The organism is Sphingomonas sp. G5 (assembly GCF_052660795.1).
Window position 1 is genome coordinate 1 of record NZ_CP109660.1, and the last position, 57,671, is coordinate 57,671.

The window sequence follows — 57,671 nt, forward strand, 5'->3', positions numbered from 1 at the left end:
ATGTCTCTGCACGAAGCACCGGATGTGCCCGTCTGGTCATCCGTGCTGGACCAGCTTCTCACCGATGATCGCGTCACCCCGCAGCTACACGGTTTTCTGAACCTCGCTGTCCCGCAGGGCGTGATGGGCGGAACCCTTTACCTCGACGTCCCGAACGACCTCACCGCCGCGCAGTTCAACAAGCGCATGCGGGCGCCGATCCTCGAGGCGCTGGCGCAGGTGCAAGGAGAAGACCCTCAGATCGGGACGTTCCGCGTCGTCGTGAACCCCGATGTGATCGAGACGCAGCGCAGCTCCTCCGCCGCCCCGCGCGAAGAGCGCCCGCAGGCGGCACCCGTGCATTCGCCAGCGAGTGAGCAGGCGCCCGAGCCGATCGTCCCGGCGTCGCGGAACGACACGCGCCTCAACCCGAAGTACACCTTCGACAATTTCGTCATCGGTCAGTCCAACCGTTTCGCGCACGCCGCGGCGGTCGCGGTCGCTGAGGCGCCGGCCAAGGCGTACAACCCGCTGTTCATCTACGGCGACTCAGGCCTCGGCAAGACGCACCTCCTCCACGCGATCGGCGACTATGCCGCGAGCATGTACGCCGGCATCCGAGTCCGTTATGTCTCGAGCGAAGAGTTCACGAACGACTTCATCAACTCGATCGCCAACAATCGGGGATCGGCCTTCCAGGCGCGCTACCGCGACGTCGACATCCTGTTGATCGACGACATCCAGTTCCTGCAGGGTCGCGCCGAGACGCAGGAAGCCTTCTTCCACACGTTCAACACGCTGCACGACCACGACAAGCAGGTGGTCATCACGAGCGATCTGCCGCCGAAGCAGCTGACCGGGTTCGAAGACCGTATGCGCAGCCGCTTCGAGTGGGGTCTGATCACCGACGTCCAGGCGCCCGACCTCGAAACGCGCATCGCGATCCTTCGCAAGAAGGCGCAGAGCGAACGACTTCTCATTCCCGACGACGTGCTCGAGTACATCGCCACGGTCGTCTCGTCGAACATCCGCGAGCTCGAAGGCGCCCTCATCCGCGTCTCCGCGTTCGCCAGTCTGAATCGATCGACGCTCGACATGTCGCTCGCGCAGACTGTCCTGCGAGACATCATCGACCAGGACGACGCGAACGTGATCTCGCCGACGGACATCATCACGGCGACCGCGCAGTACTTCAAGCTGTCGGTCGACGACCTCTACGGTTCGAGCCGCTCGCAGGCGGTGGCCACCGCGCGTCAGATCGCGATGTACCTCTGCCGTGAGCGCACGAGTCTGTCGCTCCCGAAGATCGGCCAGCTGTTCGGCAACCGAGACCACACGACGGTGATGTACGCGTACAAGAAGATCAGCGACCTCATGAAGGAGCGTCGGTCGATCTTCAACCAGGTGTCGGAGATCACCAGTCAGCTCGGCCGTATGCGCTGAGCACCCGTTCCCCGAGGGGCTCGACCACGACCGTGGTTCGAGCCCCTTTCTCTTTTTCCGCACCTGATCGGGCATATAAGGCCGTACACAGGGGGTTTTGGAGGGGGTTCTACACAGTGTGGAAAACCTGTGGATAACTCGATTTTCCTCGGGATGATCTGTGCACTCAGGCGTTAACACTGTGGAGGAACAGCCGAAGGCGCTCGCGACACCCGTCGTTAACTCGACAGGCTCTCCGCAGCTCGTCCACAGTTAACAGACCCCTGGTTCCCTGCCGTTAACAAGCGTGTCGCAAGTTATCCACACTCTCCACAGCTGTTAACAAGATGAAGATCCAAGTTCTTTGTTAAGAGAGATTCGATGACCTTGCCGTGGGGACGTCGCTCGGCGGGCGTCGCCGCAAGGGGGCACTAGCATGGGTAAGCCATACCCGCCGTCAAGGGAGCACCCGTGAAGTTCCACGTCAATCGCGATGTGTTCAGCGAAGCCGTCTCGTTCGTGGTCAAGCTCCTGCCCCAGCGAAACCCGCAGCCGATCCTGGCCGGTGTGCTCATCGAGGCCAACGAACAGGGATTGACCCTGGCCGCCTTCGATTACGAGGCTTCCGCGCGCACGACGATCGAGGCGACCGTCGACGAGCCCGGCACGATCCTGGTGCACGGCCGACTCCTCAGCGACATTGCGAGCCGTCTGCCCAACGCTCCGATCCAGATCACGGTCGACGACGACGGTGGCATCCTGCTGACCTGCGGCTCCGCGCGCTTCACGCTTGCCTCCATGCCCGTTCAGGAGTACCCGGCGATCCCCGAGGTCACCGGCGAATCCGGTCTCGTCCCCGCCGACGAGTTCGCCACGGCGATCGCACAGGTCGCGTTCGCAGCCTCGCGCGACGACGTGACCCCCGTCCTCACCGGCGTGCAGCTCGAGGTCTCCGGCACCCGCTTGAGCCTGGTCGCTACCGACCGCTACCGCGTCGCGCTCCGCGAGATCCCGTGGGACGGCGGAGCCGTGGCATCCGATGAGACCACGTCCGCTCTCGTGCCCGCGCGTACGCTGCAGGAAGTCGGCAAGACCTTCGCTCACAGCGGCGACATCTCCATCGCCTTCTCGGGCTCGGGCGACCGCGAGATCATCGCGTTCTCGTCGGGCAACAAGACCGTCACGTCGTTGCTCATCAAGGGCAACTTCCCGCCCGTGCGCCGACTCTTCCCCGCGCAGACCGAGCACCACAGCGTGGTCAACACGGCCGAGCTCGTCGAGGCGGTCCGCCGTGTCGCGCTCGTGCTCGACCGTTCCGCGCCCTTGCGTTTCACGTTCGGCCCCGACGGTGTGTCGATGGACGCCGCCGGCACCGAGCAGGCTCGGGCGACGGAGTCGGTCGACGCGACGCTCGTGGGCGATGAGGTCACGCTGGGTCTCAACCCGCAGTACCTCATCGAGTCGCTCGGTGCCGTGCGCAGCGAGTTCACGCGAATCACCTTCACCTCGAGCGACAACGCGAACAAGCTCAGCCCCGTGCTGGTCACGCCCCAGACCTCGGTCGAGAAGGGCGGCGAGGGCACGTTCAAGTACCTCTTGCAGCCCAACCTGCTGTTGCGCTGACCGGCACCGCATGCTGCCGTGTCGGAGGCGGCGGGTAGTCTGACTCGGTGATCGTGGAGCAGCTCGGACTGAAGGACTTCCGCAATTACGCGGAAGCCGACGTCGAGCTCTCCTCGGGGGCGAATGTCTTCGTCGGCCGCAACGGGCAGGGCAAGACGAACCTCGTCGAAGCCATCGCCTACCTCGCGACTCTCGGCTCGCATCGTGTCTCGAACGATGCACCCCTGGTCAGAGACGGGACGGATGCCGCGATCGTGCGCGCGCGGCTCACGCACGGTGAGCGCAGCGTGCTGCTCGAGTTGCAGCTCAACCGCCAGGGCGCGAACAAGGCTCGCGTGAACGGCGTCAACGTCCGTACCTCCGAACTGCCGCGGTACGCGCAGGTGGTCCTCTTCGCGCCCGAAGACCTGCAGATCGTGCGGGGCGACCCCTCCGCCCGCCGCCGGTTCGCCGATCAGCTCATCGTCCAGCGCACCCCTCGCATGGCCGGGGTGATCGGCGACTACGACCGTGTTCTGCGTCAGCGCAGCGCTCTGTTGAAGTCGGCGCGCGCCCGGGGACTCCGCGGCGAAGCGCTTCGCACGCTCGACGTCTGGGATGAGAAGCTCGTCGCTCTGGGCACCGAGGTGATCGAGGCGCGGAGCGCGTTGGCATCCGACCTCTCCGATCCCGTGGCCGCGGCCTACGCGGCGATCGCCGGCGCCGACCACGAGCCGCGGTTGTCGTGGGCGCTCTCGGTGGGCGGCGGCGACCCCGAAGAGGGGGATGCCGTCGATGGCGCGCGATCGAGCGAGCCCCTGGCCGATCAGTTCCGAGCAGCCCTCGCGGCGAAGCGTTCGGCCGAGCTCGAGCGCGGTCTGACCCTCGTGGGCCCGCACCGCGATGATCTGGTGCTGCGCGTTCGGGGTCTGCCGGTCAAGGGTTACGCCTCGCACGGGGAGTCCTGGTCGGTGGCGCTCGCTCTGCGCCTGGCATCCGCCGAACTCCTTCGCGCCGAGTCTCGTCTGGGCGACCCGGTTCTCATCCTCGACGATGTGTTCGCCGAGCTCGACGCCGGCCGTCGCACCCGACTGGCCGAGCTGGCCGGTGGCTACGAGCAGGTCATCGTCACCTCGGCCGTCGAAGAAGATGTCCCCGATGTCCTGCGGGCACACGTCGTCCGCGTCGAGGCGGGCCGCATCGAGGAGCCCCGCGGTGAGTGATGACGCCGAGATCCCCGAAACGATGTCGACCTACTTGCGGCTTCGTGGGCTCGAGCCCTCTCCGTACCGCAAGAAGAAGCGTCGTCGTCGGGCGGACGACGGCGAGAACGCTCCATTCAGCCCGGGCCGCGACCCGCGCGGTCTGGGCGATGTGATCTCGGCGCTGACGCAGTCGGCGGGGTGGGAGCCCCAGCTCTCCCGCGAAGATCTCGTGCGTACGTGGGATCAGGTCGCCGGGGCGGACACCGCCGCGCACACGCGTCCCGTCGCCCTCGAGAACGGCACACTCACCGTTCAGGCCGATTCGACGGCGTGGGCGAAGCAGCTGCAGTTCATGCGCGCGCAGATCCTCTCGGAGATCCTCCGACGCTTTCCCGAGGCCGGTGTCGAAGCGATCCGGTTCGTGGGCCCGGACGTTCCCTCGTGGAAATGGGGGCCCAGAGCCGTTCCAGGCCGCGGTCCGCGCGATACCTACGGCTGAGTCATGGTCGATCCCGGTTCGACACGATTTATCGCCGCGTAGGGGCGTACACGCCATTTCGAGAGCCCGTCCGCGATAGGATGGAGGTTCCGACGAATCGATCTGGAGCGCGCGTACACATGACGTCCGAAAACCCCGACAGCGTTTCCGAGGAACCCGAAGTCCCCGCCGCGACCAAAAAGGTTCCCAACGAGTACGGGGCGGACGCCATCCAGGTGCTCGAGGGCCTCGAGGCTGTTCGCAAGCGTCCCGGTATGTACATCGGCTCCACGGGTGAGCGCGGGCTGCATCACCTCGTGCAAGAGATCGTCGACAACTCCGTCGACGAGGCGCTGGCCGGGTACTGCGACACGATCCAGGTCACGATCCTCAGCGACGGCGCCGTGCGTGTGGTCGACAACGGCCGTGGCATCCCGGTCGACATGCACCGCACCGAGGGCAAGTCGACCGTCGAGGTCGTGCTGACCGTGCTGCACGCCGGCGGAAAGTTCGGCGGCGGCGGATACGCGGTCTCGGGCGGTCTGCACGGCGTGGGCTCATCCGTCGTGAATGCCCTCTCCACGCGCCTCGACGTCGAGGTGCGCCGCCAGGGGCACGTGTGGCGTCAATCGTTCCGCGACGGCGGCGTGCCGCTCGCTCCTCTCTCGAAAGACGAGGAGAGCGACGCGACGGGAACGACGATCACGTTCTGGCCGGATGCCACGATCTTCGACACCATCGACTTCGACTACGACACGCTACGCACGCGCTTCCAGCAGATGGCGTTCCTCAACAAGGGTCTGCGCATCGGCCTCCGCGACGAACGCGCCCAGTCCGTGGTCACCGAGGGTGAGCCGGGCGCAGAGGTCACCGAGGCCCGCCACGACACGTTCCTCTACGAGCGCGGTCTCGTCGACTATGTCGAGCACCTGAACCGTGTGCGCAAGGCCGACGTGGTCAACGACGAGATCATCGAGGTCGAGTCCGAGGACACCGATCGCAAGATCGCCCTCGAACTCGCGATGCAGTGGACGACGGCCTACACCGAGAACGTGTTCACCTATGCGAACACCATCAACACGCACGAGGGCGGAACGCACGAAGAGGGTTTCCGCGCCGCGCTGACGACGCTCGTGAACCGTTACGCCCGCGCGAACAACCTCCTCAAAGAGAAGGACGACAACCTCACCGGCGACGACATCCGCGAGGGTCTCACCGCGGTCATCTCGGTCAAGCTGTCGGAGCCGCAGTTCGAGGGGCAGACCAAGACCAAACTCGGCAACACCGAGGCGCGCGCGTACGTGCAGAAGGTCGTGGGCGACAAGCTCGGCGATTGGTTCGACCGCAATCCGGGTCAGGCCAAGAACATCATCCGCAAGGCGATCGACGCCGCGACCGCGCGCCTCGCCGCGCGCAAGGCGCGCGAGACCGCCCGTCGCAAGAGCGTGTTCGAGTCGGCCGCGATGCCCGACAAGCTGAAGGACTGCACCTCGAAGGATCCCTCGATCAGCGAGATCTTCCTCGTCGAGGGTGATTCCGCCGGTGGCTCCGCGGTGCAGGGTCGCGATCCGCACACGCAGGCGATCCTGGCGCTGCGCGGCAAGATCCTGAACGTCGAGCGCGCGCGTCTCGACCGCGCTCTGGGGAACAAGGAAGTCCAGGCGATGATCCAGGCCTTCGGCACGGGTATCGGCGAAGACTTCGACATGGCCAAGGCGCGGTACCACAAGATCGTGCTGATGGCCGATGCCGACGTCGACGGTCAGCACATCACGACGCTGCTGCTGACGCTGCTGTTCCGCTACATGCGCGGTCTCATCGAGGCCGGGTACGTCTACCTCGCTCAGCCGCCCCTGTACCGCCTGAAGTGGTCGAACCACCCCCACGAGTACGCGTACAGCGACCGCGAGCGCGACGCGATGCTCGTCGATGGTCAGGCCTCGGGTCGCCGGATCCCCAAGGACAACGGCATCCAGCGCTACAAGGGTCTCGGCGAGATGAACGACCACGAGCTGTGGGAGACCACGATGGACCCGCAGACGCGCACGCTGAAGCAGGTCACGATCGACGACGCCGCCGCGGCCGACGAGATCTTCTCGGTGCTCATGGGCGAAGACGTCGAGTCGCGACGCAGCTTCATCCAGCGCAACGCCAAAGACGTCCGCTTCCTCGACATCTGATCTCGCACGACGCATTCACGGAACTGAGAAGACATGGCTGACGACATCACGCCCGAATCCGACGACGTCCGCGGCGAGCCGGCGCACGACCACGGCAAGATCGACCAGGTCGACCTCCAGCTCGAGATGCAGCGGAGCTACCTCGACTACGCGATGAGCGTCATCGTCGGGCGTGCTCTGCCCGACGTGCGCGACGGTCTCAAGCCCGTGCACCGCCGCGTGATCTACGGCATGTACGACGGCGGCTTCCGCCCCGACAAGTCGTTCTCGAAGTGCGCCCGTGTCGTCGGCGAGGTGATGGGTCACTACCACCCGCACGGTGACGCCCCCATCTACGACGCCCTCGTGCGCCTCGTGCAGCCGTGGTCGCTGCGCTACCCCCTCGCTCTCGGACAGGGGAACTTCGGTTCGCCCGGCAATCAGGGCGCCGCAGCCCCGCGATACACCGAGACGAAGATGGCTCCCCTCGCGCTCGAGATGGTGCGCGACATCGAGGAAGAGACCGTCGACTTCCAGGACAACTACGACGGTCAGACCCAGGAGCCGACGGTCCTGCCCGCGCGCTTCCCGAACCTGCTCGTCAACGGCTCGGTCGGCATCGCGGTCGGCATGGCCACGAACATCCCCCCGCACAACCTGCGCGAAGTCTCGTCCGGTGCCCTCTGGGCCCTCGAGAACCCGGATGCCACGCGCGAGGAGCTGCTCGAAGCGCTCATGGAGCGCATTCCCGGCCCCGACTTCCCGACGCGCGCGCAGATCCTCGGCACCCGCGGCATCAAGGACGCGTACCGCACCGGCCGAGGCTCCATCACGATGCGGGCGGTCGTCAACATCGAGGAGATCCAGGGCCGCACGTGCCTCGTGATCACCGAGCTGCCGTACCAGGTGAATCCCGACAACGTCGCGGTCAAGATCGGCGACCTCGCCCGCGAGGGCAAGATCACCGGCGTCGCCGACATCCGCGACGAGAGCTCGGGCCGCACCGGTCAGCGTCTGGTCGTCGTGCTCAAGCGCGACGCCGTCGCCAAGGTCGTGCTGAACAACCTGTACAAGCACACGCAGCTGCAGGAGAACTTCGGCGCGAACATGCTCGCGATCGTCGACGGGGTGCCCCGCACGCTGTCTCTCGACGGTTTCATCAGCCTGTGGATCGACCACCAGGTCGAGGTCATCGTGCGGCGCACGCAGTACCGCCTCCGCAAGGCCGAAGAGCGCATGCACATCCTGCGCGGCTACCTGAAGGCGCTCGACGCGCTCGATGAGGTCATCGCGCTCATCCGTCGCTCGCCCACGGCCCAGGATGCCAACGAGGGACTGCAGAAGCTCCTCGACATCGACGACATCCAGGCGCAGGCCATTCTCGATATGCAGCTGCGTCGACTCGCGGCCCTCGAGCGCCAGAAGATCGTCGACGAGGCCACCGAGCTCGAGGCCCGTATCGCGGACTACAACGACATCCTCGCCACCCCCGCTCGCCAGCGCACCATCATCCGCGACGAGCTCACGGCCATCACCGACCGCTTCGGTGACGACCGTCGCACCGAGATCCTCCACGGATTCGACGGCGACGTGTCGATCGAGGACCTCATCGCCGAAGAAGAGATGGTGGTCACGGTCACCCGCGACGGCTACATCAAGCGCACGCGCAGCGACAACTACCGTTCGCAGCACCGCGGTGGCAAAGGCGTGAAGGGTGCCCAGCTGCGCGCCGACGACGTGGTCGAGCACTTCTTCGTCACCACGACGCACCACTGGCTGCTGTTCTTCACGAACAAGGGTCGGGTCTACCGCTCGAAGGCCTATGAGGTGCCCGAGGCGGGCCGCGATGCCAAGGGTCAGCACGTCGCGAACCTGCTCGCCCTCCAGCCCGACGAAGAGATCGCGCAGATTCTCGACATCCGCGACTACAGCGTCGCGACCTACCTCGTGCTCGCGACCCGGAACGGTCTCGTGAAGAAGACCCGTCTCGACGAGTACGACACCAACCGCCAGGGCGGGGTGATCGCGATCAAGCTCCGCGGACAGGTCGCCGAGGAGGGCGACGAGGCCGAGCAGGGCAGCGCCGACGAGCTTGTCAGCGCGATGCTGGTCGACGAGGGTGACGACATCCTCCTCATCAGCCGGCTCGGACAGTCGCTGCGCTTCTCCGCCACCGACAGCGCGCTGCGCCCGATGGGGCGGTCGACCTCGGGCGTGAAGGGCATGGACTTCCGCGAGGGGGACAGCCTGCTCTCGGCATCCGTCGCCAAGGACGACGAGTTCGTCTTCGTCGTGACCGAGGGCGGCTACGCCAAGCGCACCGCCGTCACCGAGTACCGGATGCAGAACCGAGGTGGTCTGGGCATCAAGGTGGCCCGCCTGACCGACGATCGCGGCGTGCTCGCGGGCGGAATGATGGTGTCGGAAGGCGATGAGGTCCTCGTGGTTCTTGCCAGTGGCAAGGTGGTACGCTCTGCCGTGGCCGAGGTACCCGCCAAGGGACGCGACACGATGGGTGTCGTGTTCGCACGAGCCGGAGGTGATGACAGGATCATCGCCATCGCTCGAAACGCAGAGCGGAACCTGACCGAGACGACGGAGACAATCACGGAGCCCGCCGCTTCCCCCGCGGACGAGGCCGACGCCTCCTCTTCCGAGACCCCCGAGGAAAGTACTGACGCATGAGCACGGTAGCCGACAAGCTCGCCAAGAAGTCGACTCACAAGACCCCCGCCAAGCAGGTCCGCCTGCGACTGGTGTACATCGACTTCTGGTCGGCGGTGAAGCTGTCGTTCCTTGCCGCGGTGGCCCTGGCCATCGTGACGGTCGTGTCGTACTTCCTGATCTACCTGGTGGTGTCGGCGACCTTGCTGACCAAGCTCGATGAGTTCTTCACCAGCTTCACCGATGGCGGCGCGACCCTCTCGCAGTACGTCGGTCTGCCCCAGGTCATGGCGTTCGCGGCGATCATCGCGATCCTCAACCTCGTCATCGTGACGGTGCTCGGCGCCGTGATGGCGGGTATCTACAACCTCGCGGTCAAGGTCACCGGCGGCCTGCTCGTCGGGTTCACCTCGAACTGACGTCGATTCGTCAAAACCTTGCAAGTCCGGTAAAGTCTTCGAGGTTGACATCACGTCAGCGAGACGGGGCTATAGCTCAGGCGGTTAGAGCGCTTCACTGATAATGAAGAGGTCCCAGGTTCAAGTCCTGGTAGCCCCACCCCTCCCTCGCGGGGCCTTAGCTCAGCTGGTAGAGCGCCTGCTTTGCAAGCAGGATGTCAGGAGTTCGAATCTCCTAGGCTCCACAATCGAGAAAGAAGAGCCGGTCCATCGGGACCGGCTCTTCTTCTTTTCCGCCGTCGCTCTCACGAGGCGCGTCGCCGCCGCCCTCTTCGGAGCAGAACGACGGATGCCGTGTACAGGACCGCCCCGCCGACCGCGAGCACCGTGTTCATCCCCTGCAGCGTCACGGCGAAGGGCGGGAGGAATGCGCAGAACCACGCGATCGCCAGGATGACCGATCCCGGTGCCGGCGGAAGGTCGCCCAGCGCCTCGAATCGGATCAGGATCAGCGAGAGCAATCCGAGCACGATCGCCGTCGCCAGGAAGACCAGGGGGCGCGTTGCCCACCACTGCGGGCTCGCGGGCGCGGGAGCTGCGCCGGGGATGAGCAGGGCGATCCCCGAGATGATGAGGATGACGGGCAGGTGCCACAGGTACACCGTCATCAGGCGGGATCCGATCGCGAACACCACCCCCTGCGCGAGGCGCGTGCGCATGAGCACGGTGAGCGCGGGCTTCGCCAGACGCAGCAGACACGCCTGAGCGAGACCGAACAGCACGAGGGGAAGAGTGGGCGGGTTGAGATTCGCCAGCATGTTGTCGGAGTAGGGCCCCCACACGACCACGGCGCCGACCACGAGGTAACAGGCGGTCGCGAGGGCCAAGAGAGATACAGCCGAGCGGCGATCGAACCACCCGTCGCGGTACCAGAATCCCAGCTGCTGGATGAGCGGCCAGACGAAGAGCAGGTTGAGGTAGCCCAGTTCCTCGATCCCGGACAGGAATCGCACGGCGTCGACCGCAACCACTGCGGCCAGAAGCATCACGAGAGTGCCGCGAGGGGCCCTCTCGTGCCAGCGAGCGGCGAGAGGCACGACCGCCTGGCACAGGAGGTACGCCGCCAGGAACCACAGCGGCATCCCGACGCCGACCACGGCGGCGTCGACCAGCGACGGATCCACCCCGATCGCGGCGGCGGCGACCAGGACGACAGCGACGAAGACGAACAGGGGCAGAGCCGGCTGCGCCAGCCGGAGCGTGCGAGAGCGGACGAACCCGCGCGCGTCACCTCCACGACTCCGCCATGTCGCCCATCCGGCCGCAGAAGCGAATCCGCCGACGACGAAGAACAACGGCATGATCTGGCCGAACCAGGTGGCGGCGTCGAACCAGGGCTGCATCTCCGCGGGCCGAGACGTGATGAGGGAGCCGTCGGGGCCCCACCCCACCCCCACCTGCAGCAGGTGAACGATGACGACGAAACACACCGCCGTGACGCGGGCGAGATCCAGTGTGAGATCGCGGCGCGAGACGTCGGAGGTCGTCGGAAGAAGCTCTGTGCGCATGCCACCATCGTGGCGGGTGCCGGGCGCTTCGCGTCACCTCCGACACGCGGGTGAACACGCTCGCTAGAGTCTGGTCATGGACATGCGCGTGGCCGCGTACGCCGTCGTGACCGACGCCGACGACCGTGTGCTGCTCGCTCACTGGATCGACGGACGACGGGGAGCGTGGACCCTGCCCGGCGGCGGCCTCGAGGACGGTGAAGACCCCGCGCAGGCGGTACGCCGCGAGGTGCGCGAGGAGACGGGCTTCCGCGTCGTCGTCGACGAGCTGCTCGGCATCCATTCCCGAGTGATCCCCGCGCAGGCACGGCTCGCCGACGGGGCCACGGGTGCCCTCCACGCATTGCGGATCGTCTACCGCGCCCGGGTCGTGGGCGGGCATCTGCGATTCGAGACCGACGGATCCACCGACCGAGCGGAGTGGTTCACCCTCGGGGCGACCCGTAAACTTCGTCGCGTTCAGCTGGTCGACGTCGCCCTGCGGATGGCCGGCCTCCTCGGCTCCTGAACGTCAGGCTCGCTCTGCCGTGATGTCGGCGACCGTTGCGTCGTACGCGGCGATGAGATCGTCAGCATCGACGAACAGACTGTAGCCGTGCGCGCCGGCTCCCATGGCGATCCGCGTTCCGACGATGCGCTCGTCGGCGTACACGGGCCAGTCGGTGCTGCTCCCGATGGGGACGATGGTGCCTCGCTCGTAGCCGGTGGCGGAGAGGGCCAGCTCGGGCTCCGGGAGGCGCAGCTTGTTGACCCCGACCACCGCACGCAGCTTGGGCCAGGAGATGGCACGGTCACCGGGCACGAGAGCGAACAGGTACGTGTCGTCGGACCGCTTGACCACCAGCGTCTTCACAATGGATGCAGAGGGGATGCCGAGCAGCTCGGCCGCCTCGTCGAGGCTCGATGCGGAGGGACGCTCGCGGATATCGACGGAGAGGCCGCGCTCTCGCGCGGCCTCTCTGACTCTGATGATGGGATCGCTCACGCGTCGGGTGCGCGCAGCGGGTCGTCCGCCACCCACAGCTCGTCGTCGGCACGCAGTGTCTGCCACGCGGCGTACGCGACGCCGGCAGCGGCGACCACGCCGAGGATGATGGCGATGACGCCACCGGCGCCGATGCCGTCGTGCTGCGAGGGAAGCTTCTTGGCGAGACGCTTCGACGCCTGCTTGCCGTACTTCTCGGCACGCTTGGCGTACTTGTGCGTGTCGAGCTCGAAGCCACGACCCTTCGCGAGACGGTCGCGGGTGTCGCCCGCGGCATCCCATACCGACATCGCTCCGCCGACCACGGCACCGGCCGCGGGAACGACCTTGTGGCTGAGGAAGCGATTGCTGTACTTCACGCTCTTGTCGACGTACGGAGCGGCGTACTTGTTGTACCCGTCCTGCACGGCGGGGACGAGGTCTTCGCGGCTGAAGCGACCGAGCTGGTGGCCGGCTTCTCGAGCGACCTTCCCGCTCTCGCCCAGCAGCACCTGCTGCGACTCCCACACCTTCGCGGCGTGCTTCTGGAGCTTGCGCAGTTCCTTCTTGCTCTTGCGGCTGAGGCCCACGGCTCATCCTCCCTGTCGATGGGATGTACGTTCGTTCATCTTGCCAGAACGGGTCGCCGGCACCGCCGACCCTTGCAGATAACTCTGAGAGAATGTAGCCATGGCCAACCACACCGCCGTCGCGACCCTGCACACCAACCATGGCGACATCGTCGTCAACCTGTTCGGCGACCACGCTCCGCGCACCGTCCGCAACTTCGTCGGGCTCTCCGACGGAACCCAGGAGTGGACGAACCCGGCAACGGGTGCCAAGGGCGAGGGTCCCCTCTACAAGGACGTCATCTTCCACCGCATCATCCCCAACTTCATGATCCAGGGCGGAGACCCGCTCGGTCAGGGCATCGGTGGACCGGGATACAACTTCAACGACGAGATCAGCCCCGAGCTGGACTTCACCCAGCCCTACAAGCTCGCCATGGCCAACGCCGGTCTGCGCCGCAACGCCATCACCGGCCAGCCCGAGGGCACCAACGGCTCGCAGTTCTTCATCACGACCGACCCCACCCCGTGGCTCCAGGGCAAGCACACGATCTTCGGCGAGGTGGCCGACGATGACTCGAAGGCCGTCGTCGACAAGATCGCCTCTGTTCCCACCGCCGCGGGCGACCGTCCGATCGAGCCCGTCGTGCTCCAGTCGGTCGACATCGTCTCGGTCTGATCTTCCAGGCGGCGGCGGGTGTCCACGACTGACGAGTTCCGTCGCAACAGCGACAACTTCTGCTACCGGCATCCCGACCGGCAGAGCTTCGTGCTGTGCCAGCGGTGCATGCGCACCGTGTGTTCGGACTGCCGCACCCCCGCCGCCGTCGGTGTCATCTGCCCCGAGTGCATGGCGCAGCAGCGCGCCTCCCAGACCCCTGCTCAGAAGAAGGCGCAGCGCCGCTGGGCGTCGCGCCCCCTGTCGGTGGTCTCGTCGGGCAGACCTCAGATGACGCTCGGCATCATCGCCGTCACCGGACTCGTCTACATCATCGGTCTGATCCCCGGTGTGGGCGGCTTCGTCCGGAACCTGCTCGCGTTCAACAGTCTGTACGTGGTGCCGCAACTCGGCGTACTGGAGCCGTGGCGGCTGCTCACGGTCGCTCTCGTCCATAGCGGCTTCTTCCACGTCGGCCTGAACATGCTCGCGCTCTGGTACATCGGTCGCAGCCTCGAGCCTCTGCTCGGGCGTGCGCGTTTCCTCGTGCTCTATCTGATCGGCGCGCTGGGCGGATCGGTGGCCGTCGCGCTGCTCGCCCCCGGCGTCTGGACGGTCGGAGCCTCGGGGGCGATCTTCGCGCTGTTCGGTGCGCTCCTGGTGATCGGGCGGCACATCGGCGCGGACATCCGCGTCATCGCCGTGCTGATCGCCATCAACTTCGCCTGGCCGTTCGTGATCGCGGCGATCGGTGCCATCGGATCGGGCGACTTCGCCGGATCGCTCGCGGCGGTGGGTATCTCGTGGCAGGCCCACCTCGGTGGTCTCATCACCGGAGCGGCTGTGGGGCTGGTGTACGCGCGCACCCGTGCCGCAACGCAGAAGCGCCTGCAGATCGGCCTGCTCGTCGGGCTCAGCGTGCTGCTGATCGCCCTGCTGGCGATCCCGGCTCTGTTCTACGTCTGAGAGTTATCCACAGCCCCATCCACAGGTGGGGATGAATTACACGTGTGTAACTCAGCGCCACTTCGTCGTCATGAGGAATCCGACGAAAGCGATTCCGAAGCCGATGACGAGGTTCCACGGGCCGATGCCCGGGATCGGGAACTGCGAGTTGCTGAGGTAGAACACCAGCACCCACACGAGACCGATGAGCATGAGGCCGATCATGATGGGCAAGAACCACACGGGGTTCGGAGCCGATCCGCCTTCGTTGCGCTCAGCGATCGGGTCTTCGCCTTTGCCAGTTCGTGCCATGCCGGACAGTCTAACGGTCAGGTACGCGTGATCCCGCGGAACTAGACTGCCCCCGTGCAGACCGTCGATCAGTCGCAGACCCGTCGGGGATCACGGCGCGGGCGTGCGCCGCGTCGACGGGTGACCGTGATCGGGGTGATCGGCGACCTGCTGGTCACCGCAGGCGTTCTCGTGCTCCTTTTCGTCGTGTGGCAACTCTGGATCGGTGACGCCATCATCGGTGCCCAGTTCAAAGACCAGGGCAAAGAGCTCAGCGAGCAGTGGGACGCCGATCCGCCGCCCCCCGTTCCCTCGGCCACCACGACGTCTCCGTCCCAGCCCGCGGCCCCGCCGACGGCGGACCCGCCCGCCCTCGAGCAGCCCGGCGACGCACAACGATTCGGTGTGGTGTACATCCCGCGTCTCGGACCCGATTACCACTTCACCGTGGCGGGCGGGGTCAGCTCGTCGCGCACGCTCGACCCGATCGGCTTGGGGCATTATCCCGACACCGCGATGCCCGGGCAGGTGGGCAACTTCGCCATCGCCGGCCATCGTGGCAGTCACGGAGCCCCTTTCGCCGACCTCCCCTCGCTGCACATCGGTGACGCCATCGTCGTCGAGACCGAGGTCGGCTGGTTCACCTACCGCTTCCGCAACATCGAGTACGTGCGCCCCGACGGGGTGAACGTCCTGCTGCCCACGCCGCAGCAGCCGCAGGTCGAAGCGACGGACCGACTGATCACGATGACCACCTGCAGCCCGCGCTACGGCTTCTCGGAGCGGGCTATCGGGTACGGCGTCTTCGAGTCCTTCACCCCGCGCACCGACGCCGGTCCGCCGACATCCCTGACCTCTGGAGCATCCTGATGTACGGAGCCCTCTGGCGCGTCCTCCCCGGTCCGTGGTGGGTGCGCGTGTTGATCATCCTCGTGCTTGTCGCTGCCGTCCTGTACGGCCTCTTCTTCTACGTCTTCCCGTGGGTGAGCGACCTTGTCTATCCCCAGGAGGTCACGGTCGAGTGAGGCCCTGGCGCGTCGTCGTCGTCGACAATCGCGACAGCTTCGTCCACACCCTCGCGGGCTACCTCCGCGACCTCGGCGCCCAGACCGTTCTGTTCGACGCCGAGGAGCGCGGGCTGCCTCGGCGAGCCGTCCGCGAGGCGGATGCGATCCTCGTCTCACCGGGACCGGGACATCCCGACGACGCCGGACACTCCGTCGCTGTCGTTCACGCGGCCCTCGATGCCGGCATCCCCCTGCTCGGGGTCTGCCTCGGCCATCAGGTCATCGCGACCGCCTTCGGCGCGCGGGTGGGGCACGCGCCGGAACTGCTGCACGGGATCACGAGCGTGATCCGACACGACGGGGAGGGAGTCTTCGCCGATCTCCCCGGCCCCTTCGTCGCCACGAGATACCACTCCCTCGCGGTCGAACCGGATTCCCTCCCGGCCGAACTCCAGATCACGGCGCAGACGGACAGCGGTGTGGTGATGGGTATACGTCACAGGACAGCACCGCTCGAAGGTGTGCAGTTCCATCCCGAAAGCGTGCTCACCGAGGGGGGTCACCTGCTGCTCGGCCGCTGGCTCGAGAACTCCGGCTTGACCGGGGCCGCCGCGCGCGGCTCCGTCCTTCATCCCCGCGGGGTCAGGAGCCCGAGCACACCGTCAGCGTGATCTCGCTGTGCACGGGAACCTCGCCCGGGGCCAGAGACTGCGTCTTGACCGTCTGGGGCGTCGCCGCCTTGCATCCGGGATCCTGCTGCTTCGTGACCGTCAGTTGCTTCGAGTCGGACTCCAGCTCGCGTTGCGCAGCGTCGACCGTGTACCCGGTGTAGTCCACGATGACGACCTGACCGCTGGCCACCACGAGGTTGACCGTCGTGCCCTTGGCGACCTCGGAGCCGGATTCGACGCTCGACGAGATGATCGTGCCCGCGGCCAGTGCGGGGTTGTCCTGGCGTCGGATCGAACCGACCGACAGCCCGGCTTTCTGCAGCGACGTGCGCGCCTCACTCTCGGTGATCCCGTCGAGCATCGGTACCGTCGCCGTGTCGGGACCGGTGGAGACGTAGACGGTGATCCGCTGTCCCGCGGTGACGTTCGTTCCCGCCTCGGGGACCGTGCTCACGACGTTTCCGGCGGCGATCTTCTCGTCGGACTCGTTCACACGGCTGGTGGTGAGCTGTTGCGCCTCGAGCGTTTCGACGGCACGGTCGTACGACATGTCGACCACATTCGGCACCGTGTAGGCACTGGTGGGGACGTCGTTGCTCGGTTGGATCTGCATGACCCAGATGAGCACCGCCACCAGAAGCACCGCGAGAACGGTGACGCCCGCCCAGATCCACGCCACGGGAGGACCGGGCTGGGTGCGGCGCATCGTCGTGTCGGTGCTGAGCTGACGCAACGAGCGGGCGGTCTCGGCCGCTTGACGTGGATTGGGCCCGTACAGCTCGTTCGACAGCGCCGACATCTGGCGTTTCGTCGGGCCCTTCCCGTCGATCGTCTCGTCGAGAGCTTCGCGGAAGCTCGCGGCGTCCTGCGGGCGCTGGAACGGATCTTTCGCCAGGGCGCGCAGCACGATGGCATCCAGAGCCCGAGGGACCGTTTCGACGATCTCACTGGGCGGGACCGGCGCCTCGCTGACGTGCTGGTAGGCCACGGCCACCGGCGTCTCGCCGCGGAACGGGGTGCGTCCCGTGAGGAGCTCGTAGAGCACGACGCCTGTCGAGTACAGGTCGGCGCGCGCATCGACGGATTCGCCCTTGGCCTGCTCGGGCGAGAAGTAGGCGGCGGTCCCGACGATCGCGGTGGTCTCGGCGACCGTCGACGACGAGTCGGAGACCGCGCGGGCGATCCCGAAGTCCATGACCTTGACGCGACCGGAGTCGGTGATCATGACGTTGCCCGGCTTGATGTCCCGGTGGACGACGCCGGCGCGATGAGAGTATTCGAGAGCCTCGAGGATGCCGTCGACGTACCGCAGCGCGTCGTCGGTGGGGACGGGGCCGGCGGCGATGACGTCTTTGAGCAGGCGCCCGTGCACGAGCTCCATGACGATGTACGGCACGGGACGCTCGTGGCCGTCTGCGCCGGTCTCGACGTCTTCGCCCGCGTCGAATACCCGCACGATCGTCGGGTGCGCCATGCGCGAGGCCGCCTGCGCCTCGAGGCGGAAGCGCGTGCGGAACGCCGCATCACCGGCCAGGTCGGCCTTCAGGACCTTGATCGCGACCGTGCGGCCGAGCGTCTGGTCGTACCCGCGATAGACGCTGGCCATGCCGCCGCGACCGATGAGGTCGTCGACGCGGTAGCGCCCGGAAAGGACGCGCGTCTCAGTGGTCACGGGTGGAGCTCCTGGCGTGGGGGGACGGGGGGATCAGGGCTTGACGGTCGGAACGGCCGCGGGGCTGGCCGACGGCGATGCCGAGCTGCCGCCCGAGATCGTCGCCGAGGCCTCACCCGACGGACCGGCCGTCCGGTCACCGGCGCCCGAGCAGCTGACGGTGTACGTCACGCGCAGGGTCTGACCGGGGGCGTTGCTGACCGTCAGCTTCGCGTTCCGCGCGTCCGGCGCGAACGACGCGGTCGACTGACCGTTGGTGTCGAAGGTGCCGTTGGTCGCGGTGAAGTTGTACGACGTGACCGACCCGGTGCCCGAGGGGCAGGAGTACTGCTGCCACGAGACCTGGATGTCGCTCCCGGCCGTCACCGAGGTTCCAGGGAGGGTCGGGGTGCCGGGGGTGGAGAGGGGCGTCTCGTCGCCGTAGACCGTGACCTCGATGTTGGTGCCCTGCGGGTTGCGCCCGGTGGGGTCGACCACGTAGATCTTTCCCACCTGATCGGCGCTCGCTGCGGCGTTGCCGGTGGCGCAGGTGGCACCGAGGTTCGCGTCACGCAGGAGCTCGCGGGCCTCGTCGCAGGTCTTGCCGATGAGGTTCAGCGCGTCGACGTCGACGAGAGTGTTCGAGGGCGACGGGGCAGGCGAGGGCGACGACGGCCGAGGTGCCGGGGTCGAGGACGAGGCCGAGGGGCTCGCCGGAACGGCATCCGGTTCACCCTGGTTCGACAGCAGCGTGACGAGTGTGCCGATCAGAACGAGCGCGAGCAGCGCGATGAGCGCGATCAACGGCCACGTCCAGGGGCTGCGCTTCTTCTTCTGCGGTGCGGGGTCTTCTTCTCGGTGCTCCTCGCTGAGAAGCGACGTCGCGGCTGCGGAGGCAGGCATGAGGCGTGTCGTGGCGGACGTCTGTCCGCCGGCCGTGAGCAGCTGCGTCGCGTCGTCGACGAGGGCCGCACCGCCCGCGATCGCCGGTACGGCGGCCGCCGCAGCGGCGAGGTCGCCCCGACGCAGGGCCATGGCAGCGCGCGAGACGGCAGCGGAGGAGGCCGGTCGGTCATCGGGCTTCTTGGCGATCATCGCCATCACGAGGTTCTGCACCGGCGGCGCGACGGTGGGCGGGAGCGGAGCGGGCTGCTCGTTGATCTGCGCCATCGCGATCGCGACCTGCGACTCGCCCGTGAAGGGGCGCTTTCCGGCGAGGCACTCGTAGGCGACGATTCCGAGCGAGTACGTGTCGGTGGCCGGCGACGCCGGGTGACCGGACGCCTGCTCGGGCGAGAGGTACTGCACCGTGCCCATGACCTGGCCGGTCGCGGTGAGCGGCACCTGATCGGCGATGCGCGCGATGCCGAAGTCGGTGATCTTCACGCGACCGTCGGGCGTGATCAGCAGGTTGCCCGGCTTGATGTCGCGGTGGACGAGGCCCGCCGCGTGCGCGGCCTGGAGGGCGGCGGCCGTCTGGGCGACGATGTCGAGAGTCTTGTCGGTCGAGAGAGAGCCGTCGCGCTCGAGGATCGTCGACAGGGCTTCGCCCGGGACGAGTTCCATCACGAGGAAGGCGCTGCCGTCTTCTTCGCCGTAGTCGAACACGCTGGCGATGCCTTCGTGGTTGACGAGGGCAGCGTGGCGGGCCTCGGCACGGAAGCGCTCGAGGAAGCCCGGGTCGCCCATGTACTCGTCTTTGAGGATCTTGATCGCGACGGTACGTCCGATGACGTGATCCGTCGCCTCCCAGACCTCGCCCATACCGCCGATCGCGATCCGCGAATCGAGCTCGTAGCGTCCTCCGAAGGTCACACCTTGCGTCGGTCTCATTTACCCAGCACCGCCTCCATGACCTTCTTCGCTATCGGGGCGGCGATCTCGTTGCCGCTCCCGTTCTGCCCCTGGCCACCACCGTTTTCGACGACCACGGCGACGGCGACCTTGGGGTCTTCCGCCGGTGCGAAGCCGGTGAACCAGAGAGTGTAGGGACGGGAATCGTTCTCCGCCGTGCCGGTCTTACCCGCCACTGCGACCCCGTCTATTCTTGCATTCGATGCTGCGCCGTCCTGGACGTTCGCCGTCATCATGGTGACCATCTGCGAGGCGATCGATGGCTCGAGAGCCCGCCCGAATTCGCTGCTGCTCGCCTCGTCTTTGACCGACAGGTTCGGCTCGATCACGCGGTCGACCATGCGCGGGTTCATGACGACGCCGCCGTTCGCGATGCCGGCCGAGACCATCGCCATCTGCAGGGGGGTGGCGCGCACGTCGCCCTGGCCGAAGCCGCTGAGCGCGGTCTGCGGGGCGTTCGGCGAGGTCGGGTAGGTGGAGGGGGTCGACTCGAGCGGCATGCTGAACGATTTGTTGAAGCCGTACTTCTCCGCCTCGGCGCGGATGGCGTCGTCGCCGAGCTCGACGGCGAGCTCGGCCATCGGGATGTTGCAGCTCAGGCGCAGCGCGGTCGCGATCGTGACGGTGTCGCCCCCGCCGCAGGTGCCGCCGCCGGCGTTGCTGACGACGTTCGTCGACTGCGGCAGGGTGTACGCGGCGAGGTTGGGGAACGCGGAATCGGGTGTGTAACGACCGGATGCCAGGGCGGCCGACGCCACGACGAGCTTGAAGGTCGAGCCCGGGGGGTTGAGGTTGCCCGCGATGGCGCGGTTGTCCATCGGCTTCGACGGGTCGGCCACGAGCTGGTCGTATGCCGCGTTGACGGCGTCGGTGTCGTGCGAGGCGAGCGTGTTGGTGTCGTAGCTGGGCGTCGAGACCATCGCCAGGATGCGGCCGGTCGAGGGCTCGATCGCGACGACGGCACCCTGGAGGTCGCCCATGGCGTCCCAGGCGGCCTTCTGCACGGTCGGATCGAGCGAGAGCTCGACGTTCGATCCGCGCGGAGCCTGACCGGTGATGGCCCGGTCGATGCGCGAGAAGAACTGGTTCGAATCGGAGCCGCTGAGCACACTGTTCTCCGCCGACTCGATCTGGGTCTTGCTGTCGAGCACGGGGTTCATGTAGCCCGTCACGGGCGCCCACATCGCGGCATCCGTGTACTGACGCTGCCAGCTGTACACGTCGTCCGAGGGAACCGAGGAGGCGATCGCGGTGCCGCCGGCGATGATCGATCCCCGCTGGATCTGGTACGAGTCGTACAGCGCGCGGGTGTTGCCCGTGGTGTTGGTCAACGAACTGGCCTGGGCGACCTGGATGATGCTCGTCGAAGCGAACAGGGCCAGGAACATCGCCAGCATGACGATGCTGAGGCGTCGGAGCTCTTTGGTCACGGTGCCTCCTCCATGATCGGGGCGTCGACGGGAGCGGACGGGCGGGTCATCAGCCGATCACCACCCGGGGGCGGCTGCGAACCGCGTCGGAGATGCGCAGCAGGAACGCCACGATGATCCAGTTCGCGATCAGCGAGGATCCGCCGGCCGCGAGGAACGGTGTCGTGAGTCCGGTCAGCGGGATCACACGGGTGACGCCGCCGACCATGATGAACACCTGCAAGGCGATCGTGAACGAGAAACCCGTCGCGAGCAGCTTGCCGAAGTCGTCCTGACCGGCCAGACCGATGCGGATGCCGCGGCTGGTGAACACCATGTAGAGCGCGAGGATCGCGAACAGGCCCACCAGGCCCAGCTCCTCGCCGAGACTCGGCACGATGTAGTCGCTCTGGGAGAGGGGCGTGATGTAGGGCCGGCCCTGGCCGAGACCGGTGCCGAACAGTCCGCCGTGCGCGAGGCCGAAGATGCCCTGCACGAGCTGGTAGCTGCCCCCGTCGCGGTTGATGACCTCGGGGTCGAAGGCGCTCAGCCAGTTGGCGAAGCGGCCGTTGACGTAGGGGAGGACTCGGGATGCCAGGAAGGCACCGACTCCGACCAGGATCAGACCGATCAGCACCCAGCTCGTCTTGCCGGTCGCGACGTACAGCATCGCGACGAACATGCCGAAGATGAGCAGGCCTGTACCGAGGTCGCGCTGGAGCACGATGATGCCGAGCGAGACGAGCCAGATGATCAGCACCGGGCCGAGTTCGCGTGCGCGCGGCCAGGTCATGAAGAGGAAGCGCGTTCCGGTCGAGGTGAGGCTCTCCCGTGTGCGCACGAGGTACCCGGCGAAGAAGACGGCCAGGCAGATCTTGGCGAGCTCGCCCGGCTGGAACGACACGAACCCGAGGGACACCCACACGTCGGCGTTCTGGTCGGTACCGAGGCCCGGCACGAACGGCAGCAGGAGGAGCAGGATGCCGACGAGGCCGAAGAGGTAGGTGTACCGGAAGAGCACGCGGTAGTTGCGCAGGAAGATCAGCACGGCGAGGGCCGCGAGCATCGCGAGGGCCGCCCAGGCGATCTGGCGGTTGCCCGTGGCATCCCATCCGCTCGCTTTCTCGGCCAGGTCGATGCGGTAGATCATCGCGATACCGAGACCCGTGAGGACGGTGGCGATGGGCAGCACGAAGGGGTCGGCGTCTCGGGCGCGCAGGCGCAGCACCACGTGCATGACGAGCGCGAGAACGGCCGGGATCGCCGCGATGCTGATGTAGCCGGTCTCGACGGTGTTGTTCACCCCGAGCTGGACGAGCACGACGGCTCCGCCGTAGACGACGATCGCGAACAGGAGCAGACCGAGCTCGCGATTGCGCTGCTTGGCGGGGACGCGGATCTTCTTGAGCGCGCGCATGACGGCCGTGTCGGTGGACACGGCGTCGCCCGGACGGGTGAGCTTTTGGTCGGTCATCCGCTTCCCTCCGCTGCGGGACGCAAGCGTTCGACGATCTTCTCCGCGTCGTTCAGTGACGGGGCGGAGATGGTGGCCTGAACGGTCTGCCGATCGAAGTCGGACAGCTGGTTCAGGGGGATGTTCGTATCTTGGTAGACCGTCGACAGCGAGATCGGGCCGATGGACTGCTGGATGCCGCGGTAGATCACCACGGAGTCGCTGTCGGCGCCGACGTAGTAGAGCGTCTGGGTCCAGGTGTATCCGGCGAACAGGCCGAGGCCGATCGCGGCGAGCACCACGATCAACGCGGCGAGCCAGCCGAAGCGGCGACGGCGGGCGCGACGGCGGTCTTCTTCGATCAACTCCTCGAGGAACTCGGCCGCCGGCTCGAAGTGCGTGGGTTCGTTCGCGACCTGACGGGCGTGGTGGAGCCAGCCGGAGCGACCGGGACGCGCGGCGGGGACCACCACGCCGCTGGGGTTCGAGGCGGAGCCGACGATCGTCGGGGTTCCGATGAAGACCGGGTGCTGGCCACCGACGTCGACGAGGACGACGGTGACGTTGTCGGGTGCGCCGCCGTCGAGTGCCTGCTTGAGCAGAGCGTCGGCGGTACGGGCCGGGGGCATGCCGAGAGCGAGCGTCTTCGCGGTGTGCGCGTCGTCGACGACACCCGAGAGGCCGTCGGAGCAGAGCAGCCAGCGGTCGCCGTCCTGCGTCGGCATGATGAAGCTGTCGATCTCGGGGTCGGGATCCATGTCACCGAGCACCCGCATCAGGACCGAGCGACGGGGGTGGTACCGCGCCTCTTCGGGCGTGATGCGACCCGAGTCGACCAGGCGCTGCACGAAGGTGTGATCGGCGGTGATCTGCGTGAGAGTGTCGTCGCGATACAGGTAGATGCGCGAGTCGCCGATATGGCCGATGACGGCGTAGTCGTCGACCATGACCAGAGCGCTCACCGTGGTGCCCATACCGGCCAGCTCGGGGCGCCGCGCCACGGTGTCGATGAGCTCCGCGGCCGTGTCGGCGAGGGAATCGCGGATGGCGTGCTCGGCCTGGGCGGGCGACTCGAACGGCTGGTCGAGCTCGGTCAGACGGCCGATCGCCAGGCTCGAGGCGACGTCACCGCCCGCGTGACCGCCCATGCCGTCGGCGACCACGAAGAGGTTGGACCCGGCATAGCCGGAATCCTGGTTGTTGGAGCGCACCTTGCCCGTGTGGGAGATGGCGGCGCTCGAGCCCTGGAAGACCATGGGGGAGGGTTACTTCCTCAACTCGAACGTCGTGGCGCCGACCTTGATGGGAGCACCGACCTTGACCTGGACCGGTGCCGCCACGCGGACGCCGTCGTGCGAGGTGCCGTTCGTGGAATCGAGGTCCTGCAGCATCCACTGCTCGCCCCACAGCACGAGACGCGCGTGGTGGCTCGAGGTGTAGTCGTCGCGGATGACGAGACCCGACTCACTGGAACGGCCGATCGTCAGCGGCTCGGTGCCCAGCGGCAGCTCAAGGCCGGCCTTGGGGCCGCTCGTGATGACGATGCGCGAGACCGCGTCCGTGGTCGCGAGACCCCCGGCGGGTGCCGGGACGGGCGCCGCGGGGCGCTTGACCTGCGTGGTCACCGCGTCGGGCGAGGAGGTGGGCGCGGCCGCCGCCGGGGAAGCGGATGCCGAGGGCTCGGGGAGCTTGCGCACCTTCACGCCGAAGAGGTCGGCGCGCAGCGAGTACACGACGCCGAACACGAAGAACCACAGCAGGACGAGGAAGCCGCCCTGCAGAAGAAGGAGAGTCAACTGACTCATGAGAGGGGGCCCCGTTCCCGGACATCGAAGATGCTCGTGGCGTCGGACGCGGAAGAGCGTCGCGGCGGCTGCGCCTGGGCGACGACACGGAACACGATAGTGGTGCGGCCGATCGAGATCGTCGAGTCGGGCGGAAGAGCAGCCTCGGAGACCTTACGCCCGTTGAGTGTCGTGCCGTTGGTGGAACCGAGGTCGCGCACCATGGCGCGCTCGCCGTCCCACAGGATCTCGACGTGCTTACGGCTCGTCCCGGCATCGGGGATCGTGATGTCGGCGTCGCTGCCGCGGCCGATCACCGTGCGGGCGGAGGTCAGCGGGTGACGGGTGCCGTCGATGTCGACGACTCCGCGCCAGGCGACCTGGCCCTCGGTGGTCTGCGAGTCCACGCGCAGCGTGCCCGTGGACAGGGAGCCGTCGCGCTCGATCGAGATGGCGACGGGGCCGGCGAACGAGTAGCCCTGTGTGCGGGCGTGCTTCTTCACCAGGGTGTCGAGCTCGGTGACCAGGGTCGAACCGAGCGCGCTCATCTTCTCGTCGTCGGCGGGTGAGAGGCGCACCACGAAGGTGTTCGGCGCGAGGATGCGCTCACGCGTGACGACCACGGCCTTCTTGTCGAGCTCGCTCCGCAGAGCGGACGCGATCTCCACCGGCTGGATGCCACTGCGGAAGGTCTTCGCGAACGCACCGTTGACGGCGCGTTCGAGACCCTTCTCGAAACTGTCGAGTAGCCCCACGAGACTCCTTCAGGCAGGCAGACCAGTAGGCACATCGTAGTCAGCACGGCTGGGGAGGTCATGGACGCGGGCTTCGAGCACCGCGTTTCGTGACCTGGTGGCGGCCGTGATATTCTCGGGAAGTTGATTGCGTGGCATCCACGATGCCGCGCACGCGCGAGTGGCGGAATAGGTAGACGCGCTGGCTTCAGGTGCCAGTGCCCGCAAGGGCGTGGGGGTTCAAGTCCCCCCTCGCGCACACGACACTGAAGGGCCCCGGGTTTCCCCCGGGGCCCTTCGTCGTCGAATCAGGATCGGGTGGCGGCCCCCGAGCGAGGCGCCACGCCGTCTCGAGACATCACGGCGTGTTCACGGTCACCTCCGGCGAGTGAACGGCGGATGATCACGAGCCGATCGACCGGGCCGAGAAGTGTCGGACATCACGGGGTGGGTGCTCGTCGTCGACGGAGCGATCTCGATCGACGAGGAACGCGAGGCCCCACGGCGTCGAACCTCTCGACGTGGATCCGTCGGTCGGGGAGGCCCTCGGCCCTCGCATCCCGGACGACCAGGTCGGTCCACTCCGCAGGACCGCACACGAAGAGGTCCGAGTCGAGCAGGTCGGGCAGAACGGACGAGATCGTCGCTCCGCGCGCAATCGCGTCGGCCGACATCCACGACACCACCTCGGCGGGTCGCCTCCCGATCATCTCGACGACGTCGCCGCCGCTGTTCTGGACCAGGGTCTTTGCCTCGTCCCAGAGGAAGGTCTTCGAGCGTTCTGTCGCGCGCAGGACGACGGTGGCCTCCCCCGGGCGCAGTCCGCTGTCCTCGAGCAGAGCCCGCACCGGGGTGATGCCGATGCCGGCCGAGACGATCGCGAGGCGCGGGGCGGTGCGCGCGGCATCCGTGAACATCCCGTAGGGGCCCGCGAAGGAGACCTTCGTTCCGGGCCGCAGTCGACGCAGACGCTCCGTTCCGGTGCCGAGCGTGCGCACGGTCAGGCGGGCATCCGTGTCGGTCGGCACGGCGGAGAACGAGATCGGATGCGCGTGCCACCACGTGCCGCGACTCCAGAAGCGCCAGATCGCGTACTGCCCACCGCGCACCCCGAGTCGTGACAGGTCGCGTCCGCGGAGATGGATCGTGAAGACGTCTGGACCGAGCGGGTCGACACGGGCGACGCGCAGCTCATGCTCCTGCGTGGCGAGTAGCGGCGCGGCGAACCGGAACCAGGCGATCGAGCCGAACGCCACGACGTAGAGGGAGATCCAGTAGAACGTCTGCGGCGTGCTGCCGGAGAGGACCTGCCCGGCCGAGAGCTGATGCGGCACCGCCACCAGAACGGCCGCGTAGCTGATGAGGTGGATCGCGTGCCAGGCCTCGTAGGCGAGGCGACGACGCACGATGACGAGAGAGGTCACGACGATGAGTACCAGGAGGCAGCTTCCGAGCAGCGCCAGGAGCATGTCGGCCCCGGAATACAGCGACAGCGTCTGATGCCAGAGCGACAGACCGTCGCGAAGGGAGTAGCCCACCGTGAGCAGGGCGCCGTGGCCCAGGACGAGGTACACCGCGGGCTTGCCGAGGCGGCGGTGCACCCTCATCGCGGCGTCCTGACCGAACGTCCGATCCACCCAGGGGACGCGGGCGGCGAGCACGAGCATGAGCAGGAGCAGGTCGGTGCCGACGAGGCCGGTCACGATCCCCGCGGCCGTCACCGCCCCGGCGAGATCGGTGAGCTGTGCCGGTCGCCCGGACCCCAGGAACAGCATCACGGCGGCGACGACCGAGACCCAGCAAGCGGCGATCAGGGCGATCTCGGCACGCTCTCGTCGGCGCACGGACCGGTCGCGGTCGCGTTGCGTCCTACCCGGAGGTGCCGAAGGCGGGGAACCATCCGGTCGGATCGTGCTGCTCACGGGGACGTCCTCCGGTCGGGTCGGGCGCGCCGGCCTTCGACCAGTCTCCCACCGCGCGTGCGGACGGGCGCGGGATGGGGACGTTACGCCGCGCCGCGACCGCGCGCCATCCGCGCCTGCGTCGCCACCACCATGAGCACGGCGGCCACCCCGCCTGCCGCGAGGAGCGCGAGCGTGCCCGCGTCGTCGCCGGGGGCGGACGCCTGACCGAACTCGTCCTGCCATGGCCAGAGCGCGCGGAGGGAGCCGAGCATGAGACCGGTCATCATCGCGAGCATGAGCGAGTGGAATTGACGCAGCATCACGCGCAGCAGATTCACGAAGAGACTGAGCCCCACGACAGCGCCGAGCGCGAAAGCCGCGATGTACGGCAGATCGCGCTCGTTGAGGGCGACGAGCGTGGTCTCGTACAGCCCGAACACCAGCAGCAGGAAGGCACCCGACAGCCCGGGCAGCACGAGCGCGCAGACCGCGACCGACGCGGCGAGGGCGACGATCACCAGCGGCGGCTCGGCCATCGTCGCCGTCGGCAGACCGGTCAGGACGAATGCGGCGAACGCTGCGACGAGTGCGATCAGTCCGAGGCGCCACGTCCACCCCCGGCCGAGCATGCGCACGGGAATGAGGAGGGATGCCGCGATCATGCCACCGAACACGGCTCGCGTCTCGGACGGATACGCCTTCACCAACGGCGCCAGAACCTGGGCCCCGACGATCACGGCGATGACCATTCCGACCAGCACGGGGGCGACGACGCTCCATCGCACGGCCCGGAAGTGTGCGGCGCTGCGCGCGAATCCTCGGCCGCGGACGACGTCGGTGCTCGCCACGATTCCGCGCACGACGTGGCTGGCGGCGTCGATGAGCGTGGCGTACACCCCCACGATGAGGGCGACAGTGCCGCCGCTGACCCCGGGGATGACTTCCACCACCCCGATGAGCGTGCCGCGCACGAGGTTTCCCAGGGGGCGCAGCGGCGAACGGCGGTCGGCAAAGGTGTCGGCCATTCGATCCACGCTAGGCGAGCCGGCCGGGGAACGCCATTCGCGCGGACGCGCGACCCCACCAGAAATGCGCGCCTTATGCAACCCACCCCGCAGAACTCGTTCCTGAGAGGAAGCTGTATGTAACGAGAGTCCCGCCTCGAGCGGGCATCGGTTCACACTCGCGAAAGGAACACATCATGGGATTCTTCGGATTTCTCCTCCTCGGCCTCATCGCCGGCGCCATCGCCAAGCTGATCCTCCCCGGTAAGCAGGGTGGCGGCTGGCTCATCACGCTGGTGCTCGGCGTCGTCGGCGCTCTGCTCGGCGGCTTCCTGGGAACCGCGATCTTCGGTGTCGACCTCGGCGGTTTCTTCGAGCTGCGCACCTGGCTGCTCGCCATCGGCGGTTCGATCATCGTTCTGCTCATCTACGGCCTGATCGTGGGTCGTCGCGCCGCGCGCTGACCTCGCAACGAAAGGCCCGGGGCGATTGGACCGCGCCCCGGGCCTTTTCACGTCTTCCCTCGTCCACCCGCTTTACTGGGCGGGATGCCGAAACACCGCCGCCTCCCCTTCCTCCTCGCTCTCGCCGGGGGATCGGTGGGGGCTGACCCGGAATTGACGCCTCAGGCCATCCGGGAGTTGTGGACGGCTACCGAGATCGCGTACGGCGCGAGGAAGGTCAGGGCGAAGAACGATCCCGCGAGTCCCGCAGCGATCCAGGGCTCCGTCTCGATGGAGCCCGCCGTCATGCCGACCCCGAACATCGCGAGGCCGGTGCCGGACGCGCGGGCAGCGACGGCGCGCGCCGGGGCCTTGCGCGGATTCGCCCACAGCGACAGGCGCTCGTCGGGGTAAGCACGCAGCGTCAGCCGGATCGACCAGAACCACAGGATCGCGCCGACGACGACGGGGATGCTCCATGCCCATTCGCCCGCCATCCTCACAGCCCAACACAGGCGGAGCGAGAGGTCAACGTCCGCTGCCCGCCGCGCGGGGCCGCCCCCCATCTCCGACCCCGCCCGCGCGCAGCGGCGGAGTCTTCTCGCGCCGTGGGATCAGTCCGGCGCTCATGGGACTCGGCCTCACTCCAGCGTCGGCGGCAGCACGTAGACCACGTCGTCGCCGTCGCGCTCGTGCTCGACGAAACCGATGCGGGCCAGGATCGCATGCGAGGGCTGATCGTCGGCGGAGACGCACGCGTAGAGGGGGCGCTCGGCCTCCTGCGAGGTGAGCAGCCGCAGCGCTTCGGTCGGGGCGTCCTCGTGCGCCGAGGGTGAGACGGCGAGCAGGATCTCGCGGTCACCGTTGACCTCGAGAGCCGCGGCCACCCCGACGACGGTGTCGTCCTCGACGATCGCGCGCGCGTCGACCTTCTCGTCGGCGGTCCATCGGTCGAAGGCGTCGCGGTCGTCGAACGTGGCGCGCGGCCACGCCGAGGTACTGGCCGACACCGCCTGGAAAGCGGCATCCTGATCGTCGTGTCGAAGCTCGCGCAACTCGATGTGGGGCATGACGTCACGCTAACCGGAGCTCGCCGGACGAGTCCCGACTCTTGTGCGCTCAGGCGAAACCGTGCAGGGCCAGGAAGGTCCAGGTGGCGCCGTTGGTGTCGCGACGCCCGATCTGGTCGTGGAGATGGCGGAAGAGCGTCGCGCGAGTGCTGTCGGTCACGCTCGTCCACCCCTCGAGGTTGCGGCGTAGAACAAGGTCGATCTGCACGAAGGTCTTCTGAAAGACGACATTGCGCGAAACGGCCACGAGGTGCGAGGCCAACGCCATGATCGCGAGAACGTAGTCGTTCGAAGAATTGGCGGAATGCATCTGTTCGACGATGCGTGCGGTTTCAGCGAGTTCTTCGTCGGTACAACGCGGGAGAGCGACGTGCATGACAGCCGCGATGGTGTGCGCGGCGTACTCGCGCATGTCGTTGCGGGCGCGGTCGGTGAGGGCCGCGACCCGGGTGTACCGGTTGGCCGCAACCTCGACGAGTCCGATGCGCTCCAACCTCTGGAGCGCTTCGCGCACGGGGGTACGGGAAATACCCATGAGCGTCGCCAATTCGACGTCGCGCAACCGATCGCCGGCTTGGAGCCGACCGTCGACGATTGCCTCGCCGAGGGCCCGGTAGGCCTCGTCGACGAGGGCGGAAGCGCGCCGACGACTATCCATCAGCCGGATTTTAGGGCCTTCGATTACCACAGCACATGGACAGAACTTGCTGATTCTTCGTTTTCGTGTCGCGCGCAGGCCTCCGCGCCGGTAAAGTGATCGCCGTCACGCCTCGCGTGACATATCCGGGGGGATCCGTCGACGCCCGGGCTTTGAGCCTTGCTCAGCCCGGGCGTCGTATGGGCTCAAGGGCGTACACCCCCTTCTTTCGCGCTCGCAACGTTTATGTCACGGACCCGTGCGCGACAAGACCTCGGCCGTTACCGTGGTGGCACAGACCGGCGCGCTCGGCGCCGGCTCAAGCGGAAAACGGCAGAACGAATGAGCACGCAGGGCACGGTCAAGTGGTTCAACTCCGAGAAGGGCTTCGGCTTCATCGCCCCCGATGACGGCAGCCAGGACGTCTTCGCGCACTACAGCGCGATCCAGTCGGGCGGCTACCGCTCGCTCGAGGAGAACCAGCGCGTCGAGTTCGAGGTCGCCCAGGGCCCCAAGGGCCTGCAGGCGGAGAACATCCGCCCCCTCTGATCCTCCATCCGGCCTCGGTCGGTCCGGCCCCGGTCGTGCGCGTTCCGCGTGTCGGCCGGGGCCTTCAGTGTTCGTGACGCACGAGGTCGACGCCCGCGGCGGCGAACTGCCCCAGCGTCGCGTGCGGAAGGAACGCCCGCGTCAGGGCGGCACCGATGCGCGTGAGATCGGCCTCGTCGCGGTAGAGCAGGTACATCGTCTCGTAGCGCGGGTGGAACTTCTGCTTGAACCGGTGCAGCGAGGCGAAGCCGTAGACGGGCTCGAGCATCGCGGCCGTGCGGTCCTGCAGGTTGGCGATCGCGCCGGCATCCGCCGGATACTCGTGCGCCAAGGGAGCGCCGGACAGGGACATGATCTGGGCTCCCTCGGCCGAGAACTGGCGGGCGGACGCACCGATGAGGTACTCCATCACGGGACCGAAGCCGCCGTCGCGGCGGCGCATCAGGTCGAGTGTCCAGCCGCGGATCCCGCCCTCGCCGTAGATCGGCAGCCACGACAGGAATCCGTCGACGTCACCCTGCGGAGAGACCGCCAGAGCGATCCGTACCTCGGGGTCGGCCGCCTCGTGCAGGGTGCCGAGGGTGAAGCCCATCTCGGGCAGTCCCTTGTCGCCCACCCAGCTCTCGGAGATCGCACGCAGCTGCTGACGTACGCCCCACGTCTCGTCGGCGAGGGTCGAGAGGCGGAAGGTCATGCCCTCGCGCTCGCCGCGATTGAGCGACGTGCGCACGGCACCCCATGCCTTGCCGGTGAACTGGAGTCCGGGAAGGTCGACCACCGTGTCGTCGGCGACGACGATGCGACGCCAGCCGCTCGGCACCGCGCCGGCCGTGGCCTCGCCCGCACTGAAGAAGCACGGGGCGAGTCCGGCGGCTTCGGCGGCGTCGACGAAGGAGCGGACGGTCTGAGCGCGCGTGCCGACGGGACCGAGGGGATCTCCGAGAGCCAGAGCGACGCCGGAGCGACGCTGGTAGGCGACGATGCCCCGGCCGAAGCGCGCGTACGACATGCCGTCCCACGTCGTCATCCAGGACAGCGTGCCGCCGCCGGTCGAGTGCAGTTCTGTCTTCACCTCGGCGACCGACGGAGCGGGGGAGTCGCCGAGCGCCGCGCGCGGACGGGCGCGGAAGGCCGCCCGCACGAGGAAGAAGTAGACGGATGCCACGAGCCACAGCGCCGAGGAGGCCAGGACGCTGGTGAAGTCGGCATCCAGATCCGCTTCGATCTGGGTGAGACCCTCCAGGAGCAGTACGCCGAAGAGCAGAAGAACCAACAGGAGGTTCAGCGCGCTGTAGAGCATCACCACGACCCAGGCCCACCGTCGACCGCGGCGGAGGGCTGTGGCGACCACGAGGACGACGAGCGTATTGACCGCGACGTCGACCCACGAGCCCGAGGCCGCCGCCGATGAACCGAAGGGGCCGGTCATCGGGGCGAGATAGCCCAGGATCTCGAACGCGCCGAGGGCGCACAGCACCACGAACGCGATGAGGCGCTGCTCGCGCACGCTCACGCGCTGCGGGCGCAGTGACCGGTCCACGCCCAGCACGAGGGCGACGGCGAGAACGCGCTCGAGGTCGGGAAGCGAGCCGTAGTAGAGGAACGTGACCGCGAGGCCCGCGATCAGGACCGTCCACGCGCGCAGGCGCCACGGAGACGGCAGGAGGGCCAGCGCCGCCGCGAGGCACGCGAAGACGCCGCCCGAGGGGCCCACATCGAGGGCCATCGCCTGCTGCTGGGCCCACGGCCAGGGGAGCAGCGCAGCGACCCAGAGGAAGAGCGACGCGGCGAAGATCGAGAAGAGCTGGCCCACGGCGAAATACGCCGTCGCGACGCGGGTGCCGCGGCGGAGCTCGAGATACGCCATCCCGACGAGGGTCGGGATACCGAGCAGGTAGAGCCACGGCGCGCTGATCACGAACGTGCCGGTGATGAGCGTCCACCACCGACCGGCCTCGAGGGCGGGGAGACCGTACGCGAGCGAGTCGTAGGCAGCGGAGACCGTGAACGGCTGCCAGAGGGCGCCCGTCGCGACGCCGACGACGATCAGGATGCCGACCAGGATGAGCGTGGCAGGAAGGCGTCGAGCGAGCTGCGTCGCCCGTCGGAGCATCGTGTTCTCCCCCATGCCGCTCACGATAGGGCACGCGAGTTCCCGAGACGCAGACCGCGGTCGGTCGTCAGATCGGCCGTGCGACCGCGTGCCAGGCGGCTCGGGCATGGGCCAGGGCCTGTTCGGCATCGGTGGCCGCGCGTGCAGCGGCGAGCTGACGGCGGGCTCGCTCGAGCTGGAGGCGGTCGGCGATGGGAGCGTCGGAGTCGCGCGCGTCCGCCACGGCCAGGGCTGCTCGGGCGCAAGCGAGAGTACCGGGCAGGGCCGCGCGCGCGGCTTCGAGGCGTTGCCGCGGGGTCATCGCGTCACTCAGCGTCTGATCTCGCCGCTCCCGCACCCGGGCCACGATCGCGATGGCACGCCGGGGTCGCTGGGCGGCAACGGCCGCCGCGGCTTCGAGGTCTCGAGCGGCGGTGCGCAGGTGCTCGGCGGCGTCGGGTGCGGCCTCCGTCGGACGGAGGGCCGCCACCTCGGTCGCCGCCTCGATCTCGGCTCGTGCGGCCGCGACCTCGGCCGCCGCGTTCTCGGCGGCCTGCAGGGCGATGCGGTGCGCGTCTTCGACGGCGCGCACCTGGCGTTCGGCGCGGGCGAGTGCCGCGGTGGCGTCGAAGAGGTCGCGGCCGTCCGGCTCGGAGGCGGCGCGCTGGAGCGCGAGATCCGCGTCGCGGAGGGCATCGGATGCCGCTCGCCCGGCCGTCTCGGCATCGTCGCGGTCTTCGGGAGCGAAACGGTCGCGGAGGACGGCGAGGAGCTGCTCGGGGTCTCCGGTCGTCTCGAGCACCTCGTCGCGGCGTCGGCGTGCGGCGGCGAGGAGCTCGGGCCCGGTGCGGTGCGTGCGCGCCCACTCGTCGAGCTGCCTGCGGGTACGAGCGACGCGCTCCAACTGGCCGTCGAGCTGCGTGCCCAGCCGTCGCGCCTCGTCGCGCCGCCGCGCCGCGAGACCGGTGTCGTCCTGGAGGCGGGAGACCTCGGCGAACGCGCGGTCGCGCGCGCGGAGGGCAGCGGCGCGTGCGCGACGGAGCTCGGTCGGTTCGTCGATGACATCTACCGCGTCGGCCGCCCGGAACGCAAGATCGAGCTCGTTGACGGCGTCGTCGAGGCGGAGAAGGGCGTCGGCGGAGTCGCTCACGGATCGCGAGGCCGCGGCGCGGGCGCGCGGCGAACGGCGCGAGAGTCGCACCGCGATGGCGATCGCGGCGACGAGGAGCGCCACGCCCAGGAGAGCGATCGCCGCGGGGACGACCCAGCCGAGGTCAGACACCGACGGAGACGTCCGGACCCGACGAGTCGTCGATCAGCAGGAGAGCACGCAGTTCATCGACGTCGTCGACGGCGGCCTGGGCGCCGTCCGCCTCGTGGGGCCAGCTGAAGCCCCACCGGACGAAGATCACCGGCACCGCGGCATCCGCCCCTCCCTCGACGTCGTGGTGTCGATCACCGACGAGCACGGGGCGAGAGGTATCCGCTCCGGCGGCGTCGAGGCGACGCAGAGCCTCGCGCACCACGTCGGCCTTGGTGCTCAGGGTGCGCTCGTCGAGGGTGGCGCCGACCATGGCCTCGAGCGACGGCGCGAGGCCGAAGTGGTCCATGAGGGCGACCACCTGCACCTCGGGCTTGGAGCTCGCCGTCGACTGGGGGATGCCCGCCGCGTGCAGGTCGTGCACCAGCTGCTCGACGCCCGGGTACAAGCGCGCACTCACCGTGTAGCCCTCGCTCTTGTTCAGTCCGCGGTAGAACGTCACGGCGTCGGTGGCCTGTTCGGGTGTCATCCCCACGTTCACCTGGAACGACTCGAACATGGGCGGACCGATCCAGCGCGACAGTTCGCCACGCACCGGGGGCGTGCGCCCGAAGTGCTCGAGCGTGATCGTCAACCGGCGGAGGATGCCCTCCGATGCGTCGACGAGGGTGCCGTCGACGTCCCACAAGACGCAGGAAAAGGGAGAGCGTGCAGACATGCGTCCACGCTACCGGCGCCGCCGGCGCGCGGCGCTCGCCGTGTCAGAAGAGCCGCGGGGCGCCGGACTGCACGCCCTTCATCTCGTCGTAGTCGAGCACGAGACACCGGATGCCGCGGTCGGTGGCGAGAACGCGCGCCTGAGGCTTGATCTCTTGCGCGGCGTAGACGCCCGTGACCGGGGCGAGCAGGGGGTCGCGGTTCAACAGCTCGAGGTAGCGCGTGAGCTGCTCGACACCGTCGATGTCGCCGCGACGCTTGACCTCGATCGCGACGGTGCCGTGGCCGTCGTCGTTGCGCAGCAGCAGATCGACCGGACCGATCGCGGTGGGGTACTCACGGCGCACGAGCGTGAGGTTCTCACCCACCACCGACACCTGCTCGGCGAGCAGGCGCTGCAGGTCGGCCTCGACGCCGTCCTTGATGAGCCCGGGGTCGAGGCCCAGGTCGTGGGCGGTGTCGTGCATGACCTCGTGGATGCGCACCAGCAGTGCGTCGCCGCTCTTCGCGTGCGTCACGCGCCAGCGCTCGATGACGCCGTCTTCGATGTCGGCCTCGTCGGGCTGCTCGAGGGTGAGCGAGCACGGCGGGCTCATCCAGTTCAGCGGCGCGTGTTGGACGTCCCGATGGAACGCGACCGTACCGTCGGCCTTGACCATGATCAGTCGGGTCGCGAGGGGGAGGTGTGTCTTGAGACGACCGGTGTAGTCGACGGAGCAACGAGCAATGACGAGGCGCACGACTCCATTGTCGCAACTCGAGACGATGGTCACACCGCCGTGGAGAGAGACCGTGCCGTGGCTGCGGTGCGCCGCCGCCACGGGTAGGTCGTCCGACGGGTCGCATCACCCCGAGTGTTCCGCACCTCTGTCGCGACGGCGAGATGCGCGTCGAGGCGGCCGGAGTCATCGACGCAGCAGCGGCCGCTGGGGCCGCGTCGCCTAATCGCGTCGCGCGGGCTCGGCGGCCCGCTCGTTCTCGACGGCGAGGGGCTTGGCTGCACCCGAGAAGAGACCGGATGCCACGATCAGCCCGACGACGATGAGCAGCGTGTTGAGCAGGCCGATGTGGTCGCCGATCCACCCGAGGATCGGCGGTCCGCACAGGAACGCCACGTAACCGATGGTCGCGGCGGCGGCGACACGGGAAGCGGCCTTGGCGGGGTCGTCGGCGGCGGCCGACATGCCGATCGGGAAGCCGAGCGAGGCACCGAGGCCCCACAGGGCCGCACCCACGAAGACGAGGGGCCCGTAGGGCGCGAGGATGAACAGCAACAGACCCGCGGCGGCGGTGCCGGCGAGCACGCGCAGCACCAGCACGCGGCCGAGGCGGTCGACGACCGGCCCCCCGGCGATGCGGCCGACGGTCATGGCGACCGAGAACACCGCGAGCACGGCCGGCCCCGCCTCTTCGGGGGCACTGTGGCCGTAGACCACGGCCGAGGGGAGCCAGTCGTTGGCGCTGCCCTCGGCGAACGCCATGCCCAGCATGATCACGCCGAGCGTGTAGGTGCGCGGCTCGCGCCAGGCCTGCAACGAGACGGCGAGACGCTCGCGCCAGTGGGCGCGCTCCTCGGCGGCGGGGGCGTCCATCGCGATCTCGGCCCGCGGCACGTTGGCCACCGAGACGAAGGCCACCACCATGATGACCACGCCCATCGCCACGCTGTGCGCGACCACGGGGATGCCGAGGCTGACGGCGACGAAGCCCAGACCTGCGCCGATGACGGTGCCGAAGCTGAAGAAGGCGTGCAGGAGCGGCATGATCGTGCGTCCGGTGGCCTTCTCGAGCGCCGCCCCCTCGACGTTCATCATCACGTCGACCGCGCCGTTGCCGAAGCCGAACAGCGCGAGTCCGACCAGGGCCACCGCGAAGAACTGCAGGGAGTCGGCGCCGAAGCCGATGATCATGAGGCCGATGCCCACGAGCAGGAGGGCGACGAGCATGCCGGTGCGCGCTCCGATGCGGGCCATGACGGCGGGCGCGATCGAGAGACCGATGATGGATGCCACGCCCATACCCAGCAGCAGGAGTCCGACGCCGGAGTTCTCGATGCCGAGCGACTCGCGGATCGCGGGTACCCGCGATGCCCACGTCGAGATGCTCAGTCCGCTCGCGAGGAAGATGGCGCAGATCGCGATGTGCCAGCGGATGAGCTGGGACCGGGTGAGCGTCGAGTGCATGCCGCCACTGTACCGAATCGATTCGACGTGTATCGAATCGATTCGGCGGAGCGCCCGTCGCCGGGTACGATCGGCCCGTGAGCACCCGTCGCGCCACCATCAGCGACGTCGCCCGAGAGGCCGGCGTCTCGGCGTCGACCGCCTCCGTCGTCTTCAGCGGCAAGACGCCCACCTCGCAGGCCACCCGGGAGCGCGTCCTGGCCGCCGCCGAGCGGCTGGGCTACACCGGTCCCGATCCCCGCGCGGCTTCCCTGCGTCGCGGTCGTTCCGGCATCGTCGGCGTGGTCTTCGATCAGCACCTCGGCACCGCCTTCCTCGACCCGGTCACCACGCACATGATGGACGGCCTGGCCGACGGTGTCTCCCGCCTCGGCGCGGCGCTGCTGCTCCTGCGCGACGACGGCGAGACGGTCAGCGAACCTTCGCTGCACACCGCGCCCATCGACGCCGCCGTGCTGATCGGCTGCAGCCCCCGCATGCGCGAGTCCCTCGAGATCGTGCGGGCTCGCGGCATCCCGGTCGTCGTGGTCGAAGGCGACGCGGGCGAGGGCGTTCCCCAGGTACTGCTCGACAACGCCGAGGCGCAACGCGCAGCCGCTCGTCACCTCGCCGCACTCGGACATCGCGACGTCGTGATCGTCACGCTTCCCACCGACACCGCCCGCCGCCGCGGCTGGATCGCCGGCGACGCGGTGGTGCGGGTCGATGTCACGGCCGATCGCCTCGCCGGAGCCCGCGAGGTGTTCCCCGCCGCTCCCGCTGTGGCGGCGGCCACCAGCTCGATCGACGAGGGCACCATCGCCGGGCGCGCCATCTTCGCCGACCCCGATCGCCGCCCGACGGCGGTGATCGCGCAGAGCGACCTGCTCGCTGCGGGCGTCATCCGCGCCGCCGAAGAAGCGGGATTGCACGTTCCGAACGATGTGAGCGTGACGGGTTTCGACGGCGTCGTCGTCGACGGGTTGGCCCCGCACGTGTTGACCACCCTGGTCCAACCCGCCACGGCGAAAGGGCGTGCCGCCGGAGAGGCGGTCGCGGCGATGCTCGAGGACTCCACACCCTCGGGGCTCGACCTGCGGTGCACCTTCCGCGAGGGAACGACCACCGCTCCGCCGCGTACCACATGAGTCGGCGGGGTGCTGGGACTCTCATGCTCCGCATAGAATAGTGAGGACACCCCGAGAGCCCGGGCACCCGCCCGTCGACCCCGAGGAGGCCCGACCGTGCTGATCTTCCTCGGCGCCTTCGCGGCCGTGCCCCTTCTTCTGCCGTGGCTCGTCTCACGCATCGGCGCCCGGGCGTTCTACATCGCCGCCGTGCTTCCGGCCCTGGCTTTCGCCCACGCGATCGTGCAGGCCCCCGCCGTCTTCGCAGGCGACATTCCCTTCGAGGAATACAGGTGGATCCCCGCCCTGAACGTTTCGCTGTCGATGCGCATGGACGTCCTCGGGTGGCTGCTGACCCTCGTCGTCACGGGTGTCGGCGCCCTCGTCATGCTCTACTGCCGCTGGTACTTCCGCGGCAAGACGCAGGGGGTCGGCCAGTTCTCGGCGGTCCTGCTCGGCTTCGCGGGCGCGATGTACGGCCTCGTGCTCACCGACGACCTGGTCGTGCTGGTCATGCTCTGGGAAGCCACGAGCGTGCTGTCGTACCTGCTCATCGGCTACTACCACAGCCGCTCCGCGAGTCGTCGAGCGGCGCTGCAGGCTCTGCTGGTCACGACCCTCGGCGGACTCGTCATGCTCATCGGCGTGGTGCTGCTGGTGGTGCAGTCGGGAACCTCCAGCCTGTCGGCGATCCTCGCCGACCCGCCCACCGGCCCGGTCGTCGACATCGCCGTGCTGCTGCTGCTCGTCGGAGCGCTGAGCAAGTCCGCGATCTTCCCGTTCCACTTCTGGCTCCCCGGCGCCATGGCCGCGCCCACCCCGGTCAGCGCGTACCTCCACGCTGCGGCCATGGTGAAAGCCGGCATCTACCTGATCGCCCGCCTCGCCCCCGGCTTCGCCGACACCCCGTTCTGGCGACCGACCCTCATCGCGCTCGGGGTCTTCACCATGTTGCTCGGTGGCTTCCAGGCGCTGCGCGAACGCGACCTCAAGCGCATCCTCGCCTTCGGCACGGTCAGCCAGCTGGGCTTTCTCACGGTGATGCTGGGATACGGAACGAGAGATGCCGCTCTCGCCGGCGTCGCGCTCCTGCTCAGCCACGCCCTGTTCAAGTCGTGCCTCTTCCTCGTCGTCGGCGTGATCGACCGGCAGCTGAACACGCGAGACATCGGCCAGCTCTCCGGCCTCGGTCGCCAGGCGCCCGTCATGGCCACGGCGTCGTTCATCGCGATCTTCTCGATGGCGGGAGTGATCCCCACGCTCGGGTTCGTGGCGAAAGAGACGGCGCTGACCGCTCTGCTGCACGAAGCCGAGGGGGGCGCGGTGTGGGGGATCGTCGCCCTGATCGGCATCGTTCTGGGCTCGGCGCTCACGGCGGCGTACGGCATCCGCTTCCTCTGGGGTGCGTACTGGACGAAGCGCGACGTCGAGACGACCGAGTGGCCCGACCCTCCCATCGGCTTCCTGTCGGCTCCCGTGCTTCTGTCGGCGACCACGCTGGCCCTGGGGTTCCTCGCGCCGATCGTCGACCACTGGCTCGCTCCCTACGCCGACGGGCTCCCCGAGGCGACGGCCGGGGTCGATTCGCCCGAGTATCCGTATCACCTCGCCCTCTGGCACGGGCTCGAGCCGGCGCTGTTCATCTCGCTCGGCACCCTGGCTCTGGGCGCGGGAGTGTTCTGGGTCGTGCGCAAAACCCAGCTCCACAAGCGTCCGCGCGTACTGCCCTTCACGGCCAACGACGCCTACAACGGCACCCTCCGCGCGATCGACCACACGTCGGAGTGGGTGACCGGCCGTTTCCAGCGCGGTTCGCTGCCGTTCTACGTCGGAACGATCTTCGTCGTTCTCGTCGTCGCCGAGGGCACTGCTCTCCTCGCATCGAACGAGTGGCGCGCTCAGCTCGATGCCTGGCAGTCGCCCGCGCAGCTCATCTCGGCGCCGATCATGATCGCGGCGGGCATCCTGGCCGTCCGTGCGCGCAAGCGTTACACGGGCGTCGCGCTCGTCTCGGTGACGGGGCTCGGCATGGTGGTGCTCTTCGCGACCAGCGGTGCCCCCGATCTCGCGCTCACCCAGGTGCTCATCGAAACCGTGACGCTCGTGGTGTTCGCTCTGGTCCTGCGGCGTCTGCCCGCGCGGATGGGCGAGCAGAACGAGTCGGTCGCCCCGATCGCACGCGCTGTCCTGGGCGCCGGCGTCGGCCTCACGATGGCTCTCGTCGCGATCGTCGCCACCGGTGCGCGGCAGGATCTGCCGGTCTCGCTCGAATGGCCGCCGCTGGCCTACGAGATCGGCCACGGCCGCAACGTCGTGAACGTCGCGTTGGTCGACCTTCGCGGGTGGGACACGATGGGCGAGCTGTCGGTGCTCGTGCTCGCCGCCACCGGCGTCGCCTCGCTCGTGTTCATCACCAACCGCAGTGACAACCTCGCGCGCCGCTCGGGCACCGCCCGCAGCCGCGTGGGTCTGGGGCGACGTCGGCCCCTCATCGAGACCGACAGCGGTGTGCGCGCGCAGCGAGTCGGCGAGACCGGCGCCCCGCGGGCCTGGCTGATCTCGGGCTCGAAGGTACAGCCCGAGAACCGCTCGATCCTGCTCGAGATCATCATCCGGGTGCTCTTCCACTCGATCATGATCGTGTCGCTGTACCTGCTCTTCGCCGGTCACAACCTGCCCGGTGGCGGCTTCGCCGGCGGCCTGGTCGCCGGCATGGGCCTGGTGATGCGCTACATCGCCGGCGGTCGCTGGGAGCTGGGTGCCGCAGCGCCCACCGACGCCGGCCGCCTGCTCGGCGCGGGCATGGCGATCGCCGTGCTGTGCGCCCTGGTGCCGATGGTGTTCGGTTTCGCACCGCTGCAGAGCTTCACGTTCGAGGGAGAGCTGCCGATCATCGGGCATTGGGAGTTCGTCACCAGCACGATCTTCGACGTCGGCGTCTACCTGGTCGTCATCGGGCTCGTGCTCGATGTGCTCCGCAGCCTCGGTGCCGAGGTCGACCGGCAGTCGCAGCATCCGGAAGATGCGGAGATGGCACCCTCATGACCATCTCCCTCGTTCTCGTCATCGTCATGGCCGTGCTCTTCGCGTGCGGCGTGTACGCCATGCTCGAGCGCAGCCTTACCCGCGTGCTCATCGGCTTCCTCCTGCTGGGCAACGCCGCGAATCTGCTGCTGCTCATCGTCATGGGCGCGCCCGGTCGGGCCCCGTTCTACGACGGGGGGCAGACGGATGCCGCGGACATGTCCGACGCTCTGCCCCAGGCCCTGACGCTCACCGCGATCGTCATCACCTTCGGTATCTCGGCGTTCCTCCTGGCTCTGATCTACCGGTCCTGGCAGCTCGGTCAGGCGGACACGGTCATCGACGACGCCGACGACGTGGCGCTGCGCTCTCGTACGGCCGACGAGCCCGAAGACGCGATGGACGAGGAAGCCCGCTCCGACGACGACGACGTCACCACCGACTTCGTCGGAGACGTCGCCTCGCCCATCCGCGTGCTGCATCAGGGCGATCTCTCGCAACTCGTCGACGACGCCCCAGTCGATCGCGTCGCCGTCTCCCGCGACACCGCGCCCTCGGGCGAAGATGCGCGCGGCGACGACGACAACGCCTCCCGTGACCCCGAGGACGGTGATCGCTCGTGAGCGCCCTCGTGCCCCTGCTCGTCGGCATTCCGCTCATCGGTGCCGCGATCAACCTCATCTTCGGACGACGCAAGAAGACGCAGATCGTCGTGTCGGTCGCCTCCCTCGCGGCCGTCCTCGTGCTGGGTGCGGTCCTGCTCGTCACCGTCGACACGAGCGGGCCCATCGCGGTGGCGATCGCCGCGTGGGACATCCCGTTCGGCATCGTGCTCTACGTCGACGTGCTCGCGGCCCTGCTGGTGGTCGTCACGAGCATCGTCCTCCTCGCGGTCCTGCTGTTCTCGATCGGCCAGGGCGCGGCCGACAACGACGAGGACACCCCGGTCTCGATCTTCTACCCGGCGTACCTCATCCTCGGCGCGGGCATCTTCAACGCCTTCATCGCCGGAGACCTGTTCAACCTGTACGTCGGTTTCGAGATCCTTCTCGTCGCCTCGTACGTGCTCATCACCCTGGGCGGCACCGAGTCGCGCATCCGCACCGGCGTCGTCTACATCGTCGTGTCGCTGGTGTCGTCGATCCTCTTCCTCGCCGCGATCGCGATGGTCTACGGCGCGCTCGGCACGGTCAACATGGTCCAGATCAGCGAGCGGATGTCGCTGCTGCCCCAGGACACGCAGACGATCCTGCACCTCATGCTGCTGCTCGCCTTCGCGATCAAGGCGGCGGTCTTCCCGCTGTCGTTCTGGCTGCCCGACTCGTACCCGACGGCTCCCGCGCCGGTGACGGCGGTGTTCGCGGGCTTGCTGACCAAGGTCGGCGTCTACGCGATCATCCGCACCGAGACACAGCTGTTCGTCGACAACGACCTCAACTTCCTGCTGATGATGGTCGCGCTGTCGACGATGATCGTCGGCATCCTGGGGGCGGTCGCGCAGGCCGAGCTCAAGCGCATCCTGTCGTTCACGCTGGTGAGCCACATCGGGTACATGATCTTCGGTCTGGCGATCAACACGCCGCTCGCGGTGGGGGCCACGATCTACTACATCGTCCACCACATCATCGTGCAGACGACGCTGTTCCTCGCGGTGGGCCTCATCGAGCGCCGGGCGGGGAGTACCTCGATCCTGAAGGTGAAGGGCCTGATGCGCGCGGCGCCCCTGCTGGCGGTGCTCTACTTCATCCCGGCAATCAACCTGGGTGGCCTGCCTCCGTTCTCGGGCTTCATCGGCAAGTACGCGCTGTTCGACGCCGCGGCTCAGGTGGGAACACCCGTGATGATGGTCCTGATCGTCGGCGGTATCGTGACCTCGATCCTCACGCTGTACGCGCTCATGCGCGCGTGGAACCTCTCGTTCTGGCGCGAAGACGACGACTCGGCCGAGACGACCGAGCGCATCGCCTACCTCGGCAACGCGCCCGCCGCCGCCATCTCGACCGAGCGGCGCACGACGCCGAAGATCATGACGCTCGCCACCGTCGGCATGGTGGCCGTCACCGTGTCGCTGACCGTGTTCGCCGGACCGCTGCTCGACATGTGCTTGCGGGCGGGCGTCGACATCACCGACGGGGTCAGCCTCGTCCAGGTCCAGGAACAGGCGGGTCAAAGATGAACCCGTCCCGCCGTTCGCAGGTGTCGCTCTTCCTGCACCAGCTTCCGTTCCTGGTCTGGCTGGTCGCGCTGTGGATGCTGCTGTGGGGCCAGTTCACCTGGCTCGCCTTCCTCACGGGTCTCGTCATGGCGGTCTTCGTCACCCGCGTCTTCCGGCTGCCCCCGGTCGAGCTCTCGGGTCGCATCAACCTCTGGTACGGCCTGGTCTTCGTCGTGACCTTCCTCGGCGCCGTGATCAAGGGATCCCTGATCGTCGCGTGGCAGGTCCTGGACGTCCGACGTCAGCCCGGCGCGGCGATCATCGCCGTGCCTCTGCGCGTGGACGATGACGTGATCATGGCGCATACTGCGGTGACGGCATCCCTCATTCCCGGCTCTCTCATCGTCGACGTCGACCGCGACAACCGCACGCTGTTCCTCCACACCATCGGGGTGCGCAGCGACGCGGATGCCGAACATCAGCGCCGCGTCGTGCTCGGGTGGGAGGCCCGCATCACGCGTGCCGTCGGTTCGAAGGAAGAGCTCCAGGAGCTTCGGGCCAAGATCGCCGAGTCGGACGCCGACGCGCTCCACGGTGCCGAAACGCCGCGCGACGGGAGGACCCTGCTATGAACATCCTCGTCGTGGTCATCCTCGTCGTCTTCGCCGTCGCCGCGGTGCTGGCGCTCATCCGCCTCGTGATCGGTCCGTCGATCCTCGACCGCGCGGTCGCCGCGGATGTTCTGCTGACCGAGGTGCTCTGCATCCTGGGCGCCGACATGGTCATCAATCACCACACGCGCTCGCTGCCCGCGATGCTCATCATCGCGGCCGTCGGAGTGTTCGGCTCGATCGCCGTGGCCCGGTTCGTCGCGCGGAAGGAGAACCCGCGATGACCCTCGAACCGGTGCTCGACACCGTCGCCCTCGTGCTCGTGCTGATCGGCGCCGTGCTCTGCCTCACGGCGACGATGGGACTGCTGCGCTGGCGCGACGTCCCCACGCGCCTGCACGCGGCGACGAAGCCGCAGGTTCTGGGCGTGCTGCTCATCGTCATCGCCGTCGCGCTGTCGTTGCGCACGTGGGAGGTGGTCGCCTTCGGCATCCCGATCGTGCTCATCCAGTTCGCCACGGCGCCGCTGGCCGCGCACATGGTCGGGCGAGCGGCCTACCGCAACCGCACGACCGACGAAGAGGGCCTGTACATCGACGAGCTGCGGCACCGCACGGAGCAGCCCGGCTCGACCGGCGCGGAGACGCGGCCGGAGAGCTGAGCCGGCGCCGCGTCGCCGCTCGCGCCCCCGCCCCCGCCCCCGCTCGGCGCTGCCTCTGCCCGCTGCTGCGTCCGCTGGCCGTTGCGAGTGCTGGTCGCTGTGACTGCTGGCTACCGCGACTGCTGGCCGCTGGGAGTGCTGGCCGCTGCGTCCGCTGGCCGCCGCGACTGCTGCCTCCGCTGGCCGCTGCGACTGCTGAATGCTGCTGCTGCTGCTGCCGCTACCGCTGCTGCCGCTACCGCTGCTGCCGCTGCTGCCGCTACCGCTGCTGGCCGTTGCTGGCCGCCGCGACTGCTCACCGCCGCGACCGCTGGCCGTTGCGACCGCTCACCGCTGCGATAAACGCTCTCCCTAGCGAGACACGCCGTGAGGCAGCGTGTCTCGCTAGAAAGAGCGTTTATGGAGGGGCGGTCGGGTCAGCTGCCGGCTTCGCCGAGGTCATCCGGATCGGTCTTCCGGTGCTGCGGTTCGCGCGCTTCGCGTTTCTCTCGCCGCCCTTCGGCGAGGAAAGCCAGACGGTTGAGGCACTCGTGGTTGCGCGCGACGAGCAGAGGCTTCCACAGCAGCGACGGCAGCAGAGCCGCCGCTCCCGACACGGGCTCCTCGGCGATGGTGACGGCGGTGCCGAGTTCATGCGGCCGGGCGTCGATACGGATGACGCCGCGGCCCAGGATGCCGGCCTCGGGCCGCAACCGCATTCGGCGCGGAGGGTCCCACTCGACGATCTTGGTCTCGTCGTGGATCATGACGGGCCAGATGCCCAGGGAATGATGGATCTGCGACCCCTCCTGGGGCCATTGCTCGTCGACATCGCGCATGCGCGCCGCCCCCACCACCCAGATGGGATAGAGCCAACCGTCGGAGAGAACCGCGAACAGGTCGTCGGGCGTGCAGCGCATGAGGCGGGTGTTGCGGGCGGCCATGGCATCCCTCCGTTCGACATTTCTTACGGTAGATCGTGATCGTCGAGGGCGGCGCACCCCTTGACCGAACGCACGGGCGGGTCCGCTCGTCGGCAGGCTCGGGAACCTGAGAAGTGGGGAGGCGCAGAACAGTGAAGGAACCCGCCTCACGCTGGATGGGCGCGACCCAGGGCGCGCGATGAGGGGGCACAGACCCGTGCCGGTCGGAGCAGCCGCGCGTGATGTCGGACGCGAACCCCGGTCTCGCGGTACCGGCGCCAGCGGGCACGTCGAGTCACGTCCGGAGCCGTGCGCGATGACGCGCTGAGCGTGACGGCCCCTCTCGGAAGGGGCGGGTCAGGCTTCGAGCAATCTGCGGCAGCGTCTCTTCGTCGGCGCAGGCCGCGCCCCCGGACGGTGTTCGACGTGCGGCTGCCGGTGCGACCGAGGACCGCCCCCACTCGTCCCGGCCTGAACAGTGCTTGCGCCCGATCGTGAGCGGCCGCGGCGTGGATCACGCGTGCAGGCGCGGCGCCCCCGCACTCTCGCGCACGACGAGCTCGGGCGTCACGGCGGAGTCTTCGGGAGGACGCCCCTGCTCCATCCAGGTGCCGAGCAGCGCGAAAGTGCGTCGGCCGAGGTCGACGAAGTCCTGGCGGACGGTGGTGAGGGCTGGAGTCCACATGCGCGCGAACGGTTGGTCGTCGAAGCCGACGACACTGACGTCTTCGGGGATGCGTCTACCGATCTCCTGGTAGGCGCGCGCGACACCGATGGCGAGTTCATCGTTACCGCAGAGCACCGCTGTTACGGCATCGTCGTCGAGGAGAGTCTGGGCGACGTCGTATCCCGACGTGGGCGAATAGCTCGCCTGCAACAGGGGAGGGACGCGCGCGCCGGCTTCGTCCAGCGCCGCACGCCACCCCCACGCGCGACCCGTCCCGGGGCGGGTGGCGGGGATGGCGACGTGGTGCACGGTGTGATGCCCCTGGGCGAGCAGGTACTTCGTGGCTTCGTATCCTCCGACGTAGTCGTCGAGGAACGCGTGAGGAGTCTCGCCCGGTGGACGCCGGGCACCGGCGGCGGCGACCACGGGCACCGTCTTGGGCATGGCCGCCAGGGTTGCGACGCCCAGCTCGTCGAACTCGATCACGATCACCCCGGCAAGGGGCTGCGAGAGGGCGCCGTCGACGGCTGCCGAGATGGCCGCGGGGTCGTCGGACTCGACCACGGCGATCATGATGACGTAGCCGGCGGCCCGAGCGGCCTCCTCGATACCTTGCAGAGTGGCGGCGTACCCGTAGCGGATCGTGTTGCGCGCGAACACGGCGACCGTCGATCGACGTCCGCTGACCAGGGATTGCGCGGCGGCGTTCGGCCGATAGCCCAGCTCGGCCACCGCTGCCTCGACCTTTTCGCGGAGCCGATCGCTCACGCGGGTGCGTCCTGAGATCACGCGGGACACCGTGGAGAGACTGACTCCGGCTCTCTCGGCCACGTCGACGATCCCGGGGACATCTCGATCGAGTGGCATGACCCAAGTCTAGTGACCAACGTTTTCTTTTTTCGAAGAAAATCTCTGACCAACGTTTGCAGAGCGAGTGAACGCATGCTAGCTTGACCAACGTTTGCAGAACCCGACGAGGGGTTCTCCGGAAGGCGATGACGCAGTGACCACCCAAACGATGAACGAGATCAACGGCGACCTCGAGGCCCTCTGGCCATCGGCCGTGACCCTCCGGGCGGCCGGCGTCGCCGTCGTCCTCGGCCTGCCGCAAGACGCTCTCCCTTTCGTCATCCACTGGGGTGGTGACATCGGGGCGCAGGATGCCGACTCCCTCCGCGAGCTCGCCCTGCACGCACAGCCGCCACTGGCCACCAACGGTGTCGACGTGCCGGTGATCGTCGGAGTCGTGCCCGAGAACGCCGCGGGATGGACGGGTACCCCGGGTCTTCAGGGCCACCGTTCGGGACAGGCGTGGTCGACGCGGTTCGTTCCCGTCTCGGTGGACATCTCAGACGATGCGCCGTCGGGTGGATCGGTGAGCGTGCGGGCGGTCGACGTCGACGCCCAGCTCTCCCTCGGGCTCCTGCTCGAGCTGCTGCCGAGTGGACTCCTGCGCCTCTCGGCGACGTTGCGGAACGACGGCGTCGATTCCTACACGATCGACGCGCTGGATCTGGCGCTGCCGGTACCGACCCGCGCGGATGTCGTGTTCGACATGGCCGGGCGGTGGGCCAAAGAGAGGGTCGCCCAGTCGCGTCCGTTCACGGTTGGTACGCACCTTCGCGAGGGTCGACACGGACGCACGGGCGCCGATGCGGCCACGTTCCTGGCCGCGGGGACAGCCGATCTCGATTTCGGCCAGGGCGAGGTGTGGGGGCTTCACGTCGCGTTCAGTGGCAACCACCGTGTGCTCGCGGAACGCGCCTTCTCGGGGGAGCGGCTGATTCTCGGCGGCGAACTCCTGCTGCCTGGCGAAATCCAGCTCGCTCCGGGTGAAACGTACGAGACCCCCGCCCTCTTCGCCGGATACGGTGCCGGACTGGATGCCGTCGCCGCGCGTTTCCACGCTCACCTGCGCTCGCGGCCCTCGCACCCGCGCTCCGCCCGCCCCGTGGTGATGAACGTGTGGGAGGCGGTCTACTTCGACCACGAACTGCCGCGGCTGCTCGAACTCGCCGACGCGGCCGAGCGCGTGGGAGTGGAACGCTTCGTGCTCGACGACGGATGGTTCGGCTCGCGCCGTGACGACACGTCGGGTCTGGGCGATTGGGTGATCGCAGAAGACGTCTGGGGCGGCGGACGGTTCCGCGCCCTCGTCGAGGGGGTCAAGCGACGCGGCATGCAATTCGGACTGTGGTTCGAGCCCGAGATGGTCAATGTGACCTCCGACCTCGCCACCGCCCACCCCGATTGGCTCCTGCAGGTGCCCGGTCGTCTGCCCGTCGACTTCCGACACCAGCAGGTTCTCGATCTCTCGCACCCGGGTGCCTTCGCCCACGTCTTCGACCAGATCGTCTCGCTCGTGCGCGAGCACGGAATCGACTACATCAAGTGGGACCACAACCGCGACCTCATCGAGGCCGGGTCCACCCGGACCGGGCGAGCGGGCGTACACGAACAGACCCTCGCGACCTATCGCCTGCTCGACGCCATCCGCCGCGCCTGCCCGGGACTGGAGATCGAGTCGTGCTCCTCCGGAGGAGCACGCGTCGACCTCGGCATCCTGGAGCACACCGATCGCGTGTGGGCGTCGGACTGCATCGACGCCCGCGAACGGCAGCAGATCCAGCGCTGGACCGCGCAGCTGCTTCCGCCGGAGCTGGTCGGCAGCCACGTCGGCGCGGACAGGGCGCACACCACCCGCCGCCGCATCGACCTGGACTTCCGGGCGGCCACCGCGCTCTTCGGGCACTTCGGAATCGAGTGGGATCTCACCACGGTCTCGCCCGATGACCTGCAACGACTGACGGCGTGGGTCGCCTACTACAAGGGCGTCCGCGGCCTCATCCACTCCGGTACGACGGTGCGCCGCGAACTCGAGGGCGGCGACCTGTGGTTGCACGGCTCGGTCAGTCCCCACCGCGATCGCGCCCTCTACGCGGTCATCCTGCGGGAGCGGCACGTCACGTGGCCCGTGGGTCGAGTGCGTCTCCCGGGCTTGGATCCCGACCGCGAATACCGCGTCCGCGTGGGCGGACCGGGGCCGCTGCCGGCCTACGACCCGCGTATCCATCCGTCGTGGTACCGCAGCGGGATCAGTCTGTCCGGTGCCGTCCTCCAGGAGATCGGCGTACACGTCGCCGCCCTCGATCCCGACACCAGTGTCCTGCTCGACGTGGAGGTCGTCCGATGAGCGCCCCGACCCAGTCCCCGACGACCCGATCGCTGGACACTCGCGCGATCGTCGCTCCCCGTGCCGCGCGTCGTCGGCGCGGCGACGCGAAGATCGCCCTTCTGTTCATCGCCCCCGCCGCTCTCGGCTTCCTCGCCTTCTATCTCGTCCCCTCGCTGCGAGGCATCTGGTTCAGCTTCACCGACCAGAATCTCATCGGCGCCGGGAAGTTCGTGGGTGTCGAGAACTACACCCGCATGGTCGCGGATCCGCTCTTCTGGAACTCCCTCGGCGTCACCGTCGAATACGTCGTAATCAACATCGGCGTGCAGACGGTGCTCGCGGTGGGCATCGCCGTGCTGATGCACCGTCTCACCCGCTCGGCCGTCATCCGTGGCATCATCCTGCTGCCGTACCTTGTGGCCAACGTCGTGGTCGCGTTGGTCTGGTTCTGGATGATGGATTACTCCACGGGCATCATCAACGTCTTCCTCGACGCTCTCGGCGGCGACCGCATGGCCTTCTTCGGCAGCGAGGCCTTGGCCATCCCGACCATCGCGCTCATCAATGTGTGGCGCTACGTCGGCTACACAGCGCTCTTGGTCTTCGCCGGCCTGCAGACCATCCCGACACAACTCTATGAAGCCGCAGCTCTGGACGGTGCGTCCGAGGTGCGCATGTTCCGCTCGATCACGCTGCCGTTGCTGCGACCGGTGCTCGCCCTGGTCTTGGTGATCACCGTCGTCGGGTCGTTCCAGATCTTCGACACCGTCGCGGTCACGACCGAGGGCGGACCGATCAACTCGACCCGGGTCATTTACTACTACATCTACCAACAGGCCTTCGAGAAATTCCACCTCGGATACGCGTCGGCCATGTCGGTCTTCCTGCTGGTCGTGCTGGCCGTCGTCGCCTATTTCCAGCTCAAGATCATGCGCTCGAACTCGTCGGATCTGGCATAGGAGCCCCTCATGACCTCCGTCGCAACACCTCCCCGCGTCACCCGGTCCGAGCCCGCGCCCGTCGGCTCCCGCCGTGAAGTTCCCCGTCGCCGCCGCATCGGACTCGGGCGCCTCCTCGCCTGGGCCGCTCTCGTGGTGCTGCTGGTGGTGACGCTGTTCCCGTTCTATTGGATGCTGCGCACCGCGCTGTCGACCAACACCGCGTTGTACACGAACGCCGGCAGCCTTCTGCCGGTGGAGTTCAGCTGGGGCGGCTTCGCACGCGTCCTGGGTCTGTCGTCACCGGAGCAGGCGGCGGCAGAGGGGGGGACCACGGGGTCGATCGACTTCTGGCTGTACCTGCGCAACACCGTCATCGTCGCCACGGTGATCACGTTCGGCCAGGTGCTGTTCTCGTCGATGGCGGCCTACGCTTTCGCGCGGCTGGAGTGGAAGGGGCGCGACGCCGTCTTCTTTCTCTTCCTGACGGCGCTGATGATCCCGCCGATCTTCGTGCAACTGCCGAACTTCATCCTCATCCGCGATCTCGGCCTGCTCAACACCCTCGCCGGCATCATCCTGCCGTTCTTCTTCATGACGCCGTTCGCGATCTTCTTCATGCGCCAGTTCTTCCTCGGCATCAGTCGCGAAGTGGAGGAGTCGGCCAAGATCGACGGTGCAGGACACCTGCGCATCTTCTTTCGGATCGTGCTGCCGATGTCATCCACTCCGGTTTTCACCCTCGCCCTGCTGACCTACATCACGGCATGGGGCGAGTACTTCTGGCCTCTCCTGGTGGGGCGCGCGGACGACTCGCGCGTACTCACCGTCGCGCTCGGCATCTTCCGCTCGCAGACTCCGCAGACGGGCCCAGACTGGGCCGGCCTCATGGCCGGGACGCTGATCGCGGCCCTGCCGATCTTCCTCCTGTTCATCCTCTTCGGCCGGAAGCTCGTCGACAACCTCGGCTACTCCGGCATCAAGTGACCCCCCGCCCCTCATCTCCCGCCCGGCGACCCGAACGTCGGGCGGGGAGCCCCACCCGCACATCCCTTTCCTGAAAGGCAATCCCATGCGCACCATCTCACGCGCGCACCGCACCGTCGCGGTCGCCGCCGTCGCCGCGGCTGTTCCCGTCATCCTCGCCGGGTGCTCTTCCGCGGGCGGTACCGCGGCCACCGGCGGTGACTCGATCACCTACTGGCTGTGGGACAGCAATCAGCAGCCCGCTTACCAGCAGTGTGCGGAAGACTTTGAGAAGTCGTCGGGCATCTCCGTCAAGATCGAGCAATTCGGCTGGTCGGACTACTGGCAGGGTCTGACGACGGGCTTCGCCTCGGGCACCGCCCCGGACGTCTTCGCCGACCACCTGTCGTACTACCCCGAATTCGTCTCTCAGGGGCAGTTGCTCGACATCTCCGATCGCGTCGAGAAGGACGGTCTCGACCTCGGCATCTATCAGGAAGGCCTCGCCGACCTCTGGACCACGCCGGAGGGCGGTCGCTACGGCCTTCCGAAGGACTTCGACACCGTCGCGACGTTCTACAACGAGAAGATGGTGACGGATGCCGGTTACACGGCCGACCAGCTCTCCACACTCGCGTGGAACACCACCGACGGCGGCTCGTTCGAGAAGCTCGTCGCCCACCTCACGATCGACCAGAACGGCGTTCGAGGAGACGAGGCCGGTTTCGACAAGTCGAAGGTCGCCGTCTACGGACTCGCGCTCAGCGGTAACGGGCTGAACGCCAGCGGTCAGCAGACCTGGTCTCCCTATGCCCTCAGCAACGATTGGTACTACGGCAACAAGACGCCCTGGACGAGCTCCTGGAACTATGGCGACACGAAGTTCAGCGACACCCTCGCCTGGTATAAGGGGCTGATCGAGAAGGGCTTCATGCCCAGCGTCGACATCGCTCTGTCGGAGCAGGACCCGCTGAACGGCTACCTCGCCGGTCGCTACGCGCTCGTCACCGACGGCAGCTGGATGAACGGCTCATACCTCGGTCAGAACAAGATCGCCACGAAGGTCGCCCCCACCCCGGTCGGCCCGAGCGGTCAGCGCGCCAGCCTCTTCAACGGTCTCTCCGACGGCATCTGGGCCGGGAGCAAGAACCAGGATGCCGCGTGGCAGTGGGTGAAGTACCTCGGCTCGGCGGACTGCCAGGATGTCATCGGCAAGGCCGCCGTCGTCTTCCCCGCCGTCAAGACCTCGACCGCCAAGGCCGAGGCCGCCTTCGCGGCCAAGGGCTGGGATGTCACGGGATTCACCGAGCAGGTGACCGATGGCACCACCAAACTGCTCCCCATCGCCGACCACTGGTCGGACGTGAACGACACGATGAAGGCCGCGATCGAGTCCTACCTCAAGGGCGTGTCCGACGTGAGCGCGCTGAAGACCGCGAACGACCAGGTCAACGCCCTCTTCAAGTGACATGACTCTCGGGGTGCCCGTTCGTCGCCGGGCACCCCGAGAGCCGCGCTGCGGCACATGACCGCGCGACGCGTCCGACCTGGCATCCCCCATCCCCCTTGCAGCGCCCCCGCCCCACCGTACGAAGGAGTACACGTGATCCGCCCCCGCCAGAATCTCGATCGAGTGACCGCTTCCGCGGCGCTCGCCGCCCTGGTGATCTCCGGCCTCGCCGCCGGAGCAGCCGCACCCGCCAACGCCGCGACCGTCGATGTCATCGGCGTCGACTTCAGCCAGCCGACCGGCGCCGTCAAGGGAGGCGCGTCGGGGATGCTCTACGGCCTCTCCGATGACGGCGTGCCCACCGACCCGATCATCGCCGGCGCCAGCCCCAAGAACCTCACGCAGAAGGCACCGCACGGCGCGCAACACCCCAATGGTGATCCCCTCGAGGTCGAGGACGCGTTCTTCGAGAACGGGGGCCAGTACCTGATGACCAACATCCAGGACTATTACCCCGACTGGGCCTACAACGGCGGCAAGCGTCCGTCCGACTTCTCCACCTACCTCGACATCGTCCGCACGGTGGTCAAGAGCGTCGTCGACGAGTCCGACCACCCCGAGAAGTACGTCTTCACGCCGTTCAACGAGCCCGACGGGGGCAACTGGTACAGCGACTGGAACTCGATGAAGGACGTGTACCTCCAGGATTGGAAGGCCGTCTACCAGGCCATCAAGGAGGTCTACCCCGACGCGAAGATCGCCGGCAACGGCGATACCGGCTGGCAGCCCACGCGTACGCGCGACTTCCTCGCCTTCGCGAAGGCCAACGACGTGCTGCCCGACCTGTTCACGTGGCACGAGCTCGGTCGTGGAAGCCTGCAGTATTTCCGTCAGCACCTGGCGGAGTACCGACAGATCGAGAGCGACCTCGGTGTCTCACCGCGACCCGTCAATATCACCGAGTACGCCATGCGCCGCGACATGTCGGTTCCCGGGAACCTCGTCCAGTGGCTCGCGATGTTCGAGGACGAGAAGGTCGATGCACAGACGGCCTACTGGACCTACGCCGGAAACTTGAACGACAACATGGCCAAGACCAACGGCGCGAACGGCGCGTGGTGGCTGCTGAAATGGTACGGCGACCTCTCGGGCCAGACCGTTTCGGTCACGCCTCCCGCGTTGAACGCTCCCGACACCCTGCAGGGCATCGGCGCCGTGGACACCGCGAAGAAGCAGGCCACGGTGCTGTTCGGCGGGACGAACGACGCCACCCGCCTCGACGTGTCGGGACTTGATCCTGCCGTCTTCGGCACGACCGTCGACATCCAGGTCCGCAAGGCCGAATGGTCGGGTCAGGAGGGCGAGGCTCAGGCGCCGCCCGTGGTCGTCACGAAGAGGGTCGCGGTCGGCGGCACGATCGAGATCGATGTGCCGAGCGACAACCGGTTGGACGCTTACCAGGCTGTCATCACCCCCGCCTTGCCGGTCGCCCCGGTCTCCGACAGCACCTGGTCCGCGACGATCGAGGCCGAGAACACGACACTGCGCGACGTCGAGGTATACGAGAAGGACCCAGCCGCGGACTGGACATTCTCCGCATCCGGCGGTTTCGATGTCGGCTCGACGAACCAGGTCACCTCCTCGCTGACGTGGACCGTCGACGTGCCCACGACCGGCACGTACCGCTTCGGTGCGATCGCCGGTGTCAACGGCAGCAAGATCGGCCCGGGCTCGCACGCTCTGTTCGTCGACGGTCAGCAGGCCGCCACGATCGACTACGAGGCGGGCTTCGACTGGGGCTACCGCGGTCGCGGCGAAACCCTCGTCTCCCTCAGCCAGGGCCGTCATGAGCTCTCTGTGCGCATGAGCGCCGACGGCACGACGTTGCTCCCCGGCTCCGACATCTCGCTCGACCGCTTCGACCTGACGCGCATCGACGGACCCGAGACCACGACCTATCCAGCCGTGCTCTCACGCACCGACGCGCCGCTGGACTACGGCAAGGGCGCGGCGATGTTGAGCGGCGACAAGAGCGCCACGTTCTTCGCCTCCGCGCGGGAGACGGGTTACTACGACGTCGCGGTGCGCTACTCCACGACCGGAGCCGCCGATCTCGGCCTGCGTCTGAACGACCGCACGATCACCGGGCTCGGCGCCGACGCGGCGGGCACCTGGACGTCGACGGCACGGGTGCACCTCGCCGAAGGCATCAGCGAGCTGCGTCTGGCGTCGTCCCAGGGGGCGGCCGTGCAGTCCGTCACAGTCACCCGGGCCACCGACGGCGACGCGGCGGGCGTGCAGGTCGAGGCGGAGGACTCCTCGCAGATCACCCTGCACGGTGCAGCCCGCCTCGAGACTCCGGGAGCGCCGACCAACGTCTCGGGCCAGCATCTGGGGTGGCTCGGCGGCGGAGCCGACAACTACGCAACCCTCACGCGTCCCCGCGGACTCGGCGCGGGGCAGTACGACCTGACGGTGCGGTATGCCAACGCCGACAAGAACACCGGACATGCGTACAACACCGACGTCATCACCCGCTTCCTCGACATCAGCGAGGACGGGGGCGCGACCACGCGCGGTGCGTTCCGCAACAACTACTCGTGGAACGGGTTCTGGACGCACACTGTTCCCATCGACCTGACCACGGCGGGCGGCGCATTGCGCCTGGGCAACACGACCGGCAACGCTCCGAACATCGATTGGCTCGTGTTGTCACCCCTGGTGACCAAGACCACCAATGCACCCGACGCGGTCCGGACGGCCGACGCCACGTCATCCCGTGGGGAGGGTGCGGGCAAGAACTGATTTCTCACGCTCACAACTGAGGACGGGTGGGGACGGCAAACCGTTCCCCACCCGTCCTCTTGTCGGGAGCACCCCGTTCCTCCTCGACAGGCCGGCTTATCGGTGCGCGCGCCGCGCCGGGTGCCCGCGTCAGCCGATCAGGCTCGGCTGCAGGTCGCGCAGGGTGCGGTGGTGCGTCATGCGGGTCACGCCGATCGCCGCGACCAGCACGCCGCCGACCATCCACGCACCCAGCACCAGCAGGTCCTGACCGACCCTCGAGACGTCTCCGCCGTACATGACCTGGCGCATGGCATCCACCACGTATCCCATGGGCAGCACGTGGTGCAGCGCCGCGAGGGGGCCGGGCAGGGTCTGCCACGGGAAGGTGCCACCGGCGGTGACGAGCTGGAGCACCATCAGCACGAGACCGAGGAACTGACCCACCGACCCGAGCCAGACGTTCAGCGCGAGGACGATGGCCGCGTACGTCGCCGACGCGAAGATCAGGATGCCGAGAGCGGCCCACGGATTCGCGAACGAGAACTGCAGCGCGAACGCCAGGATCGTGAAGAGCCCCACCATCTGCAGGGCCCCCAGGCCCGCGGGCGTGAGCCACCCGGCGAGCGTGACGCGGAAGGGCGAACGCAGCGCCGTCACGGCGCGCTTGGACACCGGCTTGACGATGAGGAACAGTGCGTAGATGCCGATCCATCCGGCCAGCGCGGCGAAGAACGGGGCCAGCCCCGCACCGTAGTTCTGCGCCTTCGTGACCGAGCTCGTGCCCACGGCGACGGGGTCCGAGATGGCCGACGCCTGCGCCTGGCGCGTGGAGTCGTCGGAGTCGGGGATCTGATGGACCCCCGCGCTGAGACCGTCGCGGAGCTGGGTGGCGCCGGTCGAGAGCTGCCCGATGCCGTCATCCAGCTGGGTCGCTCCGTCGCGCAGCTGCGCGGATCCGTCGCGGAGCTGGGAGGCACCGGATGCCGCGGTGGCGGCGCCCTCGGCGAGGGCCGATGCGCCATCGGCCGCGGTGGCGGCGCCGGTGGCCAGGGCGGCGCTTCCCGAGGCGACCTGGCGGGCGCCGTCGTCGAGCTGATCGATCTGCTTCACCGTGTCCTGGACGCGCGCGTTGGCGGTGGTGAGGCGCTCGCCCACGGGGTCGAGGCGCGAGAGGATCTCGTCGATGCGGGTCTGGTCGAGTCCGGCGTCGGCCAGGGCCTTCGCGATGTCCGTTCGGGCCTGCGGCAGCTGTGACGCCGCGTCGCCCGCGACCGAGCCCACCTGACGGGCCGCGGCGTCGAGACGGTCGACTCCACCGGCGACCTGCTGGGCGCCGTCGGCCACGCGGGCCGAGCCGTCGCGGAGTTGAGCGGTTCCGTCGCGCAGTTGGTTCGCGCCGGAGGACAGCTGGGCGTTGCCGTCGGCCAGTTTCGCCGCGCCATCAGCCAGGGTGGTCGACCCGGTCGAGAGCTGCGACGACCCGTTCTTCGCGGTCGCGAGACCGTCGACGAGCTGGGTCGCCCCGTCCGTGGCATCCACGAGCTTCACGCGGATGGTGTGCAGGGCATCGAGGAGCGAGCGACCCGCCTCATCGACGACCTTCTTCGCCACCGACTCCTGGATCTTCGCCACCGCCTGCGTGCCGATCGTCGAGGCGAGGTAGTTGTTCGCGTCGTTGGTGCGCAGCTCGATGTCGGCCTGGCGAGGAGAGCTGCTCGACAGCGTCGCCACGGCTTCGGAGAAGTCGGTCGGCAGGGTGACGATGAAGTCGAAGTCGCCCGCCTGCAGACCGGCGTCGGCCTGGTCGGACGAGACCCGGTGCCACTCGAAGGTGTCGCTGTCGAGCAGCTGCTCGGCGGCTTCATCGCCGAGGTTGCGGTGCTGACCGTTCACGTCCGCGCCCT

Annotated in this window: 51 protein-coding genes and 3 tRNA genes (1 of these 54 running past the window's edge); 30 read left to right on the top strand and 24 right to left on the bottom strand. The window is 68.2% G+C overall.

Annotated elements, in window-relative coordinates:
* From dnaA to NE358_RS00045, 9 genes are all read left to right on the top strand, one after another.
* Positions 1-1,422 (top strand): chromosomal replication initiator protein DnaA, encoded by a 1,422-nt coding sequence (gene dnaA / locus NE358_RS00005; protein WP_103207454.1) that lies wholly within the window; start codon positions 1-3, stop codon positions 1,420-1,422.
* Positions 1,423-1,872: 450 nt separating this feature from the next.
* On the top strand, positions 1,873-3,024 hold the full coding sequence (dnaN, locus tag NE358_RS00010; RefSeq protein ID WP_141377057.1) for a DNA polymerase III subunit beta: 1,152 nt from the start codon (positions 1,873-1,875) through the stop codon (positions 3,022-3,024).
* A gap of 47 nt (positions 3,025-3,071) precedes the next feature.
* Entirely contained in the window at positions 3,072-4,226 is a 1,155-nt protein-coding gene (gene recF, locus NE358_RS00015) for a DNA replication/repair protein RecF (protein ID WP_103207450.1), read from the top strand.
* Positions 4,219-4,707: a DciA family protein gene (locus NE358_RS00020; protein WP_246078171.1), complete on the top strand. Its 489-nt coding sequence runs from the start codon at positions 4,219-4,221 to the stop codon at positions 4,705-4,707. Before recF ends, NE358_RS00020 begins: the two co-directional genes overlap by 8 nt.
* Before the next feature lie 119 nt (positions 4,708-4,826).
* Complete coding sequence (gene gyrB / locus NE358_RS00025) at positions 4,827-6,866, top strand: DNA topoisomerase (ATP-hydrolyzing) subunit B (protein ID WP_103207445.1); 2,040 nt, start codon at positions 4,827-4,829, stop codon at positions 6,864-6,866.
* Positions 6,867-6,899: 33 nt separating this feature from the next.
* A complete protein-coding gene (gene gyrA, locus NE358_RS00030; protein ID WP_289940248.1) occupies positions 6,900-9,530 on the top strand; it encodes a DNA gyrase subunit A in 2,631 nt (876 codons plus the stop codon).
* Complete coding sequence (locus tag NE358_RS00035) at positions 9,527-9,928, top strand: DUF3566 domain-containing protein (protein ID WP_103207439.1); 402 nt, start codon at positions 9,527-9,529, stop codon at positions 9,926-9,928. The genes gyrA and NE358_RS00035 overlap by 4 nt, the downstream gene beginning before the upstream one ends.
* A gap of 65 nt (positions 9,929-9,993) precedes the next feature.
* Positions 9,994-10,067 (top strand) — tRNA-Ile (locus NE358_RS00040).
* 12 nt (positions 10,068-10,079) lie between these two features.
* Positions 10,080-10,152, top strand: a tRNA-Ala gene (locus NE358_RS00045).
* A 60-nt stretch (positions 10,153-10,212) separates the two neighbouring features.
* Here NE358_RS00045 and NE358_RS00050 read toward each other — a convergent pair.
* Positions 10,213-11,475 (bottom strand): acyltransferase family protein, encoded by a 1,263-nt coding sequence (locus NE358_RS00050; protein WP_116239653.1) that lies wholly within the window; start codon positions 11,473-11,475, stop codon positions 10,213-10,215.
* A gap of 76 nt (positions 11,476-11,551) precedes the next feature.
* Between NE358_RS00050 and NE358_RS00055 the strand changes: the two genes are divergently transcribed.
* The gene (locus NE358_RS00055) at positions 11,552-11,983 is read left to right on the top strand and encodes an NUDIX hydrolase (protein ID WP_116239652.1); all 432 of its coding nucleotides are present in this window, start codon (positions 11,552-11,554) and stop codon (positions 11,981-11,983) included.
* A gap of 3 nt (positions 11,984-11,986) precedes the next feature.
* On the opposite strand, the gene NE358_RS00060 is transcribed toward NE358_RS00055, so the two are convergent.
* Together NE358_RS00060 and NE358_RS00065 are read right to left on the bottom strand one after the other, a co-directional pair.
* A complete protein-coding gene (locus tag NE358_RS00060; protein WP_289940254.1) occupies positions 11,987-12,460 on the bottom strand; it encodes an aminoacyl-tRNA deacylase in 474 nt (157 codons plus the stop codon).
* Positions 12,457-13,029 carry a hypothetical protein gene (locus NE358_RS00065; protein WP_056225083.1) on the bottom strand — a complete coding sequence of 191 codons (573 nt, stop codon included), beginning with the start codon at positions 13,027-13,029 and terminating at the stop codon, positions 12,457-12,459. The genes NE358_RS00060 and NE358_RS00065 overlap by 4 nt, the downstream gene beginning before the upstream one ends.
* 100 nt (positions 13,030-13,129) lie before the next feature.
* Between NE358_RS00065 and NE358_RS00070 the strand changes: the two genes are divergently transcribed.
* A complete protein-coding gene (locus NE358_RS00070) occupies positions 13,130-13,687 on the top strand; it encodes a peptidylprolyl isomerase (RefSeq protein WP_103207428.1) in 558 nt (185 codons plus the stop codon).
* An 18-nt stretch (positions 13,688-13,705) separates the two neighbouring features.
* Positions 13,706-14,632, top strand: a complete 927-nt coding sequence (locus tag NE358_RS00075) for a rhomboid family intramembrane serine protease (RefSeq protein WP_289940261.1) — start codon at positions 13,706-13,708, stop codon at positions 14,630-14,632.
* 51 nt (positions 14,633-14,683) lie between these two features.
* On the opposite strand, the gene NE358_RS00080 is transcribed toward NE358_RS00075, so the two are convergent.
* Entirely contained in the window at positions 14,684-14,923 is a 240-nt protein-coding gene (locus tag NE358_RS00080) for a cell division protein CrgA (RefSeq protein ID WP_094735171.1), read from the bottom strand.
* A gap of 54 nt (positions 14,924-14,977) precedes the next feature.
* On the opposite strand from NE358_RS00080, the gene NE358_RS00085 reads away from it, so the two are divergent.
* From NE358_RS00085 to NE358_RS00095, 3 genes are read left to right on the top strand one after another with little or no spacing between them, the layout of a single operon-like run.
* Positions 14,978-15,772 carry a class E sortase gene (locus tag NE358_RS00085; RefSeq protein WP_289940264.1) on the top strand — a complete coding sequence of 265 codons (795 nt, stop codon included), beginning with the start codon at positions 14,978-14,980 and terminating at the stop codon, positions 15,770-15,772.
* Entirely contained in the window at positions 15,772-15,927 is a 156-nt protein-coding gene (locus NE358_RS00090; RefSeq protein ID WP_170210668.1) for a hypothetical protein, read from the top strand. Before NE358_RS00085 ends, NE358_RS00090 begins: the two co-directional genes overlap by 1 nt.
* Positions 15,924-16,580 (top strand): anthranilate synthase component II, encoded by a 657-nt coding sequence (locus NE358_RS00095; RefSeq protein ID WP_289940266.1) that lies wholly within the window; start codon positions 15,924-15,926, stop codon positions 16,578-16,580. Before NE358_RS00090 ends, NE358_RS00095 begins: the two co-directional genes overlap by 4 nt.
* Here NE358_RS00095 and pknB read toward each other — a convergent pair.
* Genes pknB through NE358_RS00130 form a run of 7 tightly spaced genes read right to left on the bottom strand, consistent with a single transcriptional unit; the run spans position 16,552 to position 25,486 of the window.
* A complete protein-coding gene (pknB, locus tag NE358_RS00100) occupies positions 16,552-18,252 on the bottom strand; it encodes a Stk1 family PASTA domain-containing Ser/Thr kinase (protein WP_289940267.1) in 1,701 nt (566 codons plus the stop codon). The two genes, NE358_RS00095 and pknB, sit on opposite strands and share 29 nt — an antisense overlap.
* 33 nt (positions 18,253-18,285) lie before the next feature.
* Positions 18,286-20,064 carry a serine/threonine-protein kinase gene (locus NE358_RS00105; RefSeq protein WP_289940269.1) on the bottom strand — a complete coding sequence of 593 codons (1,779 nt, stop codon included), beginning with the start codon at positions 20,062-20,064 and terminating at the stop codon, positions 18,286-18,288.
* The gene (locus tag NE358_RS00110) at positions 20,061-21,515 is read right to left on the bottom strand and encodes a peptidoglycan D,D-transpeptidase FtsI family protein (protein ID WP_103207419.1); all 1,455 of its coding nucleotides are present in this window, start codon (positions 21,513-21,515) and stop codon (positions 20,061-20,063) included. The genes NE358_RS00105 and NE358_RS00110 overlap by 4 nt, the downstream gene beginning before the upstream one ends.
* Positions 21,516-21,564: 49 nt before the next feature.
* Positions 21,565-22,968: an FtsW/RodA/SpoVE family cell cycle protein gene (locus NE358_RS00115; protein ID WP_289940273.1), complete on the bottom strand. Its 1,404-nt coding sequence runs from the start codon at positions 22,966-22,968 to the stop codon at positions 21,565-21,567.
* Positions 22,965-24,203, bottom strand: a complete 1,239-nt coding sequence (locus NE358_RS00120) for a PP2C family protein-serine/threonine phosphatase (protein WP_103207413.1) — start codon at positions 24,201-24,203, stop codon at positions 22,965-22,967. Before NE358_RS00120 ends, NE358_RS00115 begins: the two co-directional genes overlap by 4 nt.
* Positions 24,204-24,212: 9 nt before the next feature.
* Positions 24,213-24,752: an FHA domain-containing protein FhaB/FipA gene (locus tag NE358_RS00125; protein ID WP_103207410.1), complete on the bottom strand. Its 540-nt coding sequence runs from the start codon at positions 24,750-24,752 to the stop codon at positions 24,213-24,215.
* Positions 24,749-25,486: an FHA domain-containing protein gene (locus tag NE358_RS00130; protein ID WP_103207407.1), complete on the bottom strand. Its 738-nt coding sequence runs from the start codon at positions 25,484-25,486 to the stop codon at positions 24,749-24,751. The genes NE358_RS00125 and NE358_RS00130 overlap by 4 nt, the downstream gene beginning before the upstream one ends.
* A gap of 154 nt (positions 25,487-25,640) precedes the next feature.
* On the opposite strand from NE358_RS00130, the gene NE358_RS00135 reads away from it, so the two are divergent.
* Positions 25,641-25,724: transfer RNA gene (locus tag NE358_RS00135), tRNA-Leu, on the top strand.
* Positions 25,725-25,905: 181 nt separating this feature from the next.
* Here NE358_RS00135 and NE358_RS00140 read toward each other — a convergent pair.
* Together NE358_RS00140 and NE358_RS00145 are read right to left on the bottom strand one after the other, a co-directional pair.
* The gene (locus NE358_RS00140; RefSeq protein WP_289940280.1) at positions 25,906-27,309 is read right to left on the bottom strand and encodes a ferredoxin reductase family protein; all 1,404 of its coding nucleotides are present in this window, start codon (positions 27,307-27,309) and stop codon (positions 25,906-25,908) included.
* Positions 27,310-27,470: 161 nt separating this feature from the next.
* Complete coding sequence (locus NE358_RS00145; RefSeq protein WP_289940283.1) at positions 27,471-28,394, bottom strand: DUF368 domain-containing protein; 924 nt, start codon at positions 28,392-28,394, stop codon at positions 27,471-27,473.
* Between the two features lie 176 nt (positions 28,395-28,570).
* Between NE358_RS00145 and NE358_RS00150 the strand changes: the two genes are divergently transcribed.
* The gene (locus tag NE358_RS00150; RefSeq protein ID WP_103207399.1) at positions 28,571-28,837 is read left to right on the top strand and encodes a GlsB/YeaQ/YmgE family stress response membrane protein; all 267 of its coding nucleotides are present in this window, start codon (positions 28,571-28,573) and stop codon (positions 28,835-28,837) included.
* A gap of 161 nt (positions 28,838-28,998) precedes the next feature.
* On the opposite strand, the gene NE358_RS00155 is transcribed toward NE358_RS00150, so the two are convergent.
* The 3 genes from NE358_RS00155 to NE358_RS00165 all read right to left on the bottom strand — a co-directional run bounded on the left by NE358_RS00155 (position 28,999) and on the right by NE358_RS00165 (position 30,544).
* Positions 28,999-29,313 (bottom strand): hypothetical protein, encoded by a 315-nt coding sequence (locus tag NE358_RS00155; RefSeq protein WP_141377035.1) that lies wholly within the window; start codon positions 29,311-29,313, stop codon positions 28,999-29,001.
* Between the two features lie 144 nt (positions 29,314-29,457).
* Entirely contained in the window at positions 29,458-29,886 is a 429-nt protein-coding gene (locus NE358_RS00160) for a GNAT family N-acetyltransferase (protein ID WP_141377032.1), read from the bottom strand.
* Positions 29,887-29,935: 49 nt separating this feature from the next.
* Positions 29,936-30,544: a GntR family transcriptional regulator gene (locus tag NE358_RS00165; RefSeq protein WP_289940290.1), complete on the bottom strand. Its 609-nt coding sequence runs from the start codon at positions 30,542-30,544 to the stop codon at positions 29,936-29,938.
* Between the two features lie 321 nt (positions 30,545-30,865).
* On the opposite strand from NE358_RS00165, the gene NE358_RS00170 reads away from it, so the two are divergent.
* The gene (locus tag NE358_RS00170; protein ID WP_056225145.1) at positions 30,866-31,072 is read left to right on the top strand and encodes a cold-shock protein; all 207 of its coding nucleotides are present in this window, start codon (positions 30,866-30,868) and stop codon (positions 31,070-31,072) included.
* A gap of 64 nt (positions 31,073-31,136) precedes the next feature.
* Here NE358_RS00170 and NE358_RS00175 read toward each other — a convergent pair whose 3' ends face one another.
* From NE358_RS00175 to NE358_RS00195, 5 genes are all read right to left on the bottom strand, one after another.
* Positions 31,137-33,200: a bifunctional lysylphosphatidylglycerol flippase/synthetase MprF gene (locus NE358_RS00175; RefSeq protein WP_289940294.1), complete on the bottom strand. Its 2,064-nt coding sequence runs from the start codon at positions 33,198-33,200 to the stop codon at positions 31,137-31,139.
* A gap of 52 nt (positions 33,201-33,252) precedes the next feature.
* A complete protein-coding gene (locus NE358_RS00180; protein WP_289940296.1) occupies positions 33,253-34,446 on the bottom strand; it encodes a hypothetical protein in 1,194 nt (397 codons plus the stop codon).
* Entirely contained in the window at positions 34,439-35,143 is a 705-nt protein-coding gene (locus NE358_RS00185) for an HAD hydrolase-like protein (protein WP_289940298.1), read from the bottom strand. Before NE358_RS00185 ends, NE358_RS00180 begins: the two co-directional genes overlap by 8 nt.
* A gap of 43 nt (positions 35,144-35,186) precedes the next feature.
* On the bottom strand, positions 35,187-35,882 hold the full coding sequence (nucS, locus tag NE358_RS00190; RefSeq protein ID WP_103208530.1) for an endonuclease NucS: 696 nt from the start codon (positions 35,880-35,882) through the stop codon (positions 35,187-35,189).
* Positions 35,883-36,083: 201 nt separating this feature from the next.
* On the bottom strand, positions 36,084-37,325 hold the full coding sequence (locus tag NE358_RS00195; protein ID WP_289940302.1) for an MFS transporter: 1,242 nt from the start codon (positions 37,323-37,325) through the stop codon (positions 36,084-36,086).
* Positions 37,326-37,402: 77 nt separating this feature from the next.
* Here NE358_RS00195 and NE358_RS00200 point away from each other — a divergent pair, with 77 nt between their 5' ends.
* The 7 genes from NE358_RS00200 (at position 37,403) to mnhG (ending at position 44,882) form a co-directional block, all read left to right on the top strand.
* Complete coding sequence (locus tag NE358_RS00200) at positions 37,403-38,452, top strand: substrate-binding domain-containing protein (protein ID WP_141377026.1); 1,050 nt, start codon at positions 37,403-37,405, stop codon at positions 38,450-38,452.
* A gap of 96 nt (positions 38,453-38,548) precedes the next feature.
* Positions 38,549-41,476, top strand: a complete 2,928-nt coding sequence (locus tag NE358_RS00205; protein ID WP_103207374.1) for a Na+/H+ antiporter subunit A — start codon at positions 38,549-38,551, stop codon at positions 41,474-41,476.
* Positions 41,473-42,078, top strand: coding sequence for a Na(+)/H(+) antiporter subunit C (locus NE358_RS00210; RefSeq protein ID WP_289940309.1), 606 nt, complete (start codon positions 41,473-41,475; stop codon positions 42,076-42,078). The genes NE358_RS00205 and NE358_RS00210 overlap by 4 nt, the downstream gene beginning before the upstream one ends.
* On the top strand, positions 42,075-43,631 hold the full coding sequence (locus NE358_RS00215) for a Na+/H+ antiporter subunit D (RefSeq protein WP_115916378.1): 1,557 nt from the start codon (positions 42,075-42,077) through the stop codon (positions 43,629-43,631). The genes NE358_RS00210 and NE358_RS00215 overlap by 4 nt, the downstream gene beginning before the upstream one ends.
* A complete protein-coding gene (locus NE358_RS00220) occupies positions 43,628-44,242 on the top strand; it encodes a Na+/H+ antiporter subunit E (protein ID WP_289940314.1) in 615 nt (204 codons plus the stop codon). Before NE358_RS00215 ends, NE358_RS00220 begins: the two co-directional genes overlap by 4 nt.
* The gene (locus NE358_RS00225; protein WP_103207366.1) at positions 44,239-44,505 is read left to right on the top strand and encodes an MrpF/PhaF family protein; all 267 of its coding nucleotides are present in this window, start codon (positions 44,239-44,241) and stop codon (positions 44,503-44,505) included. Before NE358_RS00220 ends, NE358_RS00225 begins: the two co-directional genes overlap by 4 nt.
* Positions 44,502-44,882: a monovalent cation/H(+) antiporter subunit G gene (mnhG, locus tag NE358_RS00230; protein ID WP_289940319.1), complete on the top strand. Its 381-nt coding sequence runs from the start codon at positions 44,502-44,504 to the stop codon at positions 44,880-44,882. The genes NE358_RS00225 and mnhG overlap by 4 nt, the downstream gene beginning before the upstream one ends.
* A gap of 416 nt (positions 44,883-45,298) precedes the next feature.
* On the opposite strand, the gene NE358_RS00235 is transcribed toward mnhG, so the two are convergent.
* Positions 45,299-45,805: an SRPBCC family protein gene (locus NE358_RS00235; protein WP_103207360.1), complete on the bottom strand. Its 507-nt coding sequence runs from the start codon at positions 45,803-45,805 to the stop codon at positions 45,299-45,301.
* Positions 45,806-46,298: 493 nt separating this feature from the next.
* Positions 46,299-47,318 (bottom strand): LacI family DNA-binding transcriptional regulator, encoded by a 1,020-nt coding sequence (locus tag NE358_RS00240; RefSeq protein ID WP_103207358.1) that lies wholly within the window; start codon positions 47,316-47,318, stop codon positions 46,299-46,301.
* Positions 47,319-47,454: 136 nt separating this feature from the next.
* On the opposite strand from NE358_RS00240, the gene NE358_RS00245 reads away from it, so the two are divergent.
* The 5 genes from NE358_RS00245 (at position 47,455) to NE358_RS00265 (ending at position 55,785) form a co-directional block, all read left to right on the top strand.
* On the top strand, positions 47,455-49,644 hold the full coding sequence (locus NE358_RS00245) for an alpha-galactosidase (RefSeq protein WP_289940325.1): 2,190 nt from the start codon (positions 47,455-47,457) through the stop codon (positions 49,642-49,644).
* Complete coding sequence (locus NE358_RS00250) at positions 49,641-50,585, top strand: carbohydrate ABC transporter permease (protein ID WP_180993415.1); 945 nt, start codon at positions 49,641-49,643, stop codon at positions 50,583-50,585. The genes NE358_RS00245 and NE358_RS00250 overlap by 4 nt, the downstream gene beginning before the upstream one ends.
* A gap of 9 nt (positions 50,586-50,594) precedes the next feature.
* On the top strand, positions 50,595-51,551 hold the full coding sequence (locus tag NE358_RS00255; RefSeq protein WP_103207352.1) for a carbohydrate ABC transporter permease: 957 nt from the start codon (positions 50,595-50,597) through the stop codon (positions 51,549-51,551).
* A gap of 85 nt (positions 51,552-51,636) precedes the next feature.
* Entirely contained in the window at positions 51,637-52,998 is a 1,362-nt protein-coding gene (locus tag NE358_RS00260; protein ID WP_103207349.1) for an ABC transporter substrate-binding protein, read from the top strand.
* Between the two features lie 135 nt (positions 52,999-53,133).
* Positions 53,134-55,785 (top strand): carbohydrate-binding protein, encoded by a 2,652-nt coding sequence (locus tag NE358_RS00265; protein WP_258027893.1) that lies wholly within the window; start codon positions 53,134-53,136, stop codon positions 55,783-55,785.
* A gap of 129 nt (positions 55,786-55,914) precedes the next feature.
* On the opposite strand, the gene NE358_RS00270 is transcribed toward NE358_RS00265, so the two are convergent.
* Positions 55,915-57,671, bottom strand: partial view of a YhgE/Pip domain-containing protein gene (locus NE358_RS00270; protein WP_289940332.1) — the 3' portion only. It continues 181 nt past the right edge of the window; the window shows 1,757 of its 1,938 coding nt (coding positions 182-1,938); the start codon falls outside the window, past its right edge; its stop codon occupies positions 55,915-55,917.

Excerpts from the sequence above, each read along its gene's own strand:
- dnaA (WP_103207454.1), top strand. The coding sequence starts at position 1 with ATGTCTCTGCACGAAGCACCGGATGTGCCCGTCTGGTCATCCGTGCTG.
- gyrB (WP_103207445.1), top strand. The coding sequence starts at position 4,827 with ATGACGTCCGAAAACCCCGACAGCGTTTCCGAGGAACCCGAAGTCCCC.
- gyrA (WP_289940248.1), top strand. The coding sequence starts at position 6,900 with ATGGCTGACGACATCACGCCCGAATCCGACGACGTCCGCGGCGAGCCG.
- NE358_RS00035 (WP_103207439.1), top strand. The coding sequence starts at position 9,527 with ATGAGCACGGTAGCCGACAAGCTCGCCAAGAAGTCGACTCACAAGACC.
- NE358_RS00050 (WP_116239653.1), bottom strand. The coding sequence starts at position 11,475 with ATGCGCACAGAGCTTCTTCCGACGACCTCCGACGTCTCGCGCCGCGAT.
- NE358_RS00055 (WP_116239652.1), top strand. The coding sequence starts at position 11,552 with ATGGACATGCGCGTGGCCGCGTACGCCGTCGTGACCGACGCCGACGAC.
- NE358_RS00070 (WP_103207428.1), top strand. The coding sequence starts at position 13,130 with ATGGCCAACCACACCGCCGTCGCGACCCTGCACACCAACCATGGCGAC.
- NE358_RS00080 (WP_094735171.1), bottom strand. The coding sequence starts at position 14,923 with ATGGCACGAACTGGCAAAGGCGAAGACCCGATCGCTGAGCGCAACGAA.
- NE358_RS00090 (WP_170210668.1), top strand. The coding sequence starts at position 15,772 with ATGTACGGAGCCCTCTGGCGCGTCCTCCCCGGTCCGTGGTGGGTGCGC.
- NE358_RS00105 (WP_289940269.1), bottom strand. The coding sequence starts at position 20,064 with ATGAGACCGACGCAAGGTGTGACCTTCGGAGGACGCTACGAGCTCGAT.
- NE358_RS00115 (WP_289940273.1), bottom strand. The coding sequence starts at position 22,968 with ATGACCGACCAAAAGCTCACCCGTCCGGGCGACGCCGTGTCCACCGAC.
- NE358_RS00120 (WP_103207413.1), bottom strand. The coding sequence starts at position 24,203 with ATGGTCTTCCAGGGCTCGAGCGCCGCCATCTCCCACACGGGCAAGGTG.
- NE358_RS00125 (WP_103207410.1), bottom strand. The coding sequence starts at position 24,752 with ATGAGTCAGTTGACTCTCCTTCTTCTGCAGGGCGGCTTCCTCGTCCTG.
- NE358_RS00145 (WP_289940283.1), bottom strand. The coding sequence starts at position 28,394 with ATGGCCGACACCTTTGCCGACCGCCGTTCGCCGCTGCGCCCCCTGGGA.
- NE358_RS00150 (WP_103207399.1), top strand. The coding sequence starts at position 28,571 with ATGGGATTCTTCGGATTTCTCCTCCTCGGCCTCATCGCCGGCGCCATC.
- NE358_RS00155 (WP_141377035.1), bottom strand. The coding sequence starts at position 29,313 with ATGGCGGGCGAATGGGCATGGAGCATCCCCGTCGTCGTCGGCGCGATC.
- NE358_RS00160 (WP_141377032.1), bottom strand. The coding sequence starts at position 29,886 with ATGCCCCACATCGAGTTGCGCGAGCTTCGACACGACGATCAGGATGCC.
- NE358_RS00165 (WP_289940290.1), bottom strand. The coding sequence starts at position 30,544 with ATGGATAGTCGTCGGCGCGCTTCCGCCCTCGTCGACGAGGCCTACCGG.
- NE358_RS00170 (WP_056225145.1), top strand. The coding sequence starts at position 30,866 with ATGAGCACGCAGGGCACGGTCAAGTGGTTCAACTCCGAGAAGGGCTTC.
- NE358_RS00175 (WP_289940294.1), bottom strand. The coding sequence starts at position 33,200 with ATGGGGGAGAACACGATGCTCCGACGGGCGACGCAGCTCGCTCGACGC.
- NE358_RS00185 (WP_289940298.1), bottom strand. The coding sequence starts at position 35,143 with ATGTCTGCACGCTCTCCCTTTTCCTGCGTCTTGTGGGACGTCGACGGC.
- NE358_RS00195 (WP_289940302.1), bottom strand. The coding sequence starts at position 37,325 with ATGCACTCGACGCTCACCCGGTCCCAGCTCATCCGCTGGCACATCGCG.
- NE358_RS00210 (WP_289940309.1), top strand. The coding sequence starts at position 41,473 with ATGACCATCTCCCTCGTTCTCGTCATCGTCATGGCCGTGCTCTTCGCG.
- NE358_RS00220 (WP_289940314.1), top strand. The coding sequence starts at position 43,628 with ATGAACCCGTCCCGCCGTTCGCAGGTGTCGCTCTTCCTGCACCAGCTT.
- NE358_RS00225 (WP_103207366.1), top strand. The coding sequence starts at position 44,239 with ATGAACATCCTCGTCGTGGTCATCCTCGTCGTCTTCGCCGTCGCCGCG.
- mnhG (WP_289940319.1), top strand. The coding sequence starts at position 44,502 with ATGACCCTCGAACCGGTGCTCGACACCGTCGCCCTCGTGCTCGTGCTG.
- NE358_RS00235 (WP_103207360.1), bottom strand. The coding sequence starts at position 45,805 with ATGGCCGCCCGCAACACCCGCCTCATGCGCTGCACGCCCGACGACCTG.
- NE358_RS00240 (WP_103207358.1), bottom strand. The coding sequence starts at position 47,318 with ATGCCACTCGATCGAGATGTCCCCGGGATCGTCGACGTGGCCGAGAGA.
- NE358_RS00250 (WP_180993415.1), top strand. The coding sequence starts at position 49,641 with ATGAGCGCCCCGACCCAGTCCCCGACGACCCGATCGCTGGACACTCGC.
- NE358_RS00255 (WP_103207352.1), top strand. The coding sequence starts at position 50,595 with ATGACCTCCGTCGCAACACCTCCCCGCGTCACCCGGTCCGAGCCCGCG.
- NE358_RS00260 (WP_103207349.1), top strand. The coding sequence starts at position 51,637 with ATGCGCACCATCTCACGCGCGCACCGCACCGTCGCGGTCGCCGCCGTC.